The sequence below is a fragment of the Tabrizicola soli genome, assembly GCF_015999335.1.
Taxonomy (GTDB): Bacteria; Pseudomonadota; Alphaproteobacteria; order Rhodobacterales; family Rhodobacteraceae; genus Tabrizicola; species Tabrizicola soli.
Map to the genome: position 1 here is coordinate 54,849 of NZ_JAEACP010000019.1, position 54,421 is coordinate 109,269.

At 64.8% G+C, this 54,421-nt stretch carries 59 protein-coding genes (2 of these 59 only partly in view); 32 read left to right on the forward strand and 27 right to left on the reverse strand.

What is annotated here, in order from left to right; genetic code table 11:
- The 9 genes from I7S92_RS17220 to repA all read right to left on the reverse strand — a co-directional run.
- Positions 1-972, reverse strand: the 5' portion of a protein-coding gene (locus I7S92_RS17220) for an MFS transporter (protein WP_197646638.1). Its footprint begins 189 nt before the window's first position; the window shows 972 of its 1,161 coding nt (coding positions 1-972); it begins with the start codon at positions 970-972; its stop codon lies off the left edge, out of view.
- Between the two features lie 55 nt (positions 973-1,027).
- Positions 1,028-2,080: a permease gene (locus tag I7S92_RS17225; RefSeq protein ID WP_197646639.1), complete on the reverse strand. Its 1,053-nt coding sequence runs from the start codon at positions 2,078-2,080 to the stop codon at positions 1,028-1,030.
- 54 nt (positions 2,081-2,134) lie between these two features.
- On the reverse strand, positions 2,135-2,452 hold the full coding sequence (locus tag I7S92_RS17230; protein ID WP_197646640.1) for an ArsR/SmtB family transcription factor: 318 nt from the start codon (positions 2,450-2,452) through the stop codon (positions 2,135-2,137).
- Between the two features lie 151 nt (positions 2,453-2,603).
- Complete coding sequence (locus tag I7S92_RS17235) at positions 2,604-2,768, reverse strand: hypothetical protein (protein ID WP_007803240.1); 165 nt, start codon at positions 2,766-2,768, stop codon at positions 2,604-2,606.
- A gap of 389 nt (positions 2,769-3,157) precedes the next feature.
- Positions 3,158-3,631 carry a UCP036055 family protein gene (locus I7S92_RS17240; RefSeq protein WP_197646641.1) on the reverse strand — a complete coding sequence of 158 codons (474 nt, stop codon included), beginning with the start codon at positions 3,629-3,631 and terminating at the stop codon, positions 3,158-3,160.
- A gap of 100 nt (positions 3,632-3,731) precedes the next feature.
- Complete coding sequence (locus I7S92_RS17245; protein WP_197646707.1) at positions 3,732-5,903, reverse strand: ParB/RepB/Spo0J family partition protein; 2,172 nt, start codon at positions 5,901-5,903, stop codon at positions 3,732-3,734.
- 169 nt (positions 5,904-6,072) lie between these two features.
- Positions 6,073-7,284, reverse strand: a complete 1,212-nt coding sequence (repC, locus tag I7S92_RS17250; protein ID WP_197646642.1) for a plasmid replication protein RepC — start codon at positions 7,282-7,284, stop codon at positions 6,073-6,075.
- A 212-nt stretch (positions 7,285-7,496) separates the two neighbouring features.
- Positions 7,497-8,429: a plasmid partitioning protein RepB gene (gene repB / locus I7S92_RS17255; RefSeq protein ID WP_197646643.1), complete on the reverse strand. Its 933-nt coding sequence runs from the start codon at positions 8,427-8,429 to the stop codon at positions 7,497-7,499.
- On the reverse strand, positions 8,413-9,606 hold the full coding sequence (gene repA / locus I7S92_RS17260) for a plasmid partitioning protein RepA (protein WP_197646644.1): 1,194 nt from the start codon (positions 9,604-9,606) through the stop codon (positions 8,413-8,415). Before repA ends, repB begins: the two co-directional genes overlap by 17 nt.
- Positions 9,607-9,815: 209 nt before the next feature.
- Between repA and I7S92_RS17265 the strand changes: the two genes are divergently transcribed.
- On the forward strand, positions 9,816-10,043 hold the full coding sequence (locus I7S92_RS17265) for an AbrB/MazE/SpoVT family DNA-binding domain-containing protein (protein WP_197646652.1): 228 nt from the start codon (positions 9,816-9,818) through the stop codon (positions 10,041-10,043).
- A gap of 92 nt (positions 10,044-10,135) precedes the next feature.
- Here the strand turns inward: I7S92_RS17265 and I7S92_RS17270 are convergent, their stop codons facing one another.
- Positions 10,136-11,299, reverse strand: a complete 1,164-nt coding sequence (locus tag I7S92_RS17270) for an ATP-binding protein (protein ID WP_197646654.1) — start codon at positions 11,297-11,299, stop codon at positions 10,136-10,138.
- Between the two features lie 47 nt (positions 11,300-11,346).
- Positions 11,347-12,231: a recombinase family protein gene (locus I7S92_RS17275; RefSeq protein ID WP_197646655.1), complete on the reverse strand. Its 885-nt coding sequence runs from the start codon at positions 12,229-12,231 to the stop codon at positions 11,347-11,349.
- 224 nt (positions 12,232-12,455) lie between these two features.
- On the opposite strand from I7S92_RS17275, the gene I7S92_RS17280 reads away from it, so the two are divergent.
- Positions 12,456-13,481 (forward strand): hypothetical protein, encoded by a 1,026-nt coding sequence (locus I7S92_RS17280; protein WP_242070259.1) that lies wholly within the window; start codon positions 12,456-12,458, stop codon positions 13,479-13,481.
- 312 nt (positions 13,482-13,793) lie between these two features.
- Here the strand turns inward: I7S92_RS17280 and I7S92_RS17285 are convergent, their stop codons facing one another.
- The 6 genes from I7S92_RS17285 to I7S92_RS17310 all read right to left on the reverse strand — a co-directional run bounded on the left by I7S92_RS17285 (position 13,794) and on the right by I7S92_RS17310 (position 20,225).
- The gene (locus I7S92_RS17285; RefSeq protein WP_174212406.1) at positions 13,794-13,967 is read right to left on the reverse strand and encodes a hypothetical protein; all 174 of its coding nucleotides are present in this window, start codon (positions 13,965-13,967) and stop codon (positions 13,794-13,796) included.
- Between the two features lie 25 nt (positions 13,968-13,992).
- Positions 13,993-15,660 carry a cbb3-type cytochrome c oxidase subunit I gene (locus I7S92_RS17290; RefSeq protein WP_197646656.1) on the reverse strand — a complete coding sequence of 556 codons (1,668 nt, stop codon included), beginning with the start codon at positions 15,658-15,660 and terminating at the stop codon, positions 13,993-13,995.
- 14 nt (positions 15,661-15,674) lie between these two features.
- On the reverse strand, positions 15,675-16,346 hold the full coding sequence (locus tag I7S92_RS17295) for a cupredoxin domain-containing protein (RefSeq protein ID WP_197646657.1): 672 nt from the start codon (positions 16,344-16,346) through the stop codon (positions 15,675-15,677).
- Between the two features lie 152 nt (positions 16,347-16,498).
- A complete protein-coding gene (locus I7S92_RS17300; protein ID WP_197646658.1) occupies positions 16,499-16,834 on the reverse strand; it encodes a hypothetical protein in 336 nt (111 codons plus the stop codon).
- Between the two features lie 449 nt (positions 16,835-17,283).
- Positions 17,284-17,754: a Cu(I)-responsive transcriptional regulator gene (cueR, locus tag I7S92_RS17305; protein WP_197646659.1), complete on the reverse strand. Its 471-nt coding sequence runs from the start codon at positions 17,752-17,754 to the stop codon at positions 17,284-17,286.
- Positions 17,751-20,225 carry a heavy metal translocating P-type ATPase gene (locus I7S92_RS17310; RefSeq protein ID WP_435532922.1) on the reverse strand — a complete coding sequence of 825 codons (2,475 nt, stop codon included), beginning with the start codon at positions 20,223-20,225 and terminating at the stop codon, positions 17,751-17,753. Before I7S92_RS17310 ends, cueR begins: the two co-directional genes overlap by 4 nt.
- A gap of 173 nt (positions 20,226-20,398) precedes the next feature.
- Here I7S92_RS17310 and I7S92_RS17315 point away from each other — a divergent pair, with 173 nt between their 5' ends.
- The 4 genes from I7S92_RS17315 (at position 20,399) to I7S92_RS17330 (ending at position 22,535) form a co-directional block, all read left to right on the forward strand.
- On the forward strand, positions 20,399-20,587 hold the full coding sequence (locus I7S92_RS17315; RefSeq protein WP_174212411.1) for a heavy-metal-associated domain-containing protein: 189 nt from the start codon (positions 20,399-20,401) through the stop codon (positions 20,585-20,587).
- Positions 20,588-20,616: 29 nt separating this feature from the next.
- Positions 20,617-21,033 carry a CopM family metallochaperone gene (copM, locus tag I7S92_RS17320; protein ID WP_174212412.1) on the forward strand — a complete coding sequence of 139 codons (417 nt, stop codon included), beginning with the start codon at positions 20,617-20,619 and terminating at the stop codon, positions 21,031-21,033.
- Positions 21,034-21,352: 319 nt separating this feature from the next.
- A complete protein-coding gene (locus tag I7S92_RS17325) occupies positions 21,353-22,000 on the forward strand; it encodes a hypothetical protein (protein ID WP_174212413.1) in 648 nt (215 codons plus the stop codon).
- Between the two features lie 16 nt (positions 22,001-22,016).
- Complete coding sequence (locus tag I7S92_RS17330) at positions 22,017-22,535, forward strand: SRPBCC family protein (RefSeq protein WP_174212414.1); 519 nt, start codon at positions 22,017-22,019, stop codon at positions 22,533-22,535.
- A gap of 23 nt (positions 22,536-22,558) precedes the next feature.
- Here I7S92_RS17330 and I7S92_RS17335 read toward each other — a convergent pair whose 3' ends face one another.
- A complete protein-coding gene (locus tag I7S92_RS17335) occupies positions 22,559-23,602 on the reverse strand; it encodes a type II glyceraldehyde-3-phosphate dehydrogenase (protein ID WP_174212415.1) in 1,044 nt (347 codons plus the stop codon).
- 93 nt (positions 23,603-23,695) lie between these two features.
- On the opposite strand from I7S92_RS17335, the gene I7S92_RS17340 reads away from it, so the two are divergent.
- Positions 23,696-23,884: a hypothetical protein gene (locus I7S92_RS17340; protein ID WP_174212416.1), complete on the forward strand. Its 189-nt coding sequence runs from the start codon at positions 23,696-23,698 to the stop codon at positions 23,882-23,884.
- 40 nt (positions 23,885-23,924) lie between these two features.
- Here the strand turns inward: I7S92_RS17340 and I7S92_RS17345 are convergent, their stop codons facing one another.
- The 4 genes from I7S92_RS17345 to I7S92_RS17360 all read right to left on the reverse strand — a co-directional run bounded on the left by I7S92_RS17345 (position 23,925) and on the right by I7S92_RS17360 (position 28,540).
- Positions 23,925-24,428 (reverse strand): hypothetical protein, encoded by a 504-nt coding sequence (locus I7S92_RS17345; protein ID WP_174212417.1) that lies wholly within the window; start codon positions 24,426-24,428, stop codon positions 23,925-23,927.
- A complete protein-coding gene (locus I7S92_RS17350) occupies positions 24,425-26,833 on the reverse strand; it encodes a heavy metal translocating P-type ATPase (RefSeq protein WP_197646661.1) in 2,409 nt (802 codons plus the stop codon). The genes I7S92_RS17345 and I7S92_RS17350 overlap by 4 nt, the downstream gene beginning before the upstream one ends.
- Before the next feature lie 370 nt (positions 26,834-27,203).
- Complete coding sequence (locus I7S92_RS17355) at positions 27,204-27,869, reverse strand: RNA polymerase sigma factor (protein ID WP_174212419.1); 666 nt, start codon at positions 27,867-27,869, stop codon at positions 27,204-27,206.
- On the reverse strand, positions 27,866-28,540 hold the full coding sequence (locus I7S92_RS17360; RefSeq protein ID WP_197646663.1) for an RNA polymerase sigma factor: 675 nt from the start codon (positions 28,538-28,540) through the stop codon (positions 27,866-27,868). Before I7S92_RS17360 ends, I7S92_RS17355 begins: the two co-directional genes overlap by 4 nt.
- Before the next feature lie 647 nt (positions 28,541-29,187).
- Between I7S92_RS17360 and I7S92_RS17365 the strand changes: the two genes are divergently transcribed.
- The 12 genes from I7S92_RS17365 (at position 29,188) to I7S92_RS17420 (ending at position 40,622) form a co-directional block, all read left to right on the forward strand.
- Complete coding sequence (locus I7S92_RS17365; RefSeq protein ID WP_197646665.1) at positions 29,188-29,505, forward strand: DUF2933 domain-containing protein; 318 nt, start codon at positions 29,188-29,190, stop codon at positions 29,503-29,505.
- Positions 29,502-30,158, forward strand: coding sequence for a methyltransferase family protein (locus I7S92_RS17370; protein WP_197646667.1), 657 nt, complete (start codon positions 29,502-29,504; stop codon positions 30,156-30,158). Before I7S92_RS17365 ends, I7S92_RS17370 begins: the two co-directional genes overlap by 4 nt.
- A 70-nt stretch (positions 30,159-30,228) precedes the next feature.
- The gene (locus I7S92_RS17375; protein ID WP_197646669.1) at positions 30,229-31,668 is read left to right on the forward strand and encodes a YfcC family protein; all 1,440 of its coding nucleotides are present in this window, start codon (positions 30,229-30,231) and stop codon (positions 31,666-31,668) included.
- A 13-nt stretch (positions 31,669-31,681) separates the two neighbouring features.
- Positions 31,682-32,911 carry an arginine deiminase gene (locus I7S92_RS17380; RefSeq protein WP_197646671.1) on the forward strand — a complete coding sequence of 410 codons (1,230 nt, stop codon included), beginning with the start codon at positions 31,682-31,684 and terminating at the stop codon, positions 32,909-32,911.
- Positions 32,912-32,929: 18 nt separating this feature from the next.
- Positions 32,930-33,931: an ornithine carbamoyltransferase gene (gene argF / locus I7S92_RS17385; protein WP_197646672.1), complete on the forward strand. Its 1,002-nt coding sequence runs from the start codon at positions 32,930-32,932 to the stop codon at positions 33,929-33,931.
- A 4-nt stretch (positions 33,932-33,935) separates the two neighbouring features.
- A complete protein-coding gene (arcC, locus tag I7S92_RS17390) occupies positions 33,936-34,844 on the forward strand; it encodes a carbamate kinase (protein ID WP_197646673.1) in 909 nt (302 codons plus the stop codon).
- 15 nt (positions 34,845-34,859) lie between these two features.
- A complete protein-coding gene (locus I7S92_RS17395; RefSeq protein WP_197646674.1) occupies positions 34,860-35,570 on the forward strand; it encodes a DUF6629 family protein in 711 nt (236 codons plus the stop codon).
- 84 nt (positions 35,571-35,654) lie between these two features.
- Positions 35,655-35,927, forward strand: coding sequence for a hypothetical protein (locus I7S92_RS17400; RefSeq protein WP_197646675.1), 273 nt, complete (start codon positions 35,655-35,657; stop codon positions 35,925-35,927).
- A gap of 23 nt (positions 35,928-35,950) precedes the next feature.
- Positions 35,951-36,850 (forward strand): ribose-phosphate diphosphokinase, encoded by a 900-nt coding sequence (locus I7S92_RS17405; protein ID WP_197646676.1) that lies wholly within the window; start codon positions 35,951-35,953, stop codon positions 36,848-36,850.
- 13 nt (positions 36,851-36,863) lie between these two features.
- Complete coding sequence (locus I7S92_RS17410) at positions 36,864-38,222, forward strand: MBL fold metallo-hydrolase RNA specificity domain-containing protein (protein WP_197646677.1); 1,359 nt, start codon at positions 36,864-36,866, stop codon at positions 38,220-38,222.
- Positions 38,219-39,739, forward strand: coding sequence for a thymidine phosphorylase family protein (locus tag I7S92_RS17415; RefSeq protein WP_242070260.1), 1,521 nt, complete (start codon positions 38,219-38,221; stop codon positions 39,737-39,739). The genes I7S92_RS17410 and I7S92_RS17415 overlap by 4 nt, the downstream gene beginning before the upstream one ends.
- Entirely contained in the window at positions 39,690-40,622 is a 933-nt protein-coding gene (locus I7S92_RS17420; RefSeq protein WP_197646678.1) for a DMT family transporter, read from the forward strand. Before I7S92_RS17415 ends, I7S92_RS17420 begins: the two co-directional genes overlap by 50 nt.
- Before the next feature lie 50 nt (positions 40,623-40,672).
- On the opposite strand, the gene I7S92_RS17425 is transcribed toward I7S92_RS17420, so the two are convergent.
- Genes I7S92_RS17425 through I7S92_RS17435 form a run of 3 tightly spaced genes read right to left on the reverse strand, consistent with a single transcriptional unit; the run spans position 40,673 to position 42,592 of the window.
- Complete coding sequence (locus I7S92_RS17425; RefSeq protein WP_197646679.1) at positions 40,673-41,260, reverse strand: cobalamin biosynthesis protein CobQ; 588 nt, start codon at positions 41,258-41,260, stop codon at positions 40,673-40,675.
- Positions 41,261-41,264: 4 nt separating this feature from the next.
- Complete coding sequence (locus I7S92_RS17430; protein ID WP_197646688.1) at positions 41,265-42,026, reverse strand: DsbA family protein; 762 nt, start codon at positions 42,024-42,026, stop codon at positions 41,265-41,267.
- Positions 42,027-42,028: 2 nt separating this feature from the next.
- Complete coding sequence (locus I7S92_RS17435; protein WP_028030801.1) at positions 42,029-42,592, reverse strand: L,D-transpeptidase; 564 nt, start codon at positions 42,590-42,592, stop codon at positions 42,029-42,031.
- A 23-nt stretch (positions 42,593-42,615) separates the two neighbouring features.
- On the opposite strand from I7S92_RS17435, the gene I7S92_RS17440 reads away from it, so the two are divergent.
- From I7S92_RS17440 to I7S92_RS17490, 11 genes are all read left to right on the forward strand, one after another.
- Positions 42,616-42,768 (forward strand): hypothetical protein, encoded by a 153-nt coding sequence (locus tag I7S92_RS17440; protein ID WP_154664631.1) that lies wholly within the window; start codon positions 42,616-42,618, stop codon positions 42,766-42,768.
- A 345-nt stretch (positions 42,769-43,113) separates the two neighbouring features.
- Entirely contained in the window at positions 43,114-43,674 is a 561-nt protein-coding gene (locus tag I7S92_RS17445; protein ID WP_197646690.1) for a L,D-transpeptidase, read from the forward strand.
- 543 nt (positions 43,675-44,217) lie between these two features.
- Positions 44,218-44,862 (forward strand): c-type cytochrome, encoded by a 645-nt coding sequence (locus tag I7S92_RS17450; RefSeq protein WP_197646692.1) that lies wholly within the window; start codon positions 44,218-44,220, stop codon positions 44,860-44,862.
- Between the two features lie 2 nt (positions 44,863-44,864).
- Positions 44,865-45,848: a c-type cytochrome gene (locus I7S92_RS17455; protein WP_242070262.1), complete on the forward strand. Its 984-nt coding sequence runs from the start codon at positions 44,865-44,867 to the stop codon at positions 45,846-45,848.
- 1 nt (position 45,849) lies between these two features.
- A complete protein-coding gene (locus I7S92_RS23370; RefSeq protein WP_197646694.1) occupies positions 45,850-46,266 on the forward strand; it encodes a FixH family protein in 417 nt (138 codons plus the stop codon).
- Positions 46,256-46,747, forward strand: coding sequence for a hypothetical protein (locus tag I7S92_RS17465; protein WP_197646696.1), 492 nt, complete (start codon positions 46,256-46,258; stop codon positions 46,745-46,747). Before I7S92_RS23370 ends, I7S92_RS17465 begins: the two co-directional genes overlap by 11 nt.
- A gap of 26 nt (positions 46,748-46,773) precedes the next feature.
- A complete protein-coding gene (locus I7S92_RS17470; RefSeq protein ID WP_197646699.1) occupies positions 46,774-47,487 on the forward strand; it encodes a ferric reductase-like transmembrane domain-containing protein in 714 nt (237 codons plus the stop codon).
- Positions 47,474-49,426 carry a penicillin-binding protein 2 gene (mrdA, locus tag I7S92_RS17475; RefSeq protein WP_197646701.1) on the forward strand — a complete coding sequence of 651 codons (1,953 nt, stop codon included), beginning with the start codon at positions 47,474-47,476 and terminating at the stop codon, positions 49,424-49,426. The genes I7S92_RS17470 and mrdA overlap by 14 nt, the downstream gene beginning before the upstream one ends.
- The gene (locus I7S92_RS17480) at positions 49,423-49,899 is read left to right on the forward strand and encodes a c-type cytochrome (protein ID WP_165053279.1); all 477 of its coding nucleotides are present in this window, start codon (positions 49,423-49,425) and stop codon (positions 49,897-49,899) included. The genes mrdA and I7S92_RS17480 overlap by 4 nt, the downstream gene beginning before the upstream one ends.
- A gap of 104 nt (positions 49,900-50,003) precedes the next feature.
- Entirely contained in the window at positions 50,004-50,729 is a 726-nt protein-coding gene (locus I7S92_RS17485; protein ID WP_051911390.1) for a DsbA family protein, read from the forward strand.
- Positions 50,726-51,382, forward strand: coding sequence for a hypothetical protein (locus tag I7S92_RS17490; RefSeq protein ID WP_174212439.1), 657 nt, complete (start codon positions 50,726-50,728; stop codon positions 51,380-51,382). The genes I7S92_RS17485 and I7S92_RS17490 overlap by 4 nt, the downstream gene beginning before the upstream one ends.
- A 62-nt stretch (positions 51,383-51,444) precedes the next feature.
- Here the strand turns inward: I7S92_RS17490 and I7S92_RS17495 are convergent, their stop codons facing one another.
- Both I7S92_RS17495 and I7S92_RS17500 read right to left on the reverse strand, forming a co-directional pair.
- Positions 51,445-51,912, reverse strand: coding sequence for a DUF411 domain-containing protein (locus I7S92_RS17495; protein WP_035714052.1), 468 nt, complete (start codon positions 51,910-51,912; stop codon positions 51,445-51,447).
- Between the two features lie 98 nt (positions 51,913-52,010).
- Positions 52,011-52,622 carry a hypothetical protein gene (locus I7S92_RS17500; RefSeq protein WP_105515995.1) on the reverse strand — a complete coding sequence of 204 codons (612 nt, stop codon included), beginning with the start codon at positions 52,620-52,622 and terminating at the stop codon, positions 52,011-52,013.
- A 209-nt stretch (positions 52,623-52,831) separates the two neighbouring features.
- On the opposite strand from I7S92_RS17500, the gene I7S92_RS17505 reads away from it, so the two are divergent.
- A complete protein-coding gene (locus I7S92_RS17505) occupies positions 52,832-53,167 on the forward strand; it encodes a hypothetical protein (RefSeq protein ID WP_165053273.1) in 336 nt (111 codons plus the stop codon).
- Positions 53,168-53,233: 66 nt separating this feature from the next.
- Positions 53,234-54,421: the 5' portion of a multicopper oxidase family protein gene (locus tag I7S92_RS17510; protein ID WP_035714057.1), read on the forward strand. 288 nt of this gene lie beyond the right edge of the window; only the first 1,188 of its 1,476 coding nucleotides appear in the window; its start codon is at positions 53,234-53,236; its stop codon lies beyond the right edge, outside the window.

Below are 54,421 nucleotides of genomic sequence, written 5' to 3' on the forward strand. Positions count from 1 at the left end.
CAGCGGCAGGGTCCCCTTGGCGATGGTCAGGATGCCGTTCCCCGCCCCGTGCAGTAGCGTGAAGGCATAGGCCGCAGGGGCGCCAAAGCCCACAAGAGCCACCGCCGCCACCGGATGCGCCGCCGCGGCCAGCCGGGCGGATGCAAGGGGATGGAACCGGCGCAACAGCCCGAATTCCAGCACCCGGGCCGCGACCTGTGCCGGGCCGATCAGCGCACCTGCCGCGATGGCCACGGCCGTGCTGGCCCCTGCAGCTTGCAGCAGCCCCGGAAGATGCGCGGCCATGGCGGTCGAGTTGAACCAGGTCGCGGCGAAGACGAAGGCTAGCAGCCAGAGCGCAAGTCGGGATGGCGGCGGCCCCTCTTCGACGGGCGCCGCTTCTGCGGTGACCGTTCTGGTGCCCTTGGGCAGCCACGCGTTCAGCGGCAAGGCCACGGCCAAGTGGATTAGCGCCCAGCCGATGCAGGCTTCCCTCCAACCCCACGTTGCCAGCATCAGCCCCGAAAGCGGCCAGCCCACCGTGCTCGCGAACCCGGCGATCAGGGTGATGCCGGTGATCGGGCCGCGCGCATCCTTGCCATAGATCCCGGCCAGCGTGGCAAACCCCGCCTCGTAAAGCCCGATCCCCATGCCCAGCCCGATGACAGCCCAGCCCGCGAAAAGGATGAGGGGCGACGGCGCCACGGCGAGCAAGCCGAGGCCTGCCGCAAAGACGATGTTCGACAGCATCAGCACACCGCGCCCGCCAAAGCCGTCGATCCGCGCCCCGGCCCACGGCCCGACCAAGGCCGAAACCACCATCGCCATGGAGAACGCGCCAAACACCCAGACTGGCGACAGGCCGAGGTCCTCGGCCATAGGTACGGCAAGAACGGCGGGGATGTAGTAGCTGGAGGCCCAGCTGACGGTGAGGGAAGAGCCGAGGGCAGCGACAATCAGTCCTCGCCGCGCCGGAGACAATCTTGGGATCATGATGGGGCTTCGATCTGGAAGGGAGCGGCGAGACAACGCGCCCCGCCGCTGGTGTTCATGCCACCTGCGTCCAGAGCTGGAACAGCAGCCCCGAAGCGAAAGCGCCGATCAGGGACAGGCCGATATAGACCGCAAAGACCTGTGGCCGCGCCAGCGCCCAGACCGCCATGGCCGCGGGGATCGAGGTGACGCCACCCGCGACGAGGAACGCCATGCCTGCCCCGGGCGCCATACCCTGCTCGATCAGCCCACCGACCAGCGGCAGCGCGGCATAGCCGTTGAGATAGGCGGGCACGCCTACCAGCGTTGCGGTCACAATGGGCATGAGCCCCTCGCCCCCGAGCACGGCGGTTACGGTTTCCGCCGGGATCCACGCCAGCATCAGACTTTCAAGGATGAAGGCCAACGTCAGCCACTTGGCGAGGAACAGCGTCGTGGTCAGCGCCGTCTTGCCGAATTTCGCCCGGCGGTCCAAATCGGCCCAGAACCGCCAGACCACTGGCTTCGGCGCGCGGATCTTCGCGCCGCCGCAGCCGCCGTTGCCGATGCCATCGCGCAGCGGATCGGCAAAGGCGCCGCTCTTCATCATCAGGTGCACCACGGTGCCGCCGAACACGCCCAGCCCGAGGGCGGCGAGGGTCTTGGCCACCGCGAATTCGAGGTCCAGCACGCCCGCCGTCAGCACGAACATCGACGGGTCCATGATTGGCGAGGCCAGCCAAAAGGCCATAACTGCTGACAGCGGTACGCCCATAGCCAGCAGCGCCGCGATCAACGGGATCACTCCGCAGGAGCAAAAGGGCGAGATGCCTCCCGCCAGCGCGCCAAGCCCGATCATCAGGATCGGCGCGCCGGTGAAGGCCTTGGCGATCAGGTTGTCGGCCCCCGTCGCATTGGCCCAGGCTGCAATAGCGATCGACAGGATCAGAAACGGCGCCGTGTTCAGGAGTGCCGTCCCCGCGAACAGAGCGCTGTCCGTGGCTAGGGGCGTGTCGAAGACCGCCAGCGCGCCAAGGATCAAAGCCGAGGCGAGCCAGACCCGCTGGTCCTGCCATAGATGGCGCAGCGTGGACCGGAGGCCAGGTCTCGGGAAGATTGTGTCAGTCATCACCAAATCTCCGGATTTACAGTTGTTTTGGGCAAGAAAAAAGATGCGCAAGGCTCACGCCGCATCCTCCGATGAGCGGACCGCAACGCCAGCGCAGCATTCGGACGTCAGGAAGCCGACAAGGCGATGCATCACGGGGAAATCAACTCGGTTAAACACCTCGCGGCCCTGCTTGTCCTGTAGCACCAACCCCGCATCGACCAGCGTCGAGAGGTGATGCGCCAGGGTCGACGGGGCAAGCCCCAGGTGCTCACCAATATCGCTCACGCGCAGCCCGTCATCCCCAGCCTTCACCAGCAGGCGAAAGATCGCGAGGCGGGCATCATGGCCAAGAGCGGCAAGGGCGCGTGCGTTGGGGCTGATAGTGGTCATTGCGCCATAATAACTACTATTCTAGTTTTGTCAATGTTTCGGCATGAAGGTTGGCTGCCGTTCGCGACGGGCAATAAGACCGTTCCACATTTGCCGCAATCAGAGGCGCACCTGCGCCCTGCCCGGGCCCTTGAAAAGTGAGGCCGAAGCCTCACCCGAAGGGATCGTATTCCGAGACGATAACGACCTCGTCTCCGTCGATTTCATCGGCGGGGACGGCGCCGAAGGTTCCATCCCCAGCCTGGAAGACGACGATCGAAACCATGAGCGTGGCGGCGAGGGAGGCGGCGAAGGCGTGTGCATCTTTGCGGGACATCTGTTTGGCTCCTGTCTTGGAGGCGGGGGACCATCCCCCGCGCGACAGGACCCCGCAGGCCCGAAGACTGGCTGACATCACCGGGTGCGTTCGGCTCGCCCGAATCCACCCGGCGGCACGGGCTTGCCCGTAGTCCGACCCCTTGCGGGTTGATCTCGAAGACGGGATTCGGGGCAAGAAAAGGAATGGCGAGCGGGGGATGGTGCCCCAACGTCAGGAGCCGATTGTCCCGCTGATGCTTGGAACGCCGCCAGCCTCTCGGGCAGGTTCTTGGTTGATGGTCACCACTATGGGGGATGGAACCTTCGACGCCCCGCGACATCGCGGGACGATAGTGTGATCGGTGAGAGGCCCGGCCCTTCGGCAGGCCCCTCACGCATTCTCCGGGCTCAGGCGGCTAGATCCGCGCCCCCTGCCCTATCGCCGTCTTCGGCGCCGACGATCTCAAACCGCGCGTTGCGATAGCCCTCCCGCGCGATCCAGAGCTCGGCTGCGGTGACGGACTCCGCCAGATGCAGCAGTTCCGTATTGCCCCCGAAGTCCAGTAGCACGCGGACCTGCCCCGGCTTCGGCTCCTCGGCGACCTCGAATACCAGACGACTGTCCACCGAATGACTGCGCATGATGGTGACAAGGATGACCCCGTCCGAGGAGAAGTTCCCTTCATGCAGCGTGAAGGAAGCCGGTGCCGTCCAGGTCGGATAGACTCGGGGCGGCTCTTTCTTCACAAGGCGGCCAACGCCGTTCGAGCGCTCCCAGGTCGCGAGCTTCTTGGTGAAGCGTGCTGACGGCCTGGGACTGCCGTCGGTGTAGCGGATCAGCGCCCCGAGAGGGGCTGAGTCGATGATGTTCCTTGCAGACATGATTCCTCATCCCGAATGCGAGAGTTCGCATTCATCATATTGATATTGCTGTATTTTGTGAGAAATAGGGGCGAGTTTCCTCGCCCCCGGATGGCTCAGATCATTCCGCCGCCATCATCGATGCATCGCCGTCGGGCAGATCAGCCGTCAGGAAAGCCGGGAGATCGATGTCGTCGGGCTCGCCCGCATGTTCCCCCTGCCCTTCTCCGACCGCCTCGCCGTCGAACGTGACCAGATCAGCCCGGCGCAGGACCTCGGGTAACCAGCCGCTGCCCTTGAGAAGCCGCTCGGCCTCGGTGGCCATCTCGCCCTTCTTCAGGTGATCGAGCAGCTGCGCAGTCCCCTCCCCCTTCGCCTCGCGCACGGCCTCGAGGATACGGGCCTTGGGCACACGGTTGAGGTAGCCATCGACCGTCGGCTCCCAGCCCGCCTCGACCATGTCGAGATCGACCGCGCGGGCCACCAGATTGGCATGGGCCATGCGGCGGGTCAGTCCGCTGGCGGAGATGCCCACACCATAGGGGTTCACCTTCTCATGGAGCGCGTTGATCCCGAAGCTGAGGCAATGGGCCAGAAGGGCCAGACGGCTACCTTGGTCGAGGACGGTCAGATAGTCCCAGAGCGCAGCATCATCGCCGAGGGGCAGATCAGCCTCCCAGGCGGCGTGACGCTCGTCCACCAGCTTGGCCACCACGCTGTCCTTGAGATCGGGTGCCTGCGCCGACATGTAGATGTGGCGCACCGAGGCTTCGAGGCAGCTGCCCGAGGCAGAGGAGGTGCGGAAGGTATCCGTCACCAGCTTCAGGAGGAGAAGCGTCAGCGCCACGTCCGGCGAACGCCCGATTGCCTCGCGCAGCGCCAGGGTCCGGTGGGCCGTCAGTTCCATGACCAGCCGCTCGGGCAGCGGCTTCAGCGCGCCGTCATCGTCCTCCTCGGTCGGATCAGCACCGATCGGCTGACCACCCGAAGTGATGACGGTGCCCCCGACGGAGGTCGCCGACGGTTTCCAGCTGGAAACACCGACATCACCCCCCTGCCCCATGACATCCGCGCCATCGCCATCGTGGACCGCGGTCTCCTCGCGCGGCTCGTCCTCGGGCCGGACATAGCCACGATAGACCGCAAGGCTGCCGTCGCGATCCAGCGTTACGAATACGCCCGCGCGGGCGATTTCGGCCAGATCGTAGATCAGCGGCCGCTGATCGAGCGCTTCCATTGCCATCTCGAGCTGACCGAGCCGGGCATCGATCTCCTCGGGGTATTCGTCTTGGCCAGAGTATTCCTCCTCGAGCGCGCGATACTCGGCGAGGAGCACAGCGTGGTTCGCGCTTTCCTCGTCGGTCATCGACGCAGGATCACCAGCCAAACGCCGCAGACCGTGGCTGTAGCCATAGGGCAGGTCGGTCGCCACCTCGATCCACTTCCATCCCTCGGAAGCCAGAGCCTCGGCTTCCGCCTGAAGCTTCTCGGTGACCAGCTGGTCGAGCAGGGCAGGGTCCTCGAGCCAGCCGCCGTCATCACCCTGGAAGAGGTCGCGAAGGACGACACCGCCGGCCGTCTCATATGCATCGACACCTACAAAGACCGCGCGACGATCCGATGCCCGGACCGAGGTCTCCGTCAGCATACGGCGGATGGCGTAGGGCTCCTTGTTCCATGAGTTCTTCACCGCGTCCCAGACCTGCTCCTGACGCGCATGATCGGGGTTCACGGTGAAGGCCATCAGCTGTTCCAGCGTCATGCCATCCTCGGCATAGACCTCGAGCAGGGCAGGGGTCACGGAAGCGAGTTTCAGGCGCTGCTTCACGATCTGCGGCGTGACAAAGAAGGCCGCCGCGATCGCTTCCTCGCCCTGACCCTTCTCGCGCAGAGCCACGAAGGCGCGGAACTGATCCAGCGGATGCAGGGCAACGCGCTGCATGTTTTCCGCGAGCGAGTCGTCCTCGGCGAGGATCTCCGACGCGGCATCCCGTACGATGCAGGGGATCGGCGCGGTCTTGGCCAACCGCTTTTGCTTCACCAGCAGCGACAGCGCCTGGAAGCGGCGACCACCGGCCGGGATCTCGAACATGCCGGTCTCGACACCTTCGGCATCGAGCATGGGCCGGACGTTCAAGCCCTGCAGCAGGCCGCGGCGGGCAATGTCTTCGGCCAGTTCCTCGACGGAGACGCCCGCCTTGATGCGCCGCACGTTGGACTGGCTCAGCACGAGCTTGTCGAAGGGAATGTCCCGTGAGGGGGACAGGGTGACTTTCTGGGCTGCTTTCGCCATCAGATCTTCTCCGCGACGGGCGCCGGAAGCCACTCTCCCGATCTCACTTCCCGTCACCCCTCAAACCCCCAACCTTTCCCTCTCTTCAGCTACCGACGCATCGCCGCGTGACTTAACAGCTGTAAAGTCGCGCCGAACTTGATGATCACCCCAAGAGACTTAACAGCTGTTATGCAGCATTTTGCCGGGACATCAGCGCCATGATCATCGGCCCGCAAGAGAACTCGCCCGCTGCCGCCTTCGATGTCAGCGCACGGAGGTAGCCACCGGGCGATCGGATATCGGCAAAGCGTTCCAACATGGCGACGACAACGATCGATGCCTGCTCGGGGCCCATGAACCGTTGCGCTTCTTCCCAAGCGGACGCGCTGATCCCCATGGCCGGCCGTACATGGCAAGCCGCGTCGAAAAGCTGATGCCAGTGGCGGATGTCGCCTTGGTAGAAGGTTTTGAGCGACGGGCAGCCCGCGATCACCAGATGAAGCGGGATCTTTGGAACGCGTCTTGTGTCCGCTTCTTCCACGTCAGCAACAAGCGCATCCGTTTCAGCCTCTGGCGCGCCGGCCGCCGCCCCGCCTTTTTCTAAGGCAGGTTCAAGATCTATAGATTCTTTATTTGAATTATGATGGTGGCGCTCAAAACTGGCATCATTGGTGTTCATTTCTTCTGTTTCAGGTCCATCAATGACGTTGCGTGCATGATCAAGCAGGGCTTCGAGGTCGGTCCGACATGCGGAGAGCTCCTCAAGCGTGAGCTTGCGGCGCAGGGCACGCGCAGTAAGGACAGCCTTGTCACGAAGCTGATCCCAGAGGCCAAGGCCTGGCTGGATCTCCTCTCCAAACTCCGCGAGGGCAGCGAGATCGCGCCGCATCAGGCTCACGACCTCCCGCAGTCGCCGCACACGGTCCTCGGCCTCACGCACGGCCTCTGCGGCCCGTGCAATCTCCTCGGTCCGACAGTAGAGCGGCGACAGGTCGAGCCCAAAAGCCACGCTCTCTTCGCCGTGCTTGCGGACATATCGCTTCCCGTTCGGGCTATCGCGCCGCATGAGCAAGCCTGCCTCGACAAGGCGCGCCAAGTGTCGGCGCATGGTGGAGCAGGGCATGCCATTCAGCCGCTCGCAGATCGCCTTGTTGGACGGGAAGACGACCATTTCAGCGTTCCCGCCAAGCGCATCGTCCGGGAAGAAGCTGAGGAGACCCTGCATGACCGTCAGATCACGTTCTGTGACCCCAAAGGCAGCTTGCGCCTTGGACAGTTCGCGCAGGAGTTCCCACTTGTTGATGGGCTTACCCGGAACAGATATCTCAGGCCGCTCGACCACGCGCAGATGGGCGTGCGAGATCGGCCGCATAAACGGCGAAATCGGTGTGTAGTCCATGATGTCATTCACGAAGGCAAAATTTCTCTGGCCCGCGAATCGCTTTGCGCTTGCGGGAAAGGGGCCAGATCGCTACATTCAGAGGTGCGAAAACTGAGTTTTGTAGCGGGCTGGTCCCGTGCGAAACCTAAGAAAGGTCTCGTGAAGCTTGCTTCTCGGGGCCTTTTTCTTTTCTGCCTGTCTCGTGCCTCCTTTTTGGTTGTTGCTCTTCCTCAGTCTTCCTTGCGCTTCCAGCGCTCGTGAAGCTCGGCGATCAGCTGCGGGGCCTTGCCCTCAAGCCAGCTGACAAAATCTCTGTCCTCGGCCTTCAGCTCGAGCTTGAACTGTCGGCCGCGGCGCCCGGTCGCGATGGTTGCTGCACCAACGCCCGGAATGGCCACACTGGGTGCCCCTCGGGGACTTGATGGGCGGGTCGGCCGCTCTGCCTGCACCACTGCGGCGAGGACGGCCAGGAACGCGGCGTCCGACTTTTCGTCAGGTCCACCGGAGTGAGAGGACCTGGTCTCTGCCGCTACTGCAGCGAGGTTCTCGCGGTCCACAGATGCATCGCCTAGTGACTTCTTGAGTTCCTCCCAACGAGGCCTGCCGATACCAGGTGCCGCACCGATCGCCAGGACGAGGCTCTCGCCAACCGCGCGGACGACGCTTAACAGCTGCGACACACCAGCTTCAGTGAGGCCCAGAACCTCCGCCACACCCTTGTTGGTACGTTCCGCCTCTCCCAGATGATCGCCATTGAGCAAGGCTGCCGCCACCAAGGCACGTTCGATGAAGCTCAGGTCGCGGCGTTCTTGGTTCTCGAGCAGCTGATCCCGAAGCGCCTGATCCCCGTCCATTTCAGTTACGATCGCACGGACCTTGATCCCGAGTTCCCGGCAGGCTTCGAGTCGACGCCGTCCGTAGATCAGGCTGTAGCGATCCCCGTCGAGAGGTCGCACGAGGATCGGCACCCGTTGGCCGCTTCTGGAGATCGATGCCTTCAGCCCAGCAATCTCGATTTGGAGACGGTCATCCAGCCTGCCCACGGTTTCGATATGGTCAGGGTCGATCTCGAACACGCCGCCCCGCAGCCTGCGCCCCTCAAGAGCGTCGGGGGCATTACGCAAGGTCTGCAAGGGCAGTCCCAGTTTAGGCTTTCTTGCCATTGCGTCCCCACGTGCTCTGGATGATCCCGGCGATCTCGTCGTTGACGGCATTCATGGACTCGATGGCGCGGTCGAAGGTCTGGCGCGTGAAGTCCTTCTTGTCCGCCTCATACAAGGTCTGCTTGGTCAGCCCGGCATCCGATATCGCCGTCGACTCGACCATGTGGTTGGTCAGCACCGAACGCCCGAAGAGCCCGCGGATGAAGGCGATCACCTCGGTCTGTGGGGCGTCGCCCACCTTGTAGCGGGTCGGCAGGAACCTGAGCCAATCGAACCGCAGGTTGGCGCCTGCATCGCGGATCACGCCCAACAGGTCGGCCGTCATCCGCAGGAACTGCGACATGGACATGAGGTCAAGCATCTGCGGGTGGACCGTAACCAGAACCCCTGAAGACGCAGAGAGGGCAGACATGGTCAGGAAGCCCAGTTGCGGAGGGCAGTCGATCACGACGACATCGTAGTCGCTTTCGACGCTGTCGAGTGCATCACGGACTCTCGCGAAGAAGGCGCGGGCGCCGCCGCGCTGGATCGCCGCCGGGGTCTCATGCTCGAACTCCATGAGCTCGAGATTGCCAGGAATGAGGTCCAGGCCACGGATGTAGGTCTTCCTGATGACCTCGGAAACCGGGACAGGGTCGTCATAACGGACAGCGTCGTACAGCGTCCCGCCTTCCATGAGGTCCAGTTCAGGCTGGATCCCATGCAAGGCGGACAATGACGCCTGTGGATCCAGATCAATGGCCAGGACCCGATAGCCCTTGAACGCAAGTCTCTGTGCAAGGTGTGCTGATGTGGTCGTCTTGCCGGACCCACCCTTGAAGTTCACAACGGAAATGACCTGCAGCTCGTCCCCTTTGCGCCGACCAGGCACATAGGTTCCCGGCTTCTTGGCATTGGCCTCGAGGCTGTGCCTGATCTCCCAGACATCGTCGAGGGTATAGCGGCGATGGCTACCGGCCGTCGTCTCGACGTCCGCGATCTTGCCTTCCCGATGAAGTTTGCGAAGGTAGGTGTGATCGACACCGAGCAGCTCGGCCGCCTCACCGCTCGTCAAGCTGCGCATCACCTTTTTCGCGTCGGGTGGAAAGTGCGCTGCGCGTTGTGCATGCAGGTTCGAAGCCAAGAGTTCGGCGTAGTGGCCAATGGCGACGTCCAGGTCTTTGTCTATCTCGGTCATGCCCTGCTCGATCCGTGGGCGCGATTTTTATGTGACCGCGCGGTATTTTTCGAGACTATTGCCTGACCGACCAGATTCGCGCAAGACTTTTCCACATCTAGTGTCTGAGCGTACTGCAAGCACAAGCACAGTGGGACTCGCTGGCCAAGCTTTCTCTGGCGTTCATGGGGATGTAGTTTTCTCGGCGTTAGTGGTCGCAGGAGGTCAGGATGAAAGTCGTGAGATGGGGCAACTCCCTGGCGGTGCGCCTGCCTGTAAAGCTGGTCAGAGAGCTCGGGCTGGTGGAAGGTGACCGGATCGACTTGCTCCGTGAGCATGATGTTCTGCGGGTTCATCGCTTGCCGCGCACCCACGAGGTGCTGGACAGTTTGCGGGAGTTCCGCGGCCGACTTCCCGCCAACGAGCGCCTTGGCCGCGATGATTCTCACAGCCGGTAAGGGCCACTGTCTGCAAGGGGAGGGTAGGTTGTCCTTTGCTGAGGGAGACGTGGTGCAGTGTCGTGACGGGCCTTCGACGCACGTTGGGAACCCTAAAGATTGCGCAACTGCTCCACGGCGGTGGCCAAAGGCATTGCTCTCAGCCCGTTACCTGCCGGCACCTCCCGTTCACCGGCATAGACCAAGATCTTCCGGTCGGCCTTGATGTCATCGACCGACAGGTGGAAACCACGCGACACCTTGGGTGTTGTGGTGCGCTTGATCTCAATAGCCCAGGTCGCATTCCCGGGAAGCCGCAGAACGAGGTCAAGCTCGGCCCCCGCTGCAGTCCGGTAGAAGAAGTGTTCGGTCCCAATCGGCGCGGCGGCGATCAGGGTTTCGATGGCGAACCCTTCCCAGCTTCCACCGACCACCGGGTGCCCCAGCACGCTTTCCAGCGAACCGAGACCAAGCAAGGCATGGACGAGACCGCTATCCCTGACAAAGACCTTTGGCGACTTGACGACGCGCTTGCCTGCATTCTCATGCCAAGGCTGCAGGCGCCGGACCAACATAAGATCGACGAGCAGATCAAGGTATCGTCCCACCGTCTGGCCTGAGACGCCCAGGCCCTCGGCAAGCGCGCTCGCATTCAGCAGTCCACCCTGCGCATGCGCCAGCATCGTCCAGAAGCGGCGCAGCGTAGCAGCCGGGATGCGCGGCCCAAGGGCAGGGATATCGCGTTCCAGGTAGGTGCGCAGGAAGTCCTCGCGCCAGGCCAAGCTGTTCTGGTCACTATCTGCTTGGAAGCTGTCAGGGAAACCGCCTCTCAGCCAAAGGTCGTTCATTCTGTCCGCGCCGACTTCGTCCAGCAGCAGTGGCGGCATTTCGATATAGCGAACACGGCCGGCAAGGGACTCGGCCGATTGGTGCAGAAGCACATTCGATGCAGACCCAAGCAGAAGGAACTGCCCTGTGCGGGCCCCCTTGCGGCGTCGCATGTCGATCTGTCCGCGGAGGGTCTTGAACAGGTCCGGCATCTGCTGGACCTCATCAAGGATGACGAGTTTGCCGACCTGTTCGTCCAGATACAGATCGGGCTCTGTCAGGACCCGTCGATCTGCGTCGCGTTCCAGATCAAGGTACACGGATGGGCGTTGTCCAGCTATCTCGAGCGCGAGGGTGGTCTTGCCAACCTGCCGAGGTCCCAAGAGGACAACAGCCGCTTGAGCGTCGAGGGCGGATTGAACGGTCTGAGTAGCATGGCGATGAAACATACCTTGCAATTACTCCATGTCATGGAAGATTTGCAAGGTTATTTTGCTCAACCCAGCAAGCCAAGCCTCTCCGCCCGCTCCAGCAGCATCTTCACGGATGACGGCTGCCAGCTTGTCCGCCCGCGTGGCGTGCGCTCGCGCATCGCCTCCAGCCGGGTGCAAATCGCCTGAAGCGTGATGTCGGGGTCCGCGCCCTTGATAGCGGCGACGATGGCGGGCAGGCGGTCGTCGGTCTCGCGGCGGCCGGCGCGGGCCAGCACTGTCTCGGGCAGAAAGCCGTCGCGCACATAGGCGTTCACGGCACGTAGCAAGCGGCTTTGGGTCCATCGGCGCTCGCGGGGCAGGGGGCCGTTGACGATCCGCAGTACATCCTCCCAGGCCATATCGGGGCGCAGGCGACGGACATGGGGGACCCAGTCTTGCGCCGTCTCATTGAGACGCTCCATATAGTCGTCCTGCCGCGCCAGCCGCACCTTGCGCAGCGCGGCCGGATCACGGGCGCGCAGGCCCGGATTGCCGCCAACCCGGCCTTTGGTTCGTGCACTGGCCAGGCCGGCCTTGGTGCGTTCGCGGATCAGGGCGCGCTCAAACTCAGCTGCGGCGCCGAGGACCTGGAGGGTGAACTTACCCTGCGGGGAGGACGTGTCGATCGGATCGGTGAGCGATCGGAAGAAGGCGTTCTTGGCCTCCAGCCGTTCGATCACCTCGAGGAGGTGGGAGAGCGACCGCGCCAGACGGTCGATGCGCACCACCACCAGCGTGTCGCCCTTGCCGATCCGCTCCAGCACCCGCGCCAGCACGGGCCGCGCGCGGTTTCCGCCCGAGGCCTGCTCCTCGTGGATCTCGACGCAGCCTGCGGATTTCAGGGCCTGCGACTGGGGCAGGGGGGTCTGATCCTCGGTTGAGACGCGCGCATAGCCGATCAGGGGCATCAAAACAGGCCGTTTGCAGTTGCGGATACGACCAATAAACGACCGTTTGTAAACGATTGCAATGGAGCTCTGGCTGTCGCTAAGGCGTCTAAAGCTCAAGAAAACCGCATCAAACGGTACGGAGGGTCAGTAGGGCAGGGGGGCGATACGGCAGACCTATCATGTCTAATGGGAAGAATCGCAAAGTGCTTGGGTAAGTCGCAAAACCCTGACATTCTGCGCGTATGAGCTCGTCAAAGCCTTTAACGGTGGACATGCCGCTGGACCTGCCCGGCCCGTATGACGTTGGGCCGGAGGAGGCCCCGTGGTTCCTGCACGCCGAGCCGGAAGAAGCGTCCCCTCTGCCGCGCGCCCCTGCGGGGGGGCTGATCGAGGCCGGGGAATGGCGCCTTGCGGAGGCTGCGCTGGCGGCAAACCTTGCGGCGCTGGCCTTCGATGCCGGGCGGCTGGCCGAGCGGCTGGCAGGGTCCGGCCCCGGTGCGGTGCAGCGGCTGGCGCAGGACGAGGCGGCGGCGCTCAGCTGGTGGACAGGGGACCGGATCGGGGCGGAGCGGCTGGCGCTGTGGACCTCGTACCGGATCGGGGCGGCGGAGGAGGACGGCGGCGCGGTGATCCGAACGGCCTGGGCGGCGCGGCGGCTTGCGGCGGCCTCGCCGCGCGGGGTGCGGGCCGCAGTGGCCGACCTGCTAGGGGCCGAGGGGCGTGGGGACCTCGACCTGGCCGAGGAGGTGGCGGCGGCAATCCGGGGGGTCGAGGATATGTCCGCCGTCACGCAGGGCTGTGCGCTGTTTCACCTGTGGCGCAGCCTGGACGAACGGCAGGAGCACCTCCGCGGGCTGGAGGCGGCGGTTCTGGGGTCCAGGGTGGCGGGGCAGGGACGCCTTCCGTTCCTGCCGCTGGCGCTAACGGGGTTCCGGGCACTCACGGCCAGTGGCAGGCCGGAGCCGCGGTTGCGGGCCTGGGCGCAGGGCGCGCATGGGGCGGTGCTGGCGGCGCTCATGTCGCTGGAGCGGCTGTCCGGGTGGCGGGAGCGGGCAGCGGCGGCGACGGCGGACCTGAGCGGGCGCACGCCCGCCCGGCTAATCGCGGCGCTGGCCGCCCGGCCGATGCTGGGGGCGGCCGAGGCCGAGGCCGAGACGGGTGCCAGCCGCGCAGCGGTGCTGCGCAACCTGGATCTACTGGTCGCTCGCGGCCTGGTGCGCGAGGTCACCGGGCAGGGCCGATTCCGCATCTGGGCGACAAAAATGTGAGGAAAGCAGGGCGCGGATCGCAAATGTCGTACTGCACCAAGGGGCGTCAGCCCGGCCGTACGCCGCAGCCTTGCGCAACGCGTGTATCGAATGGCCGGTGATCTCGGCTCTGATCGCCGATGTCGTGACGCGCACGAGCCGCGCGGCAGTCCAGCGAAACCTCAGCTGGACAGATGAAAGAGGTTTGATCCGCGAAGTGACGGGGCAAGGACGATTTCGGATGTGGCGCGCGTCCTTGCCCCGATGACTATCTCCGTCAAATCAAAACTACCTGCCTGCAGGCAGGAGCCCGCTTGCAAAGAGAAGCTGGTTTCAGCTTCTTGCCGCCCTCCAGACAACTGCGGCGATGGCAAAGAACAGGGCGGCCCCGAAGCCCCACACGCGGGCATAGCCAATCATGTCGCCCCATGGGGCCAAGGCATAGCCGATCGCCAAGGCGGTCCAGATGCACGCCACGCCAATCAACAGCCAGATATCTTCTTTCATGTCAGATCTCCTGTGGAATTTCCTGTCAGTGACCCATCTCGCCAGTGGCGATGAGGGGAACCGCTTGCAGCAACTCGAACCCAAGGGTGCTGAAGCCATACATGGCGACCGCAATCACGAGGATGGACACCGGCCCTGTCCAAGCAGCGTTGCGCCCGACGGGCAAGGCCTCCCATTGGACCGGAGCCCGGTAGGATGCCTCCGCTGTTTCCGACCGGCCGAACACCGAAGCCAGAGCGATCGCTGCATAGGCAAGGAGGGAGAGCGCCATGACGGTTCCGCCCAAGCCGACAAATCCCATGAGTGTCGACCAGACCGCAGGCGCTTCGCCGCCGTATGTGACATCCATCACCCGCCGCGGCACGCCCATGTAACCCGCAGCCACGCCCGCGCTGCCAAATACCAGAAGCCCTGCCGATGCCACCCACGGCAGCGACCGCAGCAGCCCCGGCGCACGAAGCGGGCGGCCAGTCAACTCTGGCAACAACGCCGTGAGTCCCGCGAGCAGCGACAGGCTGACGGTTCCCACCGTGAAGAAATGGAAGTACCCCGGAACGAAGAACGTATCCGACAGCAGCGGTGCCAGCTTCTCCTGGATCAGCACGAATGCCAGCGAGATGCCGAAGATCATGTTGACCACGGCCATGCTTGCCGCGTTTGTCGCGGGATGCTCCCACGGCAGCTTGCGCAACCAGCCGAACAGACCCGTTGCACCCGAGGCTCGCGCGTGAACCTCCAGCGTTGCGACGATCACCAGGAAGGCGGTCAGCGTCGGTACCGAAACGAACAGCGAGAGCGCCGAACCCGCCACCTTGACATACTCCGGCAGGCCGGGGTCGAGGAACATGTGGTATAGCGAGGTTGGCGGCACGAAGACGAGATACAGGCTGAAGACCAGCTTCGAGAATCTGGCACCAAACACCGACTTTGCGCCGGTCAGCACCTGCATCAGGATGTACCAGACAACCACCGTCGCCATGAGCGGCAAGTAATGCAGATTGTGGAACAGGATGTGCCAGCCTGTCTCCTGGCTTGCCGGAAAGGCGCCCAGTCCGGCGGCCCAGAGCAAGGCCGGCAGGAAGGCGTGAATTGCCGCAAAGCCGGTGACGATCAGAAAGCCGGCCCAGGCCAGAAGGGCAAAGCCAAGCGCGTCCAGAGACCGGCGGCGCCTGCGCCCGAGAGAGGGCAGAAGCGTGGCAATGGCGGACGCCGGGACCAGGATCAGACCAAGTCCCAGCAAGACATAGCCAAGGCTGAAGACCAGAGCGGTCATCGGTTCATCAACCAGTAGGTCGGCCTTGCCGTCGTATAGCGGGGGCGAACCCATCACCGAGGCCAGAAGCCCAAGGCCGAACCCCAGCACCATCGCAATGGATCCGGAAAGGGCCAATGGATGCTTGACCAGTCCGGTCTTCCCCCCGCCGTTCCCGCGCTCGGCGGCAGAAAACCCGAGCAGCAGGGCCGCCTGGGCGAAGTAGAGCCAGTAGAAGAAGGCACTGAGTCCGTGCACCGAAAGGAAACGGTAGCCGGACTCGGGCAGGACCGGCAGGAACCCGGCCCGGACAAGGGCGGTCAGCAGACCGCCCGCAAGGCCGATGATCAGCGCCACAAGTGCAGCGACAGCCAGAAAGATGACAATGCGCCGATCCTGACGAGGAAGCGAGCGCAACCGGGAAACGATTGTGTCAGACATTTGGAACCTCCCCTTCAGACGACGGTAATGCGGGCTTGCATGCCATCATGGCCGGGTCCGCAGTAGGATGTGCAATAGACGAGAAAACTGCCCGGTCGGGTGAACGTCATTTGCAGTTCCGTCTCGACCCCGGGGCCGAGGCGGATCATCCTGGCGCCTTCGCCGAACTGGATCGACGCGCCGTGGGTGACGTCGGCGGCCAGCATTCGGAAGCGATAGGGCCGGTCGACTTCCAGCCGGATGTCCGAGGGGTCAAAGTAGAAACGTTCGGCCAGCATGAGCACTTCGACGGGCGTGTCCATTCCTGCATGATCCGGCTCGGTGTGTGCTGCTTCCACATCAGAAGCCATCTCCATCCCGTCCATGTTCATGCCGGACATGGCTTCCGGATTGGCGACCGGCCTAGGATAGACGGATCCATCCGGCTCGCTGAAGCGGGCGACGAAATCGGCAAGCTCGGCCCGGAAGGCTTCGACATTCGATGTCGAAGCCATTCCGCCGTGACCCTCCATCGCCATCGCGGCAATCGAGTCCGAATCCGCAGCTGAGGTTTCTGCGTTGCGCAAAAATGCGAAGGGGTTTGGGGCTGCGCCGTAAGCGGCCCAGAGGCCGTAGAGGCTTACGCCACCAAAGCCCAACGTGGCGATGAATCCACGTCTTGTGGTGAAGTGTCTGTCGGGTTTCATGGTTCAATCCGTCATGTGGATGATCGCAGACGCGCGCAGCCGGCGTCTTTGCGCTTCGGTTCATCGGAGTGCATGCAGGTTCGCGGACGGGCACACGTCAGAGGTGCCAACGCTCAGCTCAGCTGCAGCGGCAGGACGTGGAAAACAGCGCCCTAGATTGCAATCGGTGGACGATATCCCGGAGAAACGGCAAGGCCGGAATGGTCTGCTCGGTCGAGACTCCAGGTCACAGCAGTCTCGATCGACACCAGCGGCGTCAGTGGATTGCCCTCGCCAAGACTGATCGAAATGCATCCGAGAAACGGACACGCCGGAAGGTGCGACGCATGCACTTTCGACGCGCCGCCGTCCATCTCACTAGCACCCATGTGTACTGAGGGGCCTAAATGCGACGCGATGGTGGCGCATTCGGTTGCTGTCGTGGCGTCGGACGCCTGGGACGGCTGCCCGACAAAGCCCAGTACGGCGACGGCAAGGGTGAGAAGCATCCGTAGAAAGATGCCATGCCAGGCTGGGGCATTTCTCCTTGTGCGGAAGTTTCGTTGGTGTTGCATTCTGCGCCTGACCAGTCAGCAATGGCCAATGCTCTCAGGCAAGACCTGACCTCGCCTTGACACAAGTCAAGTGCCCCGGTTTTTGCAACAATCAAGCGTGATCAGACCCGCATCCCTGTTTTCGTAGGCGCGTCGTCGGGCGATGCGGCGCATTCCGATTTGTCACGGTCCGAAGGGGGCAGGCGTGCCAACGTCAGGGCAAGACCCAACCATCCGATCAAGCTCGCGTCCGGAACGCGCCCGACATAGAGCGCGGCGATGTCAGGCGGGATGGTGGGAACGGAGCAAGCGGCACCTGCCGCCAGAAAATCCCACTGGTTGCCACGACAGCGGTAACGGCCCGCCTGGCTTGTCGGATCCAAGGAACAGCGGTCTGCATGAAGTCAATGTGTTTGAAGTATGGTCGCCGGACCGGAACGGTTTGCCGCAGACCGGCCGCCTTCGCTGTGGGCGTCGACTTGTTGCGGGCCCTCCAGCAGATCGGCAAGGATCGGACAGTCGGGACGGTGGTCGCCGCAGCATGCGTCAGCCAAGTGACGGAGCGTGTCCATCATCGCCTGCATCTCGCGAATACGAGTCTCAAGACCGGCGATCTGCTCCAGGGCGATCCGCTTCACGTCGGCGCTCTGCCGGGACCGGTCCTGCCAAAGTGCCAACAGTTCCTCGATTTTTTCGACCGGGAAACCAAGGTCGCGCGCCCTGCGAATGAAGCGCAGAACCTGCACGTCGGTCATCGTGTAGAGGCGATATCCTGACGTTGTTCGTCCCGCTGCCGGGATGAGACCGACGGACTCATAGTAGCGGATCATCTTGGCCGAGACGCCCGAGGCTTTTGAAGCTTCGCCGATGTTCATGCTGCAACTCCCGTGGGGGCAAACCGCCTGAGCCGCAGCGCGTTGCCGAGGACGAAGACCGAGGACAGCGCCATGGCGGCGGCGGCGATGATCGGCGACAGAAGGAGGCCGAAGGCGGGCCACAGCACCCCCGCAGCTACCGGGATCAGCAGCGCGTTGTAGATGAAGGCCCAGAACAGGTTCTGCCGGATGTTGCGCATCGTCGCTTTCGACAGCGCGATGGCGTCGGACACGGCGGTCAGCCGGCCGGTCATCAGCACCACATCCGCCGCCTCGATGGCGATGTCGGTGCCGGTGCCGACGGCGAGGCCCACATCCGCCTCGGCCAGCGCCGGGGCGTCGTTGATGCCGTCGCCGACATAGGCAAGCTGGCCGATACCTTTCAGCCGCTTCACCGCATCGACCTTGCCGTCGGGCAGCACCTCGGCCACCACCTCGTCGATGCCGAGCTGGCGGGCGATGGCGTTCCCGGTGCGGGCGTTGTCGCCGGTGATCATCGCGACCTTCAGACCAAGGGCGTGCAGCGCGCGGATCGCCTGTGGCGTGGTTTCCTTGATTGGGTCGGCGACGGCGAGGATCGCTGCCAGCTTCCCGTCGATGGCGGCATAGAGCGGCGACTTGCCCTGATCACCCATCTGCGCGGCGGCGTCGGCGAATTGGGCCACGTCAAGGCCGAGCTTGGTCATGTAGCGGTCGGCGCCGACCTCGATCCTTTGCCCGCCTGCCGTGGCGGTGACGCCAAAGCCGGTGACGGAGTCGAAAGAGGTGACTTCGGGCAGGGTCAGCCCGTCCACACCCGCCGCCGCGACGATGGCGCGGGCGATCGGGTGTTCCGATTTCGCCTCGACCGCCGCGACGGCGGCGAGGACGGCGGCACGGTCGAAGCCCGGCGCGAGCACGAGGTCGGTCAGCTTCGGCTTGCCCTCGGTGAGGGTGCCGGTCTTATCCAGCGCCACCACCTTGACGCCTTGCAGCGATTGCAGCGCCTCGCCCTTGCGGAACAGGACACCGAGTTCCGCGCCGCGCCCGGTGCCGACCATGATCGAGGTCGGCGTGGCCAGCCCCATGGCGCAGGGGCAGGCGATGATCAGCACGGCCACCGCGTTGACAAGGCCGAAGGTCAGCGCTGGATCGGGGCCGAAGACCAGCCAGACTGCGAAGGTCAGTGCGGCCAGCACCATCACGGCGGGCACGAACCACATCGTCACCTGATCGACCAGCGCCTGAATCGGGAGTTTCCCGCCCTGCGCCGCCTCGACCATGCGGATGATCTGGGCGAGCATCGTCGCCTCGCCAACCGCCGTGGCACGGAAGCTGAAGGCGCCGGTCTGGTTGACCGTGCCGCCAGTGACGGCGCTGCCTGCGATCTTTTCCACCGGCAGAGGTTCGCCCGAGATCATGCTTTCGTCGATCCAGCTATTCCCGTCGGTGACTTCGCCGTCGACCGGCACCTTCTCGCCCGGTCGGACCTCGACCACATCGCCGGGGCGGACCTCGGCAACGGGCAGTTCTACCGCGACACCGCCCCTGACGACGCGGGCGGTCTTGGCCTGCAACCCCACCAGCCGCTTGATTGCCTCCGATGTGCGGCCCTTGGCGCGGGCTTCAAGGTAGCGGCCGAGCAGGATCAGCGTCACGATCACTGCGGCCGCCTCGTAGTAGACGTTGATGGTGCCAGGGGGCAGCAGACCGGGGGCAAAGGTCGCCACCAGCGAATAGGCGTAGGCGGCGGAAGTGCCGACCGCGACCAGGCTGTTCATGTCGGGTGCCAGCCGCGCCAGCGCCGGGAAACCCTTGCGGAAGAAGCGCAGGCCGGGGCCGAAAAGCACGGCGCTGGCCAGGGCGAACTGGACATACCAGCTTGCCTGGAGGCCGATGCTGTTCACGATCGCCATGTGAATCGGCATGAACAGATGCCGACCCATCTCCAGCACGAAGACCGGCGCGGTCAGGGCGGCGGCAATCAGCACGTCGCGCTTGAGGCCAGCCTCTTCGGCGGCCTTTTTCGCCGCCGTCTCGTCCGACACAGCCATCGCCGGGGCGGCGGGACGGGCGTCGTAGCCCGCATCGGCCACCGCGCGCACCAGCGCCGCCGGATCGGCCGACCCCGTCACCGTCGCCCGCTCGGTCGCGAGGTTGACGACGGCTGAGGTCACACCCGGCACCGTTTTCAACGCCCGTTCCACGCGCGCAACGCACGAGGCGCAGGTCATCCCCTCGATCTCCAGATCGACGGGACGCACGGGAACGGCGTAGCCTGCCCCCTCCACCGCCTGCACCAGCGCCGCACGGTCCAGCGCCGGGCCGGTCACTTCGGCGCGCTCGGTCGCCAGGTTGACCGATGCCGCAGCCACCCCCGGCACCGCTTTCAGCGCCCGTTCGACATGTGCCACGCAGGAGGCGCAGGTCATGCCCTCGACTTCGATCACCATCCGGTCCGTGGCGGATACGGATGGTTGCCTTGCCTGCATGTTCATTGCGGGACTCCTTCCAAGGTGCTTCCGCGAACATAGATAGGGCTTCCCATCATGGGAAGGTCAAGGGCTAGCTTCTATTCCGTCTTCACGGCTTTGTGGGCTTGACCTTACAACCGTGGGAAGCCCTATCTCACAATGCATGAGGCAAAAACCTGAAGGAGGCACTCATGCAGTTCCATATCGAGAACATGACCTGCGGCGGCTGCGTGCGCAGCGTGACCAAGGCCATCCAGTCGGTCGATCCGGCAGCCGAAGTCAGCGCCGATCCCAGCACCCACAAGGTTGAAGTCAGATCGGAGACTCCCCGCGAGCGGCTGGCCGCAGCTCTGACCGAGGTCGGGTACGCGCCGGCCTGACGTAATCCAAGGAGAAAAGGAAAACAGAAATGAAGAAGCGCAGACTTGTGCTATCGGCAGCGGCCATTGCTCTCTTTGGCGGCCTTGCCATTGCCCAGACCATGGAGGGGATGGACCATTCCAACATGGGCGGAATGGGAGACATGGGCATGATGAGCCACATGTCGCTGATCCCGCCGGAACTGGCCGACAATCCGTCCGCACAGGCCTATGCCGCCGCGATGGACAAGATGATGGCCGACATGATGGTGCCCTATACCGGGGACGCGGATGTGGACTTCGTGCGCGGCATGATCCCGCATCACGAAGCGGCGGTCGCCATGGCGCAGATCCAGCTTGAGCACGGCAAGGATCCGGAAATCCGCAAGCTCGCGGAAGCGGTGATCGCGGCTCAGGAGGCCGAGATTACCCAGCTGAAGGCCTGGCTCGCCGCTCGCGGCCTGTAGGGCACTTCCGCGGCGTGCGGGGTGGCTTGCTCCCGGCCATCCCGCCGCCCGACGGGCGGGAGCACGGGATGGAAGCCTTCGGTTTCTTTCTTCGGTGCTTCCGGGGGCAGCAACACATCCCGAATGCGTTTGATGCAGCAGTGCAGCGGTCATGGCGCCATCCGCTCTCGAAAGCGCGTTCCGCAGGTCTGCTTGCTGCGGTCGAGAGAGAGCCGAGCGGCTCGGTAATCTCCAGCGGGTTCGTGCGTCGATAGAGGTGGCCTGTATGACGCGGCGAAGTGCAGCGCGTAACAGGACGCTGCGGCATAGGGGGATTGAGATGTTCGCAACCATTCGGCTTCCCGCTGCCGAAAGTGGTGCGGCGTCCGCCCCAGTTGCCGAGACGATGAAACCTGCACACGAAATGGCTAGGAGCATTGAGATGAGGGTTTGTAGTGTATCGTCCATCCTGCTGGCAGGTTTTTTGACTATCGGCGCGGCCAGCGGGCAGACCCCTCCGCCGGCGGACGACCCGCATCACCCGGCAGTCGATGAAGAAACGACCGCCACGGTCGAGGCGGAGGTCGCTCCGCAACCACAGCCTCCGAGCGGCGAAGCCGGAATGGGGGCAATGATGTCTCCCGAAATGATGCAGATGATGATGCAGATGATGGCGCAGCACCATCCAGCCGGTCAGATGCCCACGGCGGGAATGGCCGACGGAATGCAGTCCGGTATGGAAAGCGGATTGAGCCTGGAAGTGATCTTCGGCAAGGCAGCCTCCGCAGCCCCGGAGATGACGCCTGACAAGGTGCAATCCTTGCTTCAGGCTCAGCTTGACCGTCTGGGCAATCCGCGCCTGGTGCTTGGCGCCATCGGCGAGGCTCCCGATGGCAGCATCATTGCGGAAATCCGTACGGTTGATGGTGCGCTGGTGCAAAAGCTGGCGTTCAACCGCTTTCCGGGCTTAGTACGCCAGATCGACTGAGCGCCGGACGGCGGCGATGGAGAAGCAGAGATGCAAGGAAACCCCCCATCGTTTCGAACATTCAGCGACGATCGTTGCGCCGCCGCAGGACGTGTTCGACTTCCTCGACGACCCGGAGCGCATCGGCGCTCACATGTCCGGGGGGTCACCGATGATGCTGGGCGGCGCCATGCGGTATCGCCTGGATGAAGGCAGGGGCAGGGAGGTCGGATCGGTCATCCGCATTGATGGCCGGATGTTGGGTCTTGCACTGCATGTGGAAGAAGTGATTGCCGAGCGCGTTCCGCCTGTCCGCAAGATCTGGCAAACCGCCGGATACCAGAAGATGATCGTCATTCAGGACTATCGGATGGGGTTTGAGACCCATCCGGCCCCGGGCGGAACCGAATTGCGCGGTTTCATCGACTACACGCTGCCGCAGGGTGTGGTCGGCGGCCTGCTCGGGCTCTTGGCTGGGCCGCTTTATGCACGCTGGTGTGTGACGCGTATCGTCGACGGCACGCGGCAACATTTCGCTGCGCGCCGTCGCGGGTGATACTAGCGGCCCTCTGCCGCCGATCACCAGCGGGCAAGCGCACCGATGCCAAGCGCCGCATCGGTCAGGGCCATAGTGGCGAACGCCTCGGTCGCCAATCCCGTCAGCGCCCGGATGGCGTCGATCGTCTCAGGGATAACAATGGCCTGGTTGTCCACCATGTAGGCGTAGAACAATTCGTCCCCCTGCACGGTCAGCATGTCCTCCCAGAGCGCGACTTCGTAGAGGTTGTCGTGCGGGCGGCCCAGATCGGCCATCATCTCCTTCACGGCATTCAGCGCGTCGAGCCCGTCGTCCATGCGGATCAGCGCAATGCGCGACGAGGCGCGGAAGGCGTCTAGAACCTCCGCCTTGGTCGCGGCGCGGGTCATCTGCACCGACCAGTAATGCAGATGCGCCAGCGTCTCGGGCACCTTCACCGCCATCGTCACCACGTCCAGATCGGGATCGACGCTTTGCGCGTCGGGACCCTGGTGGCTGGGAATAGCGGGTTCCGGGACCAGCGTGTTCATGATGCCGCCGAGATGGCTTTCCCAGGGATCGGTCGCCCGACGGAGCAGCGTACCGCGCGCCCGTGCCAGCAGGCTCGCGCGTTTCAGAGCGTTGAGCGTGCGAACGATGGACGTGGTGTTGCAGGACACGACCCGGGTGCTGTCGCGGCCGATGGCACTGGCAAAGCTGGCCTCGGCGACGAAGGAATGGCCGGTGACCGAATGCTTCTCTCCTCCTTGGAGGATGAAGCGGATGCCACGTTTGCGGTAGGCCTCGACATTTGCTGCCGCGATCCGCTTTGGCGTGCAGTCCACCACCACATCCGCCTGCGCGAGCAGATCGTCGAGCGTGCCCGAGACGGCAAGATCGACGGCGCGCATCGCCGCCGCGTGATCCGCAGTTGCCCCGAACAGTGCAAAGCCCTTGGCCAAAGCCATCCGGGGGCGCCAGTCGGCGGATACGTCGCATACCCCGGCGAGCGCCATGTCGGGCTGCAGCACCACCGCATCGGCCACTCGCTTGCCGATGACGCCATAGCCGTTGACCGCGACGCGGACCTTTTTTGTGATGTTCATGCCGATTTCTCCTCTTTCAACCAGGACGGTCGACTGTTGCCACCGTCTCGTGCTTTCGATGTTGGCCGGCGTCAGCGGCGCGACGTCCCGCAGATGCGCAAGCTTCTTTCGGACCACCATTGTCCGGCCGCCGCGAAAGCCTGCGGCACCGCTGCAGTTGCTTTGGCCGCCTTTGGTCCTGAGCGGGTCGCCCATGCCCGAGGCCCGATCGCAACCGTTTCTTCAAACGCGTTCGAACAGGTCATTCATTTCGGTTCCTTCCTGCGTTTCGCGCAGTCTTGAAGAGATGCCAGGGTGCAGAGACGATTGCCGGAGCAACCGGTCAGTCCCCGGTGGGGGTATAGGTGAATGGGAACACGATACCCTTCGCCCGTCCGGGAAGAATGACATCGAAAGAAAGTTCAAGGGCTTGCCGGCTGGGAAGCTCCGCGAAGGCTCCCCAGGTCACAGTCCCGGCGATCAACATCGGTTCGAGGTTCAGCCGGGTGTTCCCGATGTGGCCAAGTTCCATGAGCTTGACCGACACGCGCGCCGCTTCGATCCGCGCGCCGGTTGTGGCATCGAACAGGGCGAGGACGAGATGATATTGATTGCGACCCTCGGGAACGCCGCCATGCATCGTGCCTTCGGAATGGGAGCTTGGATGACCCCGGACGATCGCGGCGGGCAAGACACCGAGGTAGGCGAGTACGTCGTCGACGACCATGGAATTGGCGTCGGCGGCATCCTGTGCTGGCGCGGACATGGGCAAGGCAAGAGCGGCGATTCCTGCACAGGAAAGCGCCAAAAGACTGCGTCGCGACAGCTGAGGCAGCGCGAGGGTCATGCCGTCGCTTCCCGCAGGCCTTGGGGGAGCGGTGCGTTCGGGGAGCGGCGTACCACGCCTTCGAGCCGTGTCCGCTTCAGAAGCAGGGCGTTGACCGCGACCAGGGCCGAACTGCCCGACATCGAGATCGCGGCAACTTCGGGGCTGATCGTGAAGGGGTAGAACACGCCCGCCGCCACTGGAAACGCCACGACGTTGTAGGCTACCGCCCAGAACAGGTTCTGGTGCATCTTTCGCAGGGTCGCGCGCGACAGCACGATCGCGCCCAGCACGTCATAGGGATCGCTCTTCATCAGCACCACGTCGGCGCTTTCCATCGCCACATCGGTGCCCGCACCAATGGCGAAGCCGACATCGGCCTGGGTCAGCGCCGGGGCGTCGTTGACGCCGTCCCCCACCATGCCGACCTTCTTGCCCTGCGCCTGCAATTCCTTGACCTTGTCGGCCTTCTGCCCCGGCAGGACATCCGCGAGCACGATGTCAATGCCCAGTTCGCCCGCGATGCGCGCCGCCGTTCCGGCGTTGTCTCCGGTCAGCATGGCGACCTGGACTCCGCGTTCGCGCAGCTTGGCCACGGTTTCCTTGGCACTGGGGCGCAGCGCGTCGGCAATCGCGATCAGGCCAAGGATGCGGCCACCCTCGGCGACATGCACCACCGTCCGGCCCGCGCCCTTCAGCGTGTCGGCGCGGTCGGTCAAGGCACCGAGCGACACCTTCTCCTCGTCCATCAGCCGCCGGTTGCCGACCAGCACCGCCTTGCCCGCCACCTCGGCCTTGGCACCGCGACCGTCGAGGGTCTCGAATGCCGTCATCGCGCCAAGCGTCAGGTTCTCGGCGCGTTCGACGATGGCAACGGCAAGCGGATGGTCTGAGCCCTTGTCCACCGCCGCCGCCGCCGCCAGAACCTCGTCCTCGGTCCGGCCTTCGGTGGCCACCACTTCGACGACCTTGGGCTGGCCCATGGTCAGGGTGCCGGTCTTGTCGAAGATCACCACGTCAAGTTTCGTGGCATCCTCCAGGGCGCTGGCATTCTTGAACAGGATGCCGTTCATCGCGCCAAGGCCGGTGCCGACCATGACCGCCATCGGCGTCGCCAGCCCCAGGGCATCGGGGCAGGCGATGACGAAGACAGTGATCGTCAGCGTCAGCGCGAACAGGAGTTCGGCCCCGATCCAGCCATACCAGACGGCAAAGGTGCCGACGCCGATGACGATGGCGACCAGCACCAGCCACTGCGAGGCCCGGTCGGCCAGAAGCTGCGCCGGGGCCTTGGAGTTCTGCGCCTCCTGCACCAGCTTGACGATCTGCGCCAGTGCTGTGTCGGCGCCGACCTTGGTGGCGGTATAGCGGAAGGTGCCCGACTTGTTGATCGTGGCCCCGATCACCATGCTGCCGACGCCCTTCTGCACCGGCATGGATTCCCCAGTCAGCATCGACTCGTCGACCAGAGACGTACCCTCGATCACTTCGCCATCAACGGGGATCTTGTTGCCGGGCCGGATCACCACAGTTTCGCCTTGCAGGACCTCGGCTGTCGGCATTTCGACCTCGCGGCCGTCGCGGATCACCGTCGCCATCGGCGGGGCGAGGTCGAGGAGCGCCCTGATCGCCTCGGACGCCCCGGCGCGGGCCCGCATCTCGAGCCAGTGGCCGAGCAGGATGAACACCAGAAGGACCGCAACCGCCTCGTAGAACTGCACGCCGGGAAAAAAGAAGGTCGAGCCGACGCTGAAGGCATATCCTGTGCCAACCGACAGTACGACCAGCACCGCCATGTTCAGGATGCCGTTCCGTAGCGCCCGCCAGGCGGCGACGACAAAGGGCCAGACCGGCCAGATCACCGCGATGCTCGCCAGGATGAACAGCCAGAGGTCAAGCCGCAGGCCAAAGGGCGGGGCGGGGGGGGTGAACATGCCGCCCATCGGGGAGTAGATGAAGATCGGGATGGTGAAGACCAGCGCCACCCAGAAGCGGTTGCGCATGTCGCGCACCATCGACTGCATGTCGCCCGACCCGTGGCCCATCTCATGCGCCATCTCGTCATGGGCGGTGGGGTGGGCGATGGCGGATTTCGCCATGCCGGGCAACATTCTGGGCATCGAAGCCATGTCATGCCCGGCATGCACCGAAGCTCCGGCCGCCGCCTGGCCCTCATGGCTGCCGTGTTCGGCACAGACATGCCGCGGCAGCACTTCGCCCGCGCAGTGGTAGCCGCAGTCCTCGACAGCCTGACGCAGCGCTTCCACGCTGGTCCTGCTGTCGTCGAAGGTGACGCTGATCGACAGGCCGACCGGACTGGCAGAGGCAGACAGCACACCCGGCAGTGCGGCAAGCTGCTTTTCGATGCCGAGATGGCCCAGCCGATCCGCCGAAGCGTTGAAGTCGAGTGTGGCCGTGGTTGTCATTGTACGTCGTCCCTCGTTGGCTGATCTGGGCTGCGGCGCGCCGGGCATTGCGGCGCGTCGCAGTGGCGTTCCGTCAGGAGCAGCAGCAACCTGAGCCGTGCTTCGCTTTCGGCCTGTCTGCGGACGCGTCGGCGCCTGTCGCCTTGGCCCGCTCGACATGCTGGTCGTTTGATGCGCGTTCGGACGATGTGGCGTCAAGGCCATGCTCTCCGTGCGACCCACAGCAGCCGCCTGCGGCAGATTTCGTCTCTGCTTGCAGTCTGGTTTCCGGTTTGGTCATTCTGGATCTCCAGGGTCAGGGGTTGATCTTTCGGCGGACTGTCCCGCTCAGGGGACTCGCCGTGGTAAGGACGCGGCGCGTCCGCGACCATTACACCGGCGAACCCTCTGCAGATCCTCCGGAAGTCAGCCTGAGCGTTCGCGCCCTGTCGCAGGCACAGTCAAGAAAGCCGTGCTCCGGGCAGGTCAGGCACATGGCGACCAGCAGGTCCCGCAGCTTTGCGCGCGCGCGATGCAAACGGACCGCAAGTGTCGCTTCGCTGATGTTCAGGGCGCGGGCGACTTCCGCTCGCGGCTGCTCGTCAAGATCAATCCGCCAGACAATGTCGGCCGCCGCCGGGGGAAGAAGGCTGATCACATCCCGCAGGCACGCGCAGACGGCGACATCGACCTCACCGTCGGGACCGGCCGCGGGATCTGCTTCCTCTGACGGAGTGGCGGGCACTTCCTGACTGCGCCGACGACTGGAACGCCTATGATGGTCCGCGATAGCAGTCGAGAGCAGGCGGCTCAGCCAGCCACGCACATTTTGCGCGTCGCGCAGATCGTCGGCGCGCCTGATCGCTCGCAAAGAAAATTCCTGCATCACGTCGCGTGCTTCATCGGCATTCCTCAACCGATTGACGAGGAATCCGAAAATCCGGCGATGGCCCTCGACTAAGGCTGCTTCGACCGCTGCGCGCTGCGCGCTGACTCCGGGATTTGGGTGCTGATCCTGATCGTCACTGACCTTGGCCGTCCTGATAGTACCCGTCATGCGAAACCTTCTTCTCCTGTTCGGGTAACGTGCGGACCCGGCACCCGGACAGAGAAGCCGGAAAAATCGGGATTGGAGCCCGCCGCTGTCCCGATTGCGCCAGTGTGGCCGGACGGGCCCGTCAGCGCGTCGCGCAAGGCGCGACGGGCGCGCAGGATACGGACGTTCAGCGTTCCGATCGAGACGTTCAACTGGCGCGCAAGAGCGTCTCTGGTCTGATCACGCAAATAAAGGCCACGGATCAGCTCTGCCTGGTCGGGACGGATGCGCGCCAGGGCCTGCTCAATGTCCGTCAACTGCCCGTCAGCCGAATCGGCTTCTGCCAAGTCTGGCTCCATGCCGTCAGATGCGGAAAGCGCGGTAGTGTGGATTGCGTAGGTGGCATCGGCCCGGCGGCGCGCATCACACCGACGGTAATGATCAAAAAGTGTATTGCGCAACACGCGGGATAGCCAAGCTTCGGTGTTGTGAATCGTGCCGACGCGGCGGGAAGCCCGAATGACCTTCAGGTTGAAGTCCTGCAGAAGATCTTCCGCAGTGTCCGGGTCGCTCACCCGGCGGCGCAGATAGTTCAGGTAGTTACCGCGTCTGGCGACAATTCTTGTGCACGGGTCGGGCTCAACGGGCTGCGGAAGCGGGAGGTCGGACCGAAAGATCTCGGTGTAAAGCATGGCGATTTCCGTTCGCAAAGTCTCGTGAATGGAACCCGGTCATGACAATGACGATCGACGATGATCAGCCAACGGCAGACGGAATTCCGGTTTCAGGCGAGTTGCGAAACGGCGTTTGGTGGACGAAGCAGTCCGCTTGGCCGATGCTGAGTTCGGCACGAGAGTTCCAGACGCACCCAGTGGCTTCCGAGAGCGACGATCGGCACAGGCGCGTTGCCTGATCCGCTGGCCGGAACGGCATATTGAAGATGGCAATGACTACCGAGACTGCCAGACGAAGTGGGGCATTCATGCGGAGACATTGCTGCTACATTCACGATGGCAGATCTGTGTTGGTCGCTCTGCCTTGCCTGATGCGGCTCCATCGGGGCCACGGAACCGAGCATTATCGCCAAGCCCAGTATTGCGACGAGGAACGCCATGCAGATTGCATGCGCTTCCCGGCGGAAATCTGATGGGGCGTTGGATGTCATGTAGTCACTCTACGTCGCGTGGACGAGAGCAACATTGACCAAGATCAACCCGTGCAGAGGCATGTCGAGGGCGGAGCGGATGAACCAAATGTCGCCGATAGCCTGTAATATCTCGGCAGCTTGAGCGTCTCCTTCCATGCACGGCCAGCAAATGCGTGACCTTGGAGGCAAGCAATGCATCAGCATGATCAAACACAGAAGCCGGATGACCCCGCAGCGTGGTACAAGACACGTTGGGGATTGGCATTGGTTGGGTTCGTTGCGCTGAGCGCGCTGCTCCTCCTTTACGAGCACCGGCTGCACATTCCCTTTGGAAATCTGCTGGTGATCTTGCCGCTGTTCGCCTGTATCGGCCTGCATTCCCTGATGCACGGCGGGCACGGCGGCCATGGCGGGCGCGGAGGCCACAGCGGTCTTGGCGGTCGGTCAGGCGATGTCACCGGCCCGGCGACGGAGAAGCCTCCCGAAAACAGCGAGGGAGGCCCGCGATGACCCCGGATACCGCACCTGCCTACGGGCTATGGCTTCTCGCGTTTGTAAATGCGGCCGTCTTCATCATGTTTGCCTTGAGTTTTAGCAAGCCGCAGACGCCGAGGGATTGGCGCAGCTTTGGCGCGTTCAGCGCTTTTCTGGTCGCTCTCTTTGCCGAGATGTACGGCTTTCCGCTGACCATCTATCTGCTTTCTGGCTGGCTTGGCACCACCTACCCTGGCATCGACTGGTTCTCGCACGATGCTGGCCACCTGCCCGAGATGATGTTCGGCTGGCGAGGCAGTCCGCATTTTGGACCGTTCCACCTTCTGAGCTACTTGCTGATCGGTGGAGGTTTCTGGCTGCTCTCGGTCGCGTGGCCGGTGCTTTACAAGGCGCAGCGCGCCGGGCGGCTGGCCACGACCGGGCCCTACGCCCGCATCCGGCATCCGCAGTATGTGGGCTTTGTGCTGATCCTGACCGGCTTTCTGGTGCAGTGGCCAACCATCCTGACCTTGGCGATGTATCCGGTGCTTGTCTGGATGTACCTCCGCCTTGCCCGCAGCGAGGAGGCCGAGGCGCGCGAGCGGTTTGGCGCGGAATATGACGCCTGGGCAAGCCGGGTGCCTGCCTACTTGCCGACAAGCCGTCCCGAAAGCGGGGCGACTTCCTGATCGTCGGCCTCTCCCAACAAGGGCGGCGGCGCAGAGGCTCTATTCCCGCCCGAGCAGAATGGAACACAGAATGAGCGACATCGACACCAACTCGGGAACCGACCGGCTGGCCGACCGCTTTCCGACCGCCTACACGATCCTCTTCGCGCTGATCGTGCTGGTCGCGGGCCTGACCTGGGTCATCCCCGCCGGCCGCTTCGACCGGGTGGAGAACGAGGCCGTCGGCCGCGAGATCGCGGTCGCGGGCACCTACAAGACGGTCGAGGCCAACCCGCAGGGGGTCATCGACATCGTGATGGCGCCGGTCGCGGGCTTCTACGATCCCGACAGCTATGCCGCCAACGCCATCGACGTGGCGCTGTTCGTCCTGCTGTTGGGCGGGTTCCTGGGGGTCGTGAACGCCACCGGCGCCATCGACACCGGCATCCGCCGGGCGATGTCCGGGCTGAAGGGGCGCGAGATCTGGATGATCCCCTTCCTGATGAGCCTCTTCGCGCTTGGCGGCACGACCTATGGCATGGCCGAGGAAACGCTGGCCTTCTACGGGCTTCTGGTGCCGGTGATGATCGCGGCGGGCTATGACTCGGTGACCGGTGCGGCGATCATCCTGCTGGGGGCCGGGATCGGCACGCTCGGCTCGACGATCAACCCCTTCGCCACGGTGATCGCCTCGAACGCCGCGGGCGTGGCCTTCACCGAGGGGCTGGCGCTGCGGCTGGTGATCCTGCTGGGCGGGCTGGTCATCTGCATCGCCTATGTCATGCGCTATGCGGCCCGCGTCCAGCGCGATCCGTCGCGGTCGCGGGTGGCCGACCTTGCCGCCGACCACCGCGCCGCCTTTACCGATGCCAGTGGGAAAAGTGCGGGTGACATGCTGACCGGCACCCAGTCGGTCGTCCTTGTCCTCTTTGCGCTGACCTTCGTCGCGCTGATCTGGGGGGTATCCTCGCAGGGCTGGTGGATGGCGCAGATGAGCGCGCTGTTCTTCGCCGCCGCCATCGTCGTCGGGCTGGTCGGACGGCTGGGCGAAAAGCGGCTGACCGGCGCCTTCATCGACGGGGCGCGCGACCTGCTGGGCGTGGCGCTGGTAATCGGGCTGGCGCGCGGCATCGTGGTGGTGATGGAACAGGGGCTGATCGCCGACACCATCCTGAACGCCGCCGCCGGGGCCGTCTCGGGCCTCTCGGACCTCGCGTTCATCAACCTTCTCTACTGGATCCAGGTGGGGATGAGTTTCTTCGTTCCGTCCTCCTCGGGCCTTGCGGTGCTGTCGATGCCGATCCTGGCGCCCTTGTCGGACTTTGCCGGGGTCGACCGGTCACTGGCCGTCACCGCCTATCAGTCGGCCAACGGGCTGGTGAACCTGATCAACCCGACCTTCGCGGTGGTGATCGGCGGGCTGGCCATCGCGCGGGTGCCTTACGAGCGCTGGCTGGGGTTTGTCTGGCCGCTCCTGCTGATCCTGACTGTCTTCATCATGGCCGCGCTCAGCGTCGCCACCTATCTCTGACCGGAGACTCCCCATGTCCGAACCAACCCTCGGCGTCCATTCCGAGTCCGGCCGACTGCGCCAGGTGATCGTCTGTCGCCCCGGCCTCGCCCACCGCCGCCTGACGCCGGAAAACTGCGACGATCTTCTGTTCGACGACGTGTTCTGGGTCAAGCAGGCGATCAGGGACCACGCGGTCTTCACCGACCTGATGCGCGCCGAAGGCATCGATGTGCTGGACGCGAACGACCTTCTGGCGGAAACGCTGGACATCCCGGCGGGCCGCGCCTTCGTCCTTGACCACCGGATCACGCTGACCACCGTGGGCGCGGGCATGGTGGAACCCCTGCGCCTGTGGATGGAGGCACTGCCGGGGGCCGATCTGGCGCGCTGGCTGATCGGCGGGCTGACGGTGGGCGACCTGCCCTTTGCCCCAGAGGGGTTGTTCGGGGCCTGGCTTGGCAAGGCGGGCTTCATTCTGCCACCCTTGCCCAACATGATCTTCACCCGCGACAACAGCGCCTTCGTCCACGGCGGCGTGTCGCTGAACCCGATGTTCTGGGCAGCGCGGAAGCCCGAGACGCTGCTCACCACCGCGATCTACCGCCACCATCCGAAATTCGCCGGCCGGGTGCGCGAGTTGTTCGGCGATCCCACCCGCGATTTCGGCCCGGCGAGCCTTGAGGGCGGCGACATCATGCCGGTGGGCCGCGACACCGTGCTGGTCGGCATGGGCGAGCGATCCTCGGCCCAGGGCATCGGGCTTTTCGCGCAGGCTTTGTTCGACCAGGGCGCGGCGTCCCGCGTCGTCGCCTGTCGCCTGCCGCGCACCCGCTCGGCGATGCATCTCGACACCGTGTTCACCTTCTGCGGCGGCGATGTGGTGACAACGTTCAAGGAGGTCGCCGACGGCATCACCTGCTTCGACCTGCGCCCCGACGGGCCGGGCAAGCCGTTCCGCGTCACCGAGGACCGCCGCCCGATCTTCGAGGTCGTGGCCGAGATCATCGGTTACAAGAAGCTCAGGATCGTGCCCACCGGCGGCAGCGACCCGGCCGAGCGCGCCCGCGAACAGTGGAACGACGGCAACAACGTGGTGGCGCTCCGCCCCGGCGTGATCGTCGGCTACGACCGCAACGACGACACCAACGCCATGCTGCGCGCCGAAGGCATCGACGTGCGCGAGATGCCGGGGGCCGAGCTTGGCCGGGGCCGGGGTGGCGGCCATTGCATGACATGTCCGACGATCCGCGACCCGGCCTGACACCGAAGGAAAAGAACCATGAGCTTCAACCTGCGCAACCGTCATTTCCTGACCCTGCGGGACTATACCCCGGCGGAAGTCGGCTTCCTGCTGAAACTCTCCGCCGACCTCAAGGCCGCCAAATACGCCGGGACCGAACAGCCGCTGCTGAAGGGCCGCGAGATCGCGCTGATCTTCGAGAAGGATTCCACCCGCACTCGCGTCGGCTTCGAGGTCGCCGCCCATGACCAGGGCGCACATGTCACCTATCTCGGCCCCACGGGCAGCCACATCGGCCACAAGGAGAGCGTGAAGGACACTGCCCGTGTCCTGGGCCGGGTCTATGACGCGATCGAATATCGCGGTTTCGGCCAGGAGATCGTCGAGACGCTGGCCCGGCACGCGGGCGTGCCGGTCTACAACGGCCTGACCGACCAGTTCCACCCGACCCAGGTGCTGGCCGATTTCCTTACTATGCAGGAACATGCCGAAAAGCCGCTGAGGAAGATCGCCTTCGCCTTCCTTGGCGATGCGGGCAACAACGTCGGCGAAAGCCTGTTGATCGGCGGGGCCAAGATGGGCATGGACGTGCGGTTGGGCGGGCCCAAGGCCTGCTGGCCGAAGAAACCGGTGATCGACGAGGCCGAGGCCATCGCGAAGGAGACCGGCGCGCGGATCACCGTGACCAAGGACCCGGACGAAGCGGTGAAGGGCGCGGATTTCCTGTATACCGATGTCTGGCTGTCGATGGGCGAGGCCAAGGAAAAATGGGCCGAACGCATCAAGCTGCTGACCCCCTGGCGGATCGACGCTGCGATGATGGCCCGCACCGGCAACCCGCGGGCGCGGTTCATGCACTGCCTGCCGGCCTTCCACAACACCGAAACGGCGGTAGGCCGCGAGATCGCCGAAACGTTCGGCCTGACCGAGATGGAGGTCAGCGACGAGGTGTTCGAAAGCCCGGCCTCGGTGGTATTCGACCAGGCCGAGAACCGGCTGCACACGATCAAGGCGGTGCTGGTCGCCACGCTGGGGGGCTGAGGCGATGCTGGTGGTCGCGGCGCTTGGCGGCAACGCGCTTTTGCGCCGGGGCGAGCCGATGACGGCGGAAGCTCAGCGCGCCAATGCGGCGCGGGCGGCGGTGGCATTGGCCGGGCTGGTGCGGGCCGGGCATGATCTGGTGGTGACCCATGGCAACGGCCCGCAGGTCGGCCTCTTGGCCTTGCAGGGTGCGGCCTACAGGCCCGATGCGCCCGATCCGCTGGACCTGCTGGGCGCCGAAACCGAAGGCATGATCGGCTATCTGATCGAGCAGGAGCTGGAAAACGCCCTTGGCCACGACCGCCCGGTCGCAGCGCTGCTGACGCAGGTGCTGGTCGATCCTGCCGATCCCGCCTTTGCCCGCCCGACCAAGCCTGTCGGCCCGGTCTATGCCGAGGCCGAGGCAAAGCGGCTGGCGACCGCGCGCGGCTGGACCGTCGCCCCGGATGGTGCGTCGTGGCGGCGGGTCGTGCCTTCGCCGAAGCCGGTCGAAATCCCCGACCTGCAGGTGATCCGCCTGCTTCTGGCGCAGGGCGTGGTGGTGATCTGCGCGGGCGGCGGTGGCATTCCGGTGGTGCGGCGGGTCGACGGCAGCCTTTCAGGCATCGAGGCGGTGATCGACAAGGACCATGCCAGCGCGCTTCTGGCCCGAAACCTCGGGGCCGATGCCCTGCTCATGCTGACCGATGTGGACGGCGTGCAGGACGCCTTCGGCACGCCCGCTGCGCGCCGCATCCCGCGCCTCACCGCAGCCGAGGCGCAGCGGATGGCGCTGCCCGCGGGCTCGATGGGGCCGAAGGTCGCTGCCGGGCTGGCCTTCGTCGCTGCGGGTGGCAGGCTGGCGGGCATCGGTCGGCTGGAGGACGCGGGCGCGATCCTCATCGGCGCGGCCGGAACAGCGATCTCGGGATAGGGAAAGGACAAGTCCATGTGTCTTTCGGCAACGGTCAGTTTCACCGCCAGCGCACTGCTCACGGCGGGCGGGGCGGCCATCATCGTCAAGGCCGCGCGCAGCAACTGGCGCTACCTGCCGATCGGGCTGATGCCGCTTTTTGCCGGCATCCAGCAGTTCACCGAGGGCTTCGTCTGGGTCGGCGTCAACAGCGGCGACCACGGCACGATGGTCTGGGGCGCGATGGGCTTCATCTTCTTCACCTGGTTCATGTGGCCGTTCTGGATTCCCTTCTCGGTCTGGGTGCTGGAGCCGTCGGACAGCCGCCGCCGTCCGTGGTTCCTGGCGATGACCGGCGTGGGGCTGCTGCTTGGCCTGCTGCTCTACATTCCGCACGGCTTCGGCACCGACTGGCTGGTGGTCACGGTCAACCGCGACTCCCTGGCCTACGAAAACTCGATGCTGCTGGACCAGTTCCTGCCGCGCTGGGTCAGCTACGCGCTCTATGTCTTCCTGATCATCGCGCCGCCCGCCCTGTCGCGCTACCGGCACATGCGGCATTTTGCGCTGACAGTGGCGGTGGTGGTGATCGTTGACGTGACGCTCTTGCGCTATGCCTACATTTCGTTCTTCTGCCTCTTGGCGGGTCTGGCGACGATTCACCTCGCCTGGATCATCCTGACCAACAAATGCGCCGAAGAGTGTCCGGAACTCTTCGGACATCAGGCCGCGCCGGGCCGGGTCTGATCGGTGCCGGAAGGCACGGATGTAATCGCAGGCTGCCGTGCGCGTCTATTGACATATGAAACGCATCCGACCGGAGGATCCGAAATGACTCGTCCCGACTTCAGGCCGCTGTCAATCGTGCCGATGGGCGTCACCTTGTCTGGCTTTCTTTCGGCCACTTACGTCCTTTGCCTGCTCGCGGCGCTCGTCCTTCCGCCGCAGGGGATGCGCAGTGTATTGGAAGCGGTCATACCGGGCTTTGTCTGGCTGACCGCCACCAGTGCCGTCCTTGGGCTGCTTTGGGCCGTCTTCATCGGCTGGTACATTGCCGTCCTCTTCGTGCCGATCCGCAATTTCGCCTTCCGGCGGTTCGCCTGACGCAAGAAGCCGGAGCAACCAGCATGACGCCGCTTCCCCTGATCCTTCCGCTGCCAGGCAACGAGCGCTTTGCGCAGGATCTCGCCGCCTTCGGCGGAGAGGTCGGCGCAATCGAGACCCGGCGTTTTCCGGACGGCGAGACCTATCTGCGGCTGCTGTCGCCGGTGGCGGGGCGCGCGGTTGACCTGGTCGCCACGCTCGCCGGGCCGGACCCCGACTTCCTGCGCCTCGCCTTCGCCGCGGATGCTGCGCGGACGCAGGGGGCGGCGCGGGTGCGTCTGGTCGCGCCCTATCTTGCCTACATGCGCCAGGACAAAGCCTTCCGCTCCGGCGAGGCGGTGACCTCGGACACCTTCGCGCGGCTGGTCTCGTCGCTGTTCGACGGGCTGGTGACGGTCGACCCGCACCTGCACCGCCGGGCGGCGCTGACCGAGCTTTACAGCATTCCGGCGGCGGCGGTGCGGGCCGCCCCGGCGCTGGCCGACTGGATCGCCGCCGAAGTGCCGCGCCCGCTCCTGATCGGTCCGGATTCCGAAAGCGCACAATGGGTTGAAGCCATCGCCGAGCGGATCAGCGCGCCCTGGGCGGTGATGGAAAAGACCCGGCGCGGCGACTACGACGTGTCGGTAGAACTGCCCGACCTTGCCGGACATGCCATCTGCACCCCGGTGCTGGTCGACGACATCGCCTCGTCGGGGCGCACGCTGATCGCGGCGGCGGGGCTTCTGGCGGCGCGCGGCATGGCGCGGCCGGTCTGCGCCGTGGTCCACGCGCTGTTTGCCGGCGACGCCTATCCGCGGCTTCAGGCGGTCGCGGCGCGGGTGGTCTCCTGCGACAGCGTGCCCCATCCGTCGAACGCGATCCCGCTTGCCCCGCTTGTCGCGGCGGCACTGGCGGCGCTGCCCGAGCGGTCCGGAACCTGACAGGAGAATGCCCATGCTGACCCTCACCACCCACGGCGCCGCTGGAACCGTCACCGGATCGCGTCATCTTCTGACCCGCGGTAACCAGCGCATCCTGGTCGACTGCGGCATGTTCCAGGGCCTGAAGAACCTGCGCGACCTGAACTGGGAGCCGTTTCCGGTCGAACCGCGGTCGATCGGCGCGGTGGTCTTGACCCATGCCCATCTCGACCATTCCGGCTATCTGCCGAAGCTGGTGGCCGACGGCTTTCGCGGCCCGATCTACGCCACGCCCTCCACCCGGGCGGTGGCCGAACTCATCCTGCGCGACAGCGGCCACCTGCAGGAAAAGGACGCCGAATACGCCAATCGCAAGGGTTTTGCCAAGCACAAGCCCGCCAAGCCACTCTACGGCGTCAAGGAGGCCGAACAGGCGCTGAAGGCCTTTGTCGATGTCGATTTCCATGCGCCGACGACGATCCTCGGCGATGCGGAACTGACCTACCGGCACGCGGGCCACATCCTTGGCGCGGCGACCGCCGGCATCGACTGGGGCGGGCGCAAGGTGGTGTTCTCGGGCGATCTTGGCCGCTACGGCGACGAGGTGATGGTCGATCCCGAAGCGGTGGAGGAGGCCGACCATATCGTCATCGAATCCACCTACGGCAACCGCAGCCACGACCAGACCGACCCGGCCGAGGCGCTTGCGGCACTGATCTCGCGCACCGCCGCACGCGGCGGCACGGTGGTGATCCCGGCCTTCGCGGTCGGGCGGGCGCAGAGCCTGCTCTACTACATCTGGAAGCTGAAGCAGGGCGGGCGGTTCCGCGACCTGCCGGTCTATCTCGACAGTCCGATGGCGATCAACGCCAGCGAACTGCTGTGCACCTATCCCGACGACCACCGGCTGTCGCCCGGCATCTGCCGCGACGCCTGCGCCATCGCCACCTATGTCCGCGATGTCGAAGGGTCGAAGGCGATCACCGCCAATGCCTACCCGAAGATCGTGATTTCGGCCAGCGGCATGGCCACCGGCGGCCGCGTCCTGCACCATATCCGCGCCTTCGCGCCCGACCGGCGCAACCTGATCCTGTTCTCGGGCTTCCAGGCGGCGGGGACGCGCGGGCGCTCGATGGTCGACGGCGCTTCCGAAGTGAAGATGTTCGGCGAATGGGTGCCGGTGCGGGCCGAGGTCGCCAACCTGCCGATGCTGTCGGCCCATGCGGATGCGGGCGAGCTCTTGCGCTGGCTGGGCGGCTTCCGCGCCGCGCCGAAGCATGTCACCATTGTCCACGGCGAGCCCGACGCGGCCGAGGCGCTGCGGGTGAAGATCAGCCGCGAACTGGGCTGGCGCGCGGATGCGGCGCGACAGGGGCAGGAGTTCACGCTTTGACCCTTCGGGACGGCGGCGATCCGGCCCCGGCGCCGATGCGGCTGGTCCGGGTCGGGCTGCACAGCCAGGGCGAGCCATTGGCCCTGATGCGGACCGATTGCCATGTCTGCCGCTCCGAGGGGCTTCACGCCCGCGCCAGGGTCGAGATCGCGACCGGCGGGCGGCGCGTGACGGCACGGCTGCTTCAGGTCGAGGCGGGGCTTCTGAACCCGCACGAGATCGGCCTGTCGGAGGACGCCTGGATGCGCCTTGGTGCGACCGAGGGCGCGGTGGCGACGGTCCGCCCCGCCCCGCCGGCAGCGTCGATGTCGCTGGTGCGGCACAAGCTCTACGGCGGCGCGCTGGCGCAGAAAGATTTCACGGCGATCCTGGGCGATGTGCAGGCTGGGCTTCTGAGCGACGTCCAGCTTGCCACCTTCCTTTCAGCCGGGGCTGCGCTGCCGCTGGATGACGAGGAAACCACTGCGCTGACGCGCGCCATGGTCGTGGTCGGCGACCGGTTGTCCTGGGACGCGCCGCGCGTCATGGACAAGCATTGCGTCGGCGGGCTGCCGGGCAACCGTACGACGCCGATCGTGGTGGCGATCGCCGCGGCCTGCGGTCTGGTGATCCCCAAGACCTCGTCGCGCGCCATCACCTCGCCCGCCGGAACGGCCGACACGATGGAGACGCTGGCGCCGGTCGATCTCGACCTGCCCGCGATCCGCCGCGTGGTGGAAGCCGAGGGCGGGTGCATTGTCTGGGGCGGCGCGGTCCGGCTCAGCCCGGCCGACGACGCCTTCGTGCGGATCGAGCGCGAGATCGACATCGACGCCGAAGGTCAGCTTATCGCCTCTGTCCTGTCGAAGAAGGTCGCCGCCGGATCAACCCATGTCGTCATCGACATTCCCGTCGGCCCGACCGCCAAAGTGCGGACCGCCGAGGCGGCGCGTGGGCTCGCGACCCGGCTGTCGCTGGTGGGCGCAAGGCTGGGCCTGAAGGTTGCTTGCCTACTGACCGACGGAAGCCAGCCGGTCGGGCGCGGCATCGGCCCAGCCCCGGAGGCGCGGGACGTTCTTGCCGTCCTGCGCGGCGAGCCCGAAGCGCCGCTGGACCTGGCCGAGCGCGCTCTGGCCTTGTCGGCGGTTCTGCTTGAAACCGGCGGGGCGGCGGCGCCCGGCACCGGTGCCGATCTTGCGCGGGCGGTTCTGTCCGACGGTCGCGCCTGGGCCAAGTTCGCCGCCATCTGCGAGGTGCAGGGTGGCCTGCGCCAGCCGCCCGAGGCGGCCCAGATCCGCGCGGTGACGGCACACTTCGCCGGGCAGATCACCGCCATCGACAACCGGCGTCTGGCCCGGCTGGCCAAACTGGCCGGGGCGCCGGGAAACCCCGCCGCCGGACTTGTCCTTGCGGTTCATGTCGGCGACACGGTCGCAAAGGGCCAGCCGCTGTTTCATCTTCATGCGGCCAGCACCGGGGAAATCGCCTATGCCATCGACTACTGGACCGGCGCACCCGCCATCACCGTCGCCGGGTGACCGGCCCGGCCGGCTTGGTCGCGGCACGGTCGCCAGTCTGCTTGCGGTCGCGACGCTGACGGCGCTGTGCTACCCGCTCCTCTCGGTCGGTCTGACCTATGCGCCGCCGTTCCAGTTCGCAGTATTGCGCGCCGGGACCGCGGGGCTTGCGCTGCTGATGCTGGCCCTCATGCTGCGCCGTCCCTTTCCCCAGACCCGTGGGTTATGGCTTCGCGTGGCGCTGTCCGGCCTGTCGGCGACGACTATCGGGTTCGCCGCAATGTTCGGCGCTGCAGGCTTGGTAGCGCCTGGCATCGCGACCGTGGTGGCAGGAACACAGCCTATCGTCGCAGCCCTGCTCGCCTTGGCGATGTTCGGCCAGCCCTTCAAAGCGAGGCAAGCCGCCGGTATGTCCATCGCGCTGGCGGGGATCGCGACGATGACACTTCAGGACATCTGGGCAGGCGGCTCAACGGCGGCCTTGGGTGTTGTGTTGGTCATGGCGGCAACTCTTGGCACCGCTTTCGGCAATGCTCTTACCAAGCGGTTTGCCTCGGATGTGGATCCGGTCGCGGCTGCGGCGGTTCAGCTTCTGCTTGGCGCAGTTCCTCTCGCGCTTCTGGCTTTTCTGACCGAATCATGGTCGTCGCAGATCCTGAACCCCAGCTTTTTTGCGCTGGTGGCAGTCCTTGGCATCGGTGGCACGGCGGTCACATTCACACTGTGGATCGCAGTTCTGAAGGACTGTCCGCTGAACGCCGCGAACGCCTTCAACTTCCTCGCCCCGCCGATCGGTGTTGCGATCAGTGTCGTGTTCGTGGGCGAGAGCCTCGCGCCATCAACAATAGCAGGAATGGCCCTGACGCTCATCGGGATCGCGCTTGCCCTCTCACGCAGAAAATAGGGGTATCGGTGGGAGTCTTGGAATGCGATCATCATGGTGCTGTTTCCTGTTCAACCCATCCCATGCAAACTGTGCAGACTGCCCGTCAGAAGAATTGGAATCACCATAGGCCCGGCAACGACAAGAACCAGCGCGCGCTCCCACCATTGCCGCAGCCGCGCGCACAAAAGGGCGGTTAGCGTGACCGCCAAAGTTGCTTCGAACACGCCGAAGATATCTCCGTAGAAGCGACTGTCCCAGTAGCTGACTGGACTTTGGAACACCCAGTCGGAAACAGGCCAGAACTGGCTACGGGCGTCGTCGTGATGGGTCAGGAAGTCCGCAAGGGCATGCAGGAGACCGGCACCCGCGAAGGCGCGCAGTATGATCTGTCTGCGCCAGACAGCCAACCCGAGCAGCCCTCCCCAGATAAAGAAGCTGTGGTCAATCGCAAAGACCGACTGCCAGGTCTCCGAGAAGAAAAGCGTGCTGAAGACCTCATGTTCTGGCACGCCAACAACCCGGGTCGCCCAGAGCACCATCGCAAACATCGGCATGTCCGGGGCTAGCCCTCCTGCGAGCGCTGCGATCAAGGTTGCCGGTGCTAGTGGCCGCGCGAAGACGGCAGCCCCGATCAGCATGTGCGACGGCGTGTTCATGACCTCAGCAGACCGGGTCCGGCATGGATGCTTCGTCCTCTGCAATCCGGCGCAGCAGCGCATAGGGGATCGCGCCGTTCAGGACGGTCCGTCCCACCACCAAGCCGGGAGTGCCGACAAACCCGAATATGTCGGCAAGTGCCCGCGTCCGGTCGAGGTCTGCCTGCACGTCAGGCGAGACCATGTCGCGGGCCAGCCGGTCGGCGTCGAGACCGACGTCGGCCGCCACGCGCAGGACTGAGGCCTCCTCGGCCACGAGCGGTGTTCGCATGAAGCGGCGGCGAAGCTCCTGCTGCTTGCCTTGCCGTGCAGCCGCGACCGAAGCGCGCGCGGCAAGCTCGGAGGGCGGTCCGAAGATGGGGAGTTCATGTTGGACAAAGCGGAAGGAGGCAGGAAATTCGACCAGCAATGTGTCGAGGTCCCGCTCCAGCGCCCGGCAGTAGGGGCAGCGGAACTCGCTGAAATAGGCAATCGGCACGACCCCCGGCGTCACGTGGGTGCCAAAGAGGGCAGGGCAGGGGTCGACACGCACAACGTCAGCACGCGCGCGGCGTTGGTCTGCATCTTCTGACGGCGGATCGAGGCCAACAAATGCCGGCGTTGCTCCGGACGTTTGGCCACTCCCTTCAAGGCGGCGAAACGGCGGCAGATCCGCAATGTCGGCATAGCGCGGCCCGCGGCCCGGGAGCCGGTCCCAGGGAAGGGCACGCAGACCATAGATAAGGGCAACGATCCCGCCGAAGACGAGAAGGTCGCGGCGCCTCACGTTCACATCACAGTCACCGGTGTTCCAACCGGCACCTGTTCGTAGAGCTGGATCACATGCTCGTTCAGCATCCGGATACAACCGTTCGAGACGGACTGACCGATTGACCACGGCTCGGTCGTGCCATGGATACGATAGTAGGTATCGCGCCCTTCCCGGTAAAGGTAGAGCGCGCGCGCCCCAAGGGGGTTGTTCGGCCCGCCGGGGACACCATCGGCGAACTGGGCATAACGGTCAGGATTGCGGCGGATCATGTCGTTCGTCGGACGCCAGGACGGCCATTCGGCCTTGCGCTCGATGATCGCGGACCCCCTGAAGGCAAGCCCGGCCTTGCCGACACCGACTCCGTAGCGGATCGCCCGCTCGGTATCGAAGACGTGGTACAGAAAGAAGCTTCGCGGGAACACGAGGATCTGTCCGGGCGCGTGCTGCTCGCGGACGCGCACCTCGCGGGGCTGGAATTCGTCGGCCAGCACAAACGGCTCTGCGGTATGGGCCCGAAGGATGGTGGGCGAGGACAGCGCTGCAAGTGCGGCCCCGCCAATGAGGAAGCGTCGGGAAATCATGCTATCTCCTGAGAGGAACGAAAATGACCGGGTTCGTTCAGAAGACGTATCGCGGCGGCGGCGTGTGGGGGGCCAAACTGCGGCTGGAGCCCATGACCGGCGTGATCTCGAAATGCGACGATCCGGCCACCGACATCAGAGTGACGGGCACTGGCTCACCGGGGAAAACAAGCTGACATGTTCCGTGTCCTGACCCCTCACCGCAGAAAGCGTCTGGTATCAGGGGTTGGGCGTGAAGTGCGTCAGCATGTACTCCGTGCGGTGATCGTTCTGAGTGCGCCAGTCCAAAAAGGGTGGCGAGAAGGAGGAAACTGCACAGGAGGGCCATCATCAACCGCATGGCTGGAGCATAGCCCCTCTCACCTAAGTGCCGACTGATCACATCTAGGTGAAGCACCAAATTCCTTCCAGGATTGGCGAAAACGCAACGCATTCACCTGTTTGTGACCCGGCCGCGATGCAAAGCCGTTTGACCTTCCCACGTTGGAAGGAAGCAAACCTTGCTCAAAAAGGAGCAGAACATGCGATTCACTCGACGGCTTTTTGTTGCCGGAGCACTTGCCGCGCCTTTCGTGACCGGTCGCGCCGCCAGCGCGTCGGAAGACACGCCTGGCCCGGTCCGTAACAACATCTCGGCTTTTCGCACCCACGAGTGGCAGGATCACTTCGATGCTCTGGGCGTCGGGATCATCATCTCTGACACGACGGCCAAGGTCCTCCAGCACTGGACGAGCGACGGTCAAATGTACCTCTACCCGACCTCGGTCCCGCTGTCGGACGAGCTGACCCGCCGGGGCTATACCGAGGTCGTCGAGAAACGGGTGAACCCGAGTTGGGCCCCGACACCGTCGATGCGGGAAAGGAACCCGGAATGGCCGGCCTTCGTGCCCGGCGGCGACCCGGCCAACCCGCTCGGCACCCGCGCCCTTTACCTGTCGTGGCAATACTACCGTATCCATGGTACACACGACACGCGCAAGATCGGTCGCCGCTCGTCGAACGGCTGCATCGGGCTTTACAACGAACATATCGAGGAAGTTTTCGACCGGACGCCGGTCGGGACGCAAGTGAAGCTGATCTAGACGGATGAAACCATCTTCGACCTCACCGAACGCACTCAAGAACCTGTTTTCGCACAGGTTCTTGCGGTTGGTGTCGATGTGGCTGTTGTCCCTGGTCCTGGCGCTTGGCCTGATCCTGGGACAGACCGCAGAGGCGGGCCCTGTCGAGGATCATCATCCCGAGACGTCAATCGAGATCGCGAGTAACTTAGGGCAAGAGACCACGCCGGCACCTGCATGCCACCCAGGCCTCGCCTGCACTGTTTTCGTCGTGTCCGAGGGGCCGGTCACAGCACTGTCCCTTTCAATCGTGATCACTCTGCGACCGGACCCGAAGCAGTCGCAACGCCGCTTCGGCGGCCCGTCTGTGACCCTGCCTCCCCCCCGAACCCGGATCTGACAGTCAGGCCGGACGTGCGTCTGACGGTTCGATAGGCTCTCCGCAGCTCTGTCGACAGTTCAATCTCTGTCAGCCTGACACCAGACAGTTGCGCAAGCCGCGCGACCCGCCGGAGGCGGGACGCGGGATCGGTCAACAACAAGAAACCAAGGGCAGTCAGGCAGATGAAACCACAATGGACAGGCGCTTTGGCGCTTGCCGCTTCTGCAGTTGCGGCAGTGGCGCTGGCACATAACGGGGCGACGGGTGTCGTCCTGGAACGGATGAACGGGATGACGGCGATGCGGGACACGGTGGCGGAGCTGGCGCCGATGATGCAGGGCACGGCTCCCTACGACACATTCATCGTGTCAGAGGGTGCGAGTGTCATCGCTGGTCACGCGGGCGAGACGATGCTGTCGCTGTTCCCGGAAGGCAGCCTCGAAGGGGTGACCTATGCCAGGCCGGAGATCTGGTCCGACTGGCAGGACTTCGCAGCGCTTGCAGGAGAATTGAAGACCTACGCCGACGCTCTCGCCGTGGCGGCTCCGAACGGGCTGGAAAAGGCGCTTCCGCCCGCCGACGATATGGCCGGGATGGATCATTCGGCAATGACGATGACCCCGGCTCCGGAAGTCAAGGAGGGTTTCACAGTAGCGGAGCTGATGGGCTACGGCGAAAGAACCCAAGAGGTCCAGGTCGCGCGCGGCACATCGGACCCGGCGACGCTGGCGTTCGATCTGACGACGTTGGCCGCTGACGACCTCTTCACCCGGATCAGCGCTACCTGTTCGTCCTGCCATTCGCAATTTCGCGCCGGTCGGAACTGACGATGCGGGGCTTGATCCGCTTTTCGGTCATTGTCCCGGTCGTTGTCGCCGGGTTCGGTGCCGGGGTACTGGCGCTATGGCCTGTAGGCGCGCCCGAGCCCGCCGCGTTCCCGCCCGGGGATGCAGAACGCGGCGCCTATCTGGCCCGCGCCAGCGGCTGCGTGTCCTGTCACACCAACGCGGCTGCCAAGGGACTGGCGCTCGCCGGAGGAGCGCCGCTCGACACGCCCTTCGGCATCTTCGTGCCCCCGAACATCACTCCGCATCCTACTGCCGGGATCGGCGGCTGGACCATTCAGGATTTCGCCAAGGCTGTCCGCCAGGGAGTCTCGCCGGAGGGTGACCCCTACTATCCGGTCTTCACCTATTCCTTCTACGCAGGCTTCACCGATCAAGAGATCGCCGACCTGTGGGAGGCGTTCCGCACCGTTCCGCCGGTTGCGGATGCTGCCCCCGCGCATGATGTGGGATTTCCGTTCAGCTTCCGCTCGGGCCTGAAGCTCTGGCGCGCTGCCTACCTCGACGCGCCGGAGACGGATGCGCTGATGGGCACATCGTCGCCGTGGAATCGCGGGCGTTTGCTGGTTGAAGGCGCGGCCCATTGTGCGGCATGTCATACCGGCCGAACGCTTGCAGGCGGCCTGGACGACTCCGCCCGCTTCGCCGGAAACGACAGTCTCCCCGGCGGCAGCAAGGCACCGTCGATCTTGGTAGCCGATCTTCTGGAAGGCGGCTGGACGGTCGCAAATCTGGCCTATGCGCTTCAGACGGGCCTGTTGCCCAACGGGGATGCCTTTGGCGGCAGCATGGCCGAAGTCGTGGCCGAGGGCACCTCGTACCTGACCGACGCCGACCGCGAAGCCATCGCGACCTACCTGCTCGACCCCGACGGCAGCGGGGACATCCCGGAACCCGCTCGTCCTGTCACGGAGACCCCGATGGCGGGGATGGACCACTCGCAAATGGAGATGGGCAATGAGAACTAGAGTGCTCGCAGTGGCGCTTGCTCTGGGCGTCTTTGCCCTTGTGGGCGCGTTCATCTGGACTACGGTGCGCACGCTCGATCCGCGAGACACCGTTGCGGATCAGAGCGTGCCGACGGCCGAAGTGTCGGAAGTCCTTCCGGATGGTCGGATCGACGTCCAGGTCTATGTGCTCGGAAACCGGGACGTCCGTCTCGAGATCCAGTTCACGCCGGATGCCGATGCCATCGAATCTGCCGCTATGCGGCCGGACGTGAACTTCGCGATGATGGAGATGCATATGGACGGCTTTGATCCGCCGCTTCAGTTAGTCGAGGCCGGGGTCTGGCGAGCAAATCTCAAGTTGCCAATGGCTGGACGGTGGGTGGTCAGTGTTGGCTTTGGCGAGGATCGCGCAGAGGTTGAATTTGATGCACAGTGACGGACCGACACAACAGGCAAGGCACGATGATACCCTGCACCGGGGGTTTCGCGGCATCGCCGTCGGCATCGCGATGTTCGCTGTCCTCGGGACGGTGACGGCAGTCTGGGCGAACCCCCTGTTCGTCCGCATGACTCCGGTTGGTCCGTGGGAGTTCGGGGCCACTGTCCTGACGGCACTCTTGGCCGGAGTGACGGTCGCGCTTTGGGTTCCCCGATGCCGGCTGCGGACATCCGGGGCAGGCGGTCTTGCGAGCTTCCTCGGGATCGCCTGTCCGACCTGCAACAAGGTCCTGATGCTGATCTTCGGCGGGCCGGCGCTGCTCGCATGGTTCGATCCGGTCCGGCCCTGGCTCGCGGCAGCCGGGGTCATCACCATGGGCTTTGCTGCCTTTCGCACATGGCGCGCGTTTCGCGAGTCCCGATCCGACCTTCAGATTGTCGGCGGCGTTGAAACTCCCATGACGGGAGGCCCGCTGTGACAGCGTCAACTGGTTTGCGGTCAGCGATGCGTGGGCTGGCCCGGAAGACGCTGGTTCGGCACACGCTCGTGGCCATCCTTGCGACGGGGCTCGTGCTGGGCTTTGCGGCGGTTCACGCGCAGTTCAGCCCGATGCATCGATGGAACCGCGCCTTCGGGGATGCCTCGCTGGTGCTGATCGCGCTGTCGATGGCCTTCGGGCCACTGACCCGCTTCCTGCGCGCAGCGGTTCCGCTGCTGCCGTTCCGCCGTGAGATGGGTATCCATGGCTGCCTTCTGGTGATCGTCCATGCGGTGATCATCCTCGTCGGCTGGGTTGAATGGGATCTGATGCGGCTTTTCGGGTTCGAATGGCATCCCGACCTCTTGGTCTATGTCATGTTCCAGCATGGTTTCGGACTTGCCAATGCCATCGGGATCGCGGCCCTCGTCCTCGCGGTGCTGCTTGCCGCCACGTCGAGCGATTTTGCGATGCGGCGTCTGGGACTGTCAGGCTGGAAGTTCTTGCAGATGGGCGTCCTGCCGATGTGGTGGCTGACCGTCGCCCATGTCGCCTACTTCCTCTTCATGCATTTCCTGAGCTTCCACCGGGCAACGCCACCGCCGAACCCGCTTCAGCCCTGGTTCGTCGGACTTGTGGTTCTGGTCCTTGGTCTGCGCGCGGCGGCCTACCTGAAGACCATCCGCGCCAAGGCCGCGTCCGAACTGCCGGGAGAGGAGGCAAGTCGTGCGTCGGTCTGAACGCGAACTCGCGCATGCGGCAAGGAAGACGACCCGGCGGTCCCTCCTGCTGGGTGGGGCGATGTCCTCGGTGGTCAGCGTTCTGGGCTTTCGGATGTGGCAACTGGGCGTCCGTGATGCCGAACAATACTACCTGCTGGCCGAAGAGAACCGGATCAGCCTGCGGCTGGTACGTCCCGACAGGGGGCGCATCTTTGACCGGGCCGGAAAGATTATTGCGGACAACGAACAGGCCTACCGCATCACGCTCGTGCGGGAGGAAGCACGGGATGTCGAAGATGTCCTCGAGAAGCTGCGTCTACTCCTTGGTTTAGACGAGGAAACACTGACCAAGGTCCGCGAGCAGACGGCCCGTGTGCGGGCCTTCGTTCCGATTACGGTAAAGGACCGGGTCACCTGGGACGAGCTTTCCATCGTGGCCTTGAACTCCCCCGTGCTTCCGGGCGTTCACCCCGAGATGGTCCTGTCCCGTGTTTATCCTTTCGGGCCCGATTTCGCCCATCAGGTCGGCTATGTGGGACCGGTCAGCGACAACGATCTGGAAAACGAGGCTGCCGACAATGAGCCACTGCTCCGCCTTCCCGATTTTGAAATCGGGAAGACCGGGGTCGAGCGCAGCCATGAACGCGCCCTGCGCGGCCTGCCGGGAACCCAGCGGGTTGAGGTCAATGTCTCCGGTCGCACGATGCGCGAGCTGGCGCTCGACCCTGCTACCTCGGGCCCCGACATGCAGGTCACCCTCGACCACCACCTTCAGAACTTCATGCGCGTCCGCCTTGAAGGGCAAAGTGCCGCCGCGATCGTGATGGACGTGACGAGCGGCGATCTTCTTGGCTGCACCTCGGCGCCGTCCTTCGATCCGAACCTCTTCGTCCGCGGGATTTCCAGCCGCGACTACGGCGCGCTCCGCGACAGCGAATTCCGCCCGCTCTCCGACAAGACGGTGCAGGGGGCCTATCCGCCGGGATCGACGATCAAGATGTCGAATGCGCTGGCCGCGCTGGAAACCGGGCTGATGGACCCGGAAGAGACTGTCGCCTGCAATGGCTATGTCGAGATCTCCGGCCGCAGGTTCCACTGCTGGAAGCGCGGTGGTCATGGCCGAGTGAACATGGTCGGCGCGCTGCGCGAGTCCTGCGACGTATACTTCTATGAGGTCGCGCAGCGCATCGGCATCGACGGTATCTTCGCGATGAACGACCGGCTGGGGCTTGGCCAGAAGTACGACCTTCCGCTGTCCGGCATGGCGCATGGCAACAACCCGTCGCGCGCTTGGAAGCAGGAAAGGTATGGGCAGGACTGGCTGATAGGGGACACCATCAATGCCTCAATCGGCCAGGGCTTCACGCTCGCCTCGCCGATCCAGCTTGCTACCATGACGGCGCGACTGGCGTCGGGGACCGCCGTTCTGCCGCGTCTGGTGCGGCCGTTTGGCGGGCAGGACCAAGACAATCCTGATCCGGCCCCACTCGGTCTGTCGGCCGAAGCACTGGCCATCGTGCGACAGGGCATGTTCGAGGTCTCGAACCACGAGCGCGGGACGGCCTATGCCTCGCGCATCGCCGATCCGGCGCAGGCGATGGCGGGCAAGACTGGAACGAGCCAGGTCTTCTCTATCACCGCAGCTGAGCGGGCCGCAGGCGTCCGTTCGCAGGACGAGCTGCCGTGGAACCGTCGAGATCACGGGCTGTTCGTGGCCTTCGCACCGTATGATGCGCCCCGCTTTGCCGTCACGGTCGTGGTGGAGCACGGTGGCGGCGGGTCAACGGCCGCCGCGCCAATTGCGCGCGACATCATGCTGTTTGCGCAGCATGGCGGCTTGCCCCCCGAGGACGCCTATCCGACATCGCAGAGGGCGCGCGTGCGGGAGGACCTGGCTCTCTTGTCCGAACGCATCCTGCCGCCGGACGGCACGACGGCTACGGTGAGCCGGACATGATGCACTGGCTCAGAAGGGCGTGCTCCCTTAGCGTTCTCGGAGTCGCCGTCGCCGCAACCCCCTTTGTACTTTCGTCGGTTCCAGCCCGTGCGTTTTTTCACGACACGCCCGACATCGAAGGTGGGCGTGCCATTTACGCGGCCAGATGCGCCTCCTGCCACGGTGCCAATCTGGAAGGGCAGCCGGACTGGCAGTCGGCGAGGGAGGACGGCACCTATCCCGCGCCGCCCCACGACGAAACCGGCCACACCTGGCATCATGGGGACGCGATGCTGCGGGACTACATCCGCCGCGGGGGGCAGGCGGTGCTGGACGATATGGGGGTCGACTTCACCTCCGGCATGCCTGGGTTTGGCGACGAGCTGACCGAAGACGACATCGAAGCCGTCCTCGCCTATATCCGGTCAACCTGGCCCGACCGCATCCGCGCCGCGCAGGCTGAACGTAGCCAGTTGGAAGCAGGTTCGCCTTGAAGCCGCAAGCAGGTCCGCCGACCTCCCGATTTCCGCTTGCCTCTCTAGGAACTAGAGGGTGCAGACCGCCTGAAACTCTTTATCCGTCACACAAGGCACTTCTCATGCGCGTCACGTCAATCCTGCTTGCCATCACTCTCGTCTTCGCTCCCGGCCTTTCCCCGGCGCAGGAGATTACCGAGGACCGGATCAGGGAACTGGTCGTCGAAACCTTGCGCGAGAACCCGGAGCTTGTGCTCGAGGCGCTTCAGACGCTGGAGGCACGCCAAGCAGAGGCCCAGGCCGCCGCTGCCGCCGCGACCCTGGCTGACGAGCGCACCCTGCTGGAGCGCGACCCCAACGCGCCGGTCCTCGGCAACCCGGAAGGCGACGTGACGGTGGTGGAGTTCTTCGATTACAACTGTCCCTACTGCAAACGCGCGATGCCTGAAATCGACGCCCTGCTGGCCGAAGACGGAAACATCCGTCTTGTGCTTCGGGAGTGGCCCATACTCAGCGAAGGGTCAGCGATCGCGGCGCGGGCCGCTTTGGCCGCGCGGAAGCAGGGCAAGTATGCCGAATTGCACAATGCGTTGATGGGCGCACGCGCCAAGTTGGAGGAACAGTCGGTGCTGCGGATCGCGGGCGAGGTCGGGCTCGATGTCGAGCAGCTCAAGGCCGACATGCAATCGCCCGAGGTCGAGGAGCATATCGCCACGTCTATGCGACTGGCCGAGGCGCTCGGCTTCAACGGCACGCCGTCTTTTGTGGTAGGCGACCAGCTGATCCCCGGTTTCGTCGAGAAGGCGCAGCTTGCCGAAGCGGTGTCAGCGGCACGGGCTGTCGAATGAGTGCCCGTATCCCACGCCTTCCTGTTATCCTTCTTTGGCGGCCCTTCCCGGTCAGAGTGACGGTCTTGGGCAGGATCGGAAAATCCGTCCTCGTGGCCGCGGTGTGGATCGGCCTTGCAGGGTTTGCTTGGGCGCATTCGTTCACCGTGAGCCTTCTGGTCGTCGGCGAGAACGTCGAGGAAAACCTTGCAGAGGCCGTCCGCGGTTTCCTGCTGGCAGCGGACGAACGGGACGGGCACGCCAACGAAACGTCCGACGGGCATCTCGGCGGGGTTGATGTGCAGATCTTGCCGCTTCCACGAGATGCAGCCGGGCTGGTCGAAGGCCTGTTCGGCACGCCCGACGAGCCGACCGATGTCGTGATTGTCCTTGGCCTCGAACCTTTGGCCAGCGATGCCGCGCGTGCGTATCGGTCGGCAACTACGGTCTTGCAGCAGGCCGTTCCGCCGGACGGGTGGGACAGTGACGACGGAACCGACAGTTTCGTGTCGCGCTATCGGGTCGCTTATGGCGCGACGCCTGGTGTGATGGCGGCAACGGGGTATCATGCGGCTCGCAGGCTCGACGTCGCGATCAGACCTCTGGACGGTGTGGTCCCGCAAGACGCGCTGGAAGACGGCTGGCGATCAACCGCCTCCGGTCTGCCCTGGTGACCAAAGCACCAACAGTGCCAGGCGTCATTGGCACTGGACAGACCTCAACCGGCTGATCGAGATCAGGCTGCGGCGTAGCTCGTGAAGACACTGCCGCTGCCGTCCGTGCCGACGAGGATGACGTCATAGGCCTCGCGCTCGGTCTCGGGGCCCATGCCCGGCGACCCGTAGGGCATTCTGGGAACGGAGAGGCCGACGGCAGCAGGGCGTTCAGCCAAAAGCCGCCGGATGTCGGCAGCGGGCACATGCCCCTCGACCGTGTAGTCGCCGATGGTGGCGGTGTGGCATGAGGCGAGGGTCTCGGGAATGCCGCGCTCGCGCTTGAACGCCTCAAGCTCCTCGATGCTGCGTTCCTCGAAGGTCACGCGAAAGCCGCTGTCGCGTAGATGTCCGATCCACCCGTTGCAGCAAGGGCAGCCTGGATCCTTGACGACGTGGATGCTTTCGTCACCCCCGGCAAGGGCCGGGGTTGCCGCAATTGCGGCCAGCCAAGGAACAGCGGCGAGAACCGTGCGCCGGGACAATGTCATGATGTCGGCCTTTCAATGAGACTCTTCTGCAACCATAGCTCCGGGCGCATGAATTCGCGAGCAAAGTCTGGTGAACCCGGCCACCGATCACTGAAATGCTACTCTAGCCGCGGATCCCCGGCCTGGACCAGCAGAACGCCATGGTTCTCGTCGGCGTCATCGTCGGTGATTGTCCGTGTGGCGACGCCAGGCAACTCGGCAAACGCCTGCATCATCCGCTTCGGATACCAGGTCATCGGCAGACTTTCAAAACCGGGCACGCCGTCGAGCACCCGCGACAGCGCGATGGTGCAGTTCGCCTTCGGCACCGCGCCATAGGCCATCGCCCGCTGCATGATCAGTGCCGCGACCTCGGGCGAAACCTCGACGGTCTGTTCAACCACGTCGTAGGTCTCGCGGGCGTGGTAGTCGATGTAGAAATCCACCATCTTCGGGGTGATCCCGTAGTGTACGTCGTTGCGTTCGGGCAGCCGGGGATGCCGCCAGGTGCCAGCCGGATCGAACAGCACGCGCTGCGATCCGTTGATCAGCAGGCCCGCATGAGCACCCGCTCCGCTGCGTGTCGAGAGTACCGTGTAGAGCGTGACCGAGGTCGGGCCGGGATGTTCGTAGCGCGCGGCGGCCACGGCCTCATCGGGTGCCCAGATCGGCTCGGCGCCGCAGGACGCCAGGCCAAGGATTGCCGCAAGGGCGAGGAGAAGCTTTTTCATCGAGTCGCTGTCCCGCGTTTTCTTGCAGGTTCCGCGCAATTGCGATGGATACCAGTAAACTCTGCGACAGTGCGACGGAGGATTTGGAAACGCGGCATTGATGCCGCAGACATTCGAGGCCGGGTGCCGATCAGGGACACCGAACTGTCAGATGACGGGAGCAGCCAATCCTGATAGATACATAAATCATGGCTTTGTCGTCGTTTCGCATGCGTGTCCTGATCCTCGCCGCATATCTGGTCGCGGCGATCCTGCCCGTACTGGCACTGGGCGAAGGACGGCAGCAGTTCCAGGACGACCATGCACAGATGATGGCCATGGCCGGTCATCTTGCGCAGATGCCGGGGATGGGCGGTGCGGACGACGTGACCCAACAGTTGCTCTGTCAGCAACACTGCATGTTCGCCGCCGCGGCCTTTCCTGCGCCGGACCGGGTTCCGGAAACTGTCGCGCGGTCTTCCGATGGTGAGGTTGGTATCGTCATGCTTCCCACCTCGCTGGCCATTCCGCCCCCGGGGCGGCCTCCCAAGATCGCCGTGATCTGAGCCTACGGTTCTGGCATTCGCCGGGGACCATTTGTCCAATTCACGACACGATACAGGAGAATTCGCATGTCGCCCCTTTCTCGCCGCGGCTTTCTGGCCGCTTCTGCGGCCACGGCCGCTTCACTGGTGCTTCCCGCACGGGTCTGGGCCCAGTCCGGCCGAATGTCGCTGACCGCCACCACCCGCACCATCGACGTGCGGGGGAGAGCCGCAACCGTCTGGGGGCTTCTGGACGGCGCTGGCCGGTCCGGCCTTGTTCTCGATCCGGGCCAGGCTTTCGCCGTCGATCTGACAAACACGCTTGGCGAGGCGACGATCATCCACTGGCACGGGCAGATTCCGCCGAACGCGCAGGACGGCGTCCCCGACCTGCCGATGCCGGTCCTTCAACCCGGCGAAACCCGGGCCTACGATTTCGCGGCGCGACCGGGCACGCACTGGATGCATGCCCACATCCCGGCGCATGAGATGATGCTGCTTGCAGCACCTCTGGTCGTGCGGCGTCCCGAGGACGTTGCTGCCGACCGGCAGGAGGTGACGCTGTTCCTGCACGACTTCGCGTTCAAACCGCCCGCCGAGGTCCTGGCAGAGATCACCGGCGGTGCATCCATGGCCGGAATGGACCACGGCCAGATGGGGCAGGGCGGCATGGACCATTCCGGAATGGACATGGGTGCGATGGGTCAGGGGGACATGATGGCGATGCCGGGCATGGACGGCATGGCGATGGACCTGAACGACTACAACTTCGACGCCTATCTCGCCAACGACCGCACACTGGACGACCCCGAAGTGGTTCAGATCGACAAGGGCGGGCGGGTCCTTGTCCGTATCATCAACGCTGCGGCGGCGACGGTTTTCTGGATCGATACCGGCATCCTGCCGGGGCGGCTGGTAGCGGTCGATGGCGAGCCAGTGCAGCCCCTGCCCGGCAGCCGCTTTGGCGTCGCAATGGGCCAGCGGCTGGACGTCGAACTGGATGTGCCGAGTGATGGCGGGGCCTTCCCGATCCTTGCCCTGCGCGAAGGTGCCAAGGAAAGGACGGGTGTCATCCTTGCCACGCCGGGCGCGGCGGTGACCAGGATCGCCGAGATGTCGGAGGCCGACCATCCCGCCTTCAGCGGCGATCTGGCGCAGGAGGCCGCCCTGCGCGCCGTCACCCCGTTGCCCGAACGCGCGCCAGCCTCGCAGCCGATGCTGATGTTGGGCGGCTCAATGATGCCCTATATTTGGACGATCAACGGGCAGACCTGG

Excerpts from the sequence above, each read along its gene's own strand:
- I7S92_RS17225 (WP_197646639.1), bottom strand. The coding sequence starts at position 2,080 with ATGACTGACACAATCTTCCCGAGACCTGGCCTCCGGTCCACGCTGCGC.
- I7S92_RS17230 (WP_197646640.1), bottom strand. The coding sequence starts at position 2,452 with ATGACCACTATCAGCCCCAACGCACGCGCCCTTGCCGCTCTTGGCCAT.
- I7S92_RS17235 (WP_007803240.1), bottom strand. The coding sequence starts at position 2,768 with ATGTCCCGCAAAGATGCACACGCCTTCGCCGCCTCCCTCGCCGCCACG.
- I7S92_RS17240 (WP_197646641.1), bottom strand. The coding sequence starts at position 3,631 with ATGTCTGCAAGGAACATCATCGACTCAGCCCCTCTCGGGGCGCTGATC.
- I7S92_RS17245 (WP_197646707.1), bottom strand. The coding sequence starts at position 5,903 with ATGGCGAAAGCAGCCCAGAAAGTCACCCTGTCCCCCTCACGGGACATT.
- repC (WP_197646642.1), bottom strand. The coding sequence starts at position 7,284 with ATGGACTACACACCGATTTCGCCGTTTATGCGGCCGATCTCGCACGCC.
- repB (WP_197646643.1), bottom strand. The coding sequence starts at position 8,429 with ATGGCAAGAAAGCCTAAACTGGGACTGCCCTTGCAGACCTTGCGTAAT.
- repA (WP_197646644.1), bottom strand. The coding sequence starts at position 9,606 with ATGACCGAGATAGACAAAGACCTGGACGTCGCCATTGGCCACTACGCC.
- I7S92_RS17265 (WP_197646652.1), top strand. The coding sequence starts at position 9,816 with ATGAAAGTCGTGAGATGGGGCAACTCCCTGGCGGTGCGCCTGCCTGTA.
- I7S92_RS17270 (WP_197646654.1), bottom strand. The coding sequence starts at position 11,299 with ATGTTTCATCGCCATGCTACTCAGACCGTTCAATCCGCCCTCGACGCT.
- I7S92_RS17275 (WP_197646655.1), bottom strand. The coding sequence starts at position 12,231 with ATGCCCCTGATCGGCTATGCGCGCGTCTCAACCGAGGATCAGACCCCC.
- I7S92_RS17280 (WP_242070259.1), top strand. The coding sequence starts at position 12,456 with ATGAGCTCGTCAAAGCCTTTAACGGTGGACATGCCGCTGGACCTGCCC.
- I7S92_RS17285 (WP_174212406.1), bottom strand. The coding sequence starts at position 13,967 with ATGAAAGAAGATATCTGGCTGTTGATTGGCGTGGCGTGCATCTGGACC.
- I7S92_RS17290 (WP_197646656.1), bottom strand. The coding sequence starts at position 15,660 with ATGTCTGACACAATCGTTTCCCGGTTGCGCTCGCTTCCTCGTCAGGAT.
- I7S92_RS17295 (WP_197646657.1), bottom strand. The coding sequence starts at position 16,346 with ATGAAACCCGACAGACACTTCACCACAAGACGTGGATTCATCGCCACG.
- I7S92_RS17300 (WP_197646658.1), bottom strand. The coding sequence starts at position 16,834 with ATGCTTCTCACCCTTGCCGTCGCCGTACTGGGCTTTGTCGGGCAGCCG.
- cueR (WP_197646659.1), bottom strand. The coding sequence starts at position 17,754 with ATGAACATCGGCGAAGCTTCAAAAGCCTCGGGCGTCTCGGCCAAGATG.
- I7S92_RS17310 (WP_435532922.1), bottom strand. The coding sequence starts at position 20,225 with ATGCAGGCAAGGCAACCATCCGTATCCGCCACGGACCGGATGGTGATC.
- I7S92_RS17315 (WP_174212411.1), top strand. The coding sequence starts at position 20,399 with ATGCAGTTCCATATCGAGAACATGACCTGCGGCGGCTGCGTGCGCAGC.
- copM (WP_174212412.1), top strand. The coding sequence starts at position 20,617 with ATGAAGAAGCGCAGACTTGTGCTATCGGCAGCGGCCATTGCTCTCTTT.
- I7S92_RS17325 (WP_174212413.1), top strand. The coding sequence starts at position 21,353 with ATGTTCGCAACCATTCGGCTTCCCGCTGCCGAAAGTGGTGCGGCGTCC.
- I7S92_RS17330 (WP_174212414.1), top strand. The coding sequence starts at position 22,017 with ATGGAGAAGCAGAGATGCAAGGAAACCCCCCATCGTTTCGAACATTCA.
- I7S92_RS17335 (WP_174212415.1), bottom strand. The coding sequence starts at position 23,602 with ATGAACATCACAAAAAAGGTCCGCGTCGCGGTCAACGGCTATGGCGTC.
- I7S92_RS17340 (WP_174212416.1), top strand. The coding sequence starts at position 23,696 with ATGCGCAAGCTTCTTTCGGACCACCATTGTCCGGCCGCCGCGAAAGCC.
- I7S92_RS17345 (WP_174212417.1), bottom strand. The coding sequence starts at position 24,428 with ATGACCCTCGCGCTGCCTCAGCTGTCGCGACGCAGTCTTTTGGCGCTT.
- I7S92_RS17350 (WP_197646661.1), bottom strand. The coding sequence starts at position 26,833 with ATGACAACCACGGCCACACTCGACTTCAACGCTTCGGCGGATCGGCTG.
- I7S92_RS17355 (WP_174212419.1), bottom strand. The coding sequence starts at position 27,869 with ATGACGGGTACTATCAGGACGGCCAAGGTCAGTGACGATCAGGATCAG.
- I7S92_RS17360 (WP_197646663.1), bottom strand. The coding sequence starts at position 28,540 with ATGCTTTACACCGAGATCTTTCGGTCCGACCTCCCGCTTCCGCAGCCC.
- I7S92_RS17365 (WP_197646665.1), top strand. The coding sequence starts at position 29,188 with ATGCATCAGCATGATCAAACACAGAAGCCGGATGACCCCGCAGCGTGG.
- I7S92_RS17370 (WP_197646667.1), top strand. The coding sequence starts at position 29,502 with ATGACCCCGGATACCGCACCTGCCTACGGGCTATGGCTTCTCGCGTTT.
- I7S92_RS17375 (WP_197646669.1), top strand. The coding sequence starts at position 30,229 with ATGAGCGACATCGACACCAACTCGGGAACCGACCGGCTGGCCGACCGC.
- I7S92_RS17380 (WP_197646671.1), top strand. The coding sequence starts at position 31,682 with ATGTCCGAACCAACCCTCGGCGTCCATTCCGAGTCCGGCCGACTGCGC.
- argF (WP_197646672.1), top strand. The coding sequence starts at position 32,930 with ATGAGCTTCAACCTGCGCAACCGTCATTTCCTGACCCTGCGGGACTAT.
- arcC (WP_197646673.1), top strand. The coding sequence starts at position 33,936 with ATGCTGGTGGTCGCGGCGCTTGGCGGCAACGCGCTTTTGCGCCGGGGC.
- I7S92_RS17395 (WP_197646674.1), top strand. The coding sequence starts at position 34,860 with ATGTGTCTTTCGGCAACGGTCAGTTTCACCGCCAGCGCACTGCTCACG.
- I7S92_RS17400 (WP_197646675.1), top strand. The coding sequence starts at position 35,655 with ATGACTCGTCCCGACTTCAGGCCGCTGTCAATCGTGCCGATGGGCGTC.
- I7S92_RS17405 (WP_197646676.1), top strand. The coding sequence starts at position 35,951 with ATGACGCCGCTTCCCCTGATCCTTCCGCTGCCAGGCAACGAGCGCTTT.
- I7S92_RS17410 (WP_197646677.1), top strand. The coding sequence starts at position 36,864 with ATGCTGACCCTCACCACCCACGGCGCCGCTGGAACCGTCACCGGATCG.
- I7S92_RS17420 (WP_197646678.1), top strand. The coding sequence starts at position 39,690 with ATGCCATCGACTACTGGACCGGCGCACCCGCCATCACCGTCGCCGGGT.
- I7S92_RS17425 (WP_197646679.1), bottom strand. The coding sequence starts at position 41,260 with ATGAACACGCCGTCGCACATGCTGATCGGGGCTGCCGTCTTCGCGCGG.
- I7S92_RS17435 (WP_028030801.1), bottom strand. The coding sequence starts at position 42,592 with ATGATTTCCCGACGCTTCCTCATTGGCGGGGCCGCACTTGCAGCGCTG.
- I7S92_RS17440 (WP_154664631.1), top strand. The coding sequence starts at position 42,616 with ATGACCGGGTTCGTTCAGAAGACGTATCGCGGCGGCGGCGTGTGGGGG.
- I7S92_RS17445 (WP_197646690.1), top strand. The coding sequence starts at position 43,114 with ATGCGATTCACTCGACGGCTTTTTGTTGCCGGAGCACTTGCCGCGCCT.
- I7S92_RS17450 (WP_197646692.1), top strand. The coding sequence starts at position 44,218 with ATGAAACCACAATGGACAGGCGCTTTGGCGCTTGCCGCTTCTGCAGTT.
- I7S92_RS17455 (WP_242070262.1), top strand. The coding sequence starts at position 44,865 with ATGCGGGGCTTGATCCGCTTTTCGGTCATTGTCCCGGTCGTTGTCGCC.
- I7S92_RS17465 (WP_197646696.1), top strand. The coding sequence starts at position 46,256 with ATGCACAGTGACGGACCGACACAACAGGCAAGGCACGATGATACCCTG.
- I7S92_RS17470 (WP_197646699.1), top strand. The coding sequence starts at position 46,774 with ATGCGTGGGCTGGCCCGGAAGACGCTGGTTCGGCACACGCTCGTGGCC.
- I7S92_RS17480 (WP_165053279.1), top strand. The coding sequence starts at position 49,423 with ATGATGCACTGGCTCAGAAGGGCGTGCTCCCTTAGCGTTCTCGGAGTC.
- I7S92_RS17485 (WP_051911390.1), top strand. The coding sequence starts at position 50,004 with ATGCGCGTCACGTCAATCCTGCTTGCCATCACTCTCGTCTTCGCTCCC.
- I7S92_RS17490 (WP_174212439.1), top strand. The coding sequence starts at position 50,726 with ATGAGTGCCCGTATCCCACGCCTTCCTGTTATCCTTCTTTGGCGGCCC.
- I7S92_RS17495 (WP_035714052.1), bottom strand. The coding sequence starts at position 51,912 with ATGACATTGTCCCGGCGCACGGTTCTCGCCGCTGTTCCTTGGCTGGCC.
- I7S92_RS17500 (WP_105515995.1), bottom strand. The coding sequence starts at position 52,622 with ATGAAAAAGCTTCTCCTCGCCCTTGCGGCAATCCTTGGCCTGGCGTCC.
- I7S92_RS17505 (WP_165053273.1), top strand. The coding sequence starts at position 52,832 with ATGCGTGTCCTGATCCTCGCCGCATATCTGGTCGCGGCGATCCTGCCC.